The organism is Mycobacterium sp. 852014-52144_SCH5372336, from assembly GCF_001665615.1.
Classification (GTDB): domain Bacteria; phylum Actinomycetota; class Actinomycetes; order Mycobacteriales; family Mycobacteriaceae; genus Mycobacterium; species Mycobacterium neumannii_A.
The window spans coordinates 228,681-275,733 of sequence record NZ_LZSW01000018.1; the positions used below are offsets into that span (position 1 = coordinate 228,681).

A 47,053-nucleotide genomic window follows, 5' to 3' on the forward strand; every position below is an offset into this window, starting at 1 on the left:
CTTATCGCACGTCACCTGCGTCTGCCAGCAAGGGATGCCGACGACTGGCTACCCGCCGGTAACGGATCACAGTCCTTCCCCGCGGACCCCCTGGCTCACACAGAGCACCGGGTACGGCGCAATACTGGTAGTCGACTGACCGAGGCCTGAACCGATTAGCGAGCCGGGAGAACTCCACATGACTGCCGAGCAGCCGACCATCATCTACACGCTGACCGACGAGGCGCCGCTGCTGGCGACCTACGCGTTCCTGCCGATCATTCGCACGTTCACCGAGCCGGCGGGCATCAACGTCGAGACCAGTGACATCTCGGTGGCCGCACGCATTCTCGCGGAGTTCTCCGACCGCCTCACCGACGAGCAGCGGGTGCCCGACAACCTGGCGCGGCTGGGCGAACTCACGGAGAGTCCCGACACCAACATCATCAAGCTGCCCAACATCAGCGCCTCGGTGCCGCAGCTGTTGGCCGCGATCAAGGAGCTCAAGGCGAAGGGCTACGACCTACCCGACTACCCCGGCGAGCCGAAGAACGACGAAGAAAAAGAGATCAAGGAACGCTACGCCAAGGTCCTCGGCAGCGCGGTCAACCCGGTTCTGCGGCAAGGTAACTCGGATCGCCGCGCCCCTAGGGCGGTCAAGGAGTACGCGCGTCGGCACCCGCACAGCATGGGCGAGTGGTCGATGGCCTCGCGCACACACGTGGCGACCATGAAGACCGGTGACTTCTACGACGGCGAGAAGTCGATGACGCTGGACAAGGACCGCAGGGTCAAGATGGTGCTCGAAACCGAGAGCGGCGAGACGATCGTGCTCAAGCCGGAGGTGGCGCTCGACGACGGCGACATCATCGACAGCATGTTCATGAGCAAAAAGGCGCTCTGCGAATTCTTCGAAGAACAGATCGAGGACGCCTACAAGACCGGCGTGATGTTCTCGCTGCACGTCAAGGCGACGATGATGAAGGTGTCGCACCCGATCGTGTTCGGCCACGCGGTGAAGGTGTTCTACAAGGACGCGTTCGCCAAGCACCAGAAGGTGCTCGACGAGCTCGGCGTGAACGTCAACAACGGCATGTCCGACCTCTACGACAAGATCCAGGCGCTGCCCGCCTCGCAGCGTGAGGAGATCGTCCAGGACATCCACGCCGTGCACGAGCACCGGCCGGAACTGGCGATGGTGGATTCGGCCCGCGGCATCACGAACTTCCATTCGCCGAGCGATGTGATCGTCGACGCGTCGATGCCCGCCATGATCCGGCTCGGCGGCAAGATGTACGGCGCCGACGGGCGGACCAAGGACACCAAGGCGGTCAACCCCGAGTCCACATTCAGTCGGATCTACCAGGAGATGGTCAACTTCTGTAAGACCCACGGGCAGTTCGATCCGACGACCATCGGCACCGTGCCCAACGTGGGGCTGATGGCGCAGAAGGCCGAGGAGTACGGCAGCCACGACAAGACGTTCGAGATCCCCGAGGACGGCGTCGCCAACATCGTCGACGTCGACACCGGCGAGGTGCTGATGACCCAGAACGTCGAGGCCGGCGATATCTGGCGCATGCCGGTGGTCAAGGACGCCGCGATCCGCGACTGGGTGAAGCTGGCCGTGACGAGGGCCAGGGCCGCCGACATGACCGCGCTGTTCTGGCTCGACACGGAGCGTCCGCACGAGGTGGAGCTGCGCAAGAAGGTCAAGGAGTACCTCAAGGACCACGACACCGAGGGCCTCCACATCCAGATCATGCCGCAGGTGTGGGCCATGCGGTACACCCTGGAACGGTTGATCCGCGGCCAGGACACCATCGCCGTGACCGGAAACATCCTGCGCGACTACCTGACTGACCTCTTCCCGATCCTGGAGTTGGGCACCAGCGCCAAGATGCTGTCGATCGTGCCGCTGATGGCCGGCGGCGGGATGTACGAAACCGGTGCCGGTGGCTCCGCGCCCAAGCACGTCCACCAGCTGGTCGAGGAGAACCACCTGCGCTGGGATTCGCTCGGCGAATACCTCGCTCTGGGAGCATGTTTCGAGGACATCGGGCGCAAGACCGAGAACAAGCGAGCCGTTCTGCTGGGTAAGACGCTGGACTCGGCCATCGGAAAACTGTTGGACAACAACAAGAGCCCGTCACGCAAGACCGGTGAGCTCGACAACAGGGGCAGCCAGTACTACCTCGCGATGTACTGGGCGCAAGAGCTGGCCGAGCAGACCGACGACAAGGAGCTCGCCGACCACTTCGCGGATCTCGCAAAGTCGTTGGCCGACAACGAGGATGCGATCGTCAACGAACTCGTCGAGGTGCAGGGCGACTCGGTCGACATCGGCGGGTACTACTACCCGGACCCGGAGAAGACCACTGCGGTGATGCGTCCCAGCAAGACGCTGAACTCGGTGCTGGAGGGCGCGACGAGCGAGCCGGTGACGAAGCTCTAGCCGCCCAGCGCCTCACGCGGCTCGGCGGCGTGCCCGTCGATGAAGGCGACGATCAGGTCGGCGACTTGCTGCGGCGCCTCGAACATCGGGATGTGGCCGACGTCCTCGAGATGCGTGACCTGCGTGCTCGACGGCAGCTGCTGGGTGAAGTGGCGGGTGAACCGCGGATGCGGCAGCACCCGGTCCTTCTCGCAGATCACCAGGTGGGTGGGGCACGCGCTTTCGGCCAGTTCCATCAGGCCCGGGGTCAGCAGCGACTTCACCAGCAGCTGGTAGTAGGCCGGGCAGTGGGTGACGTCGTCGATGATGTCGATGAGGTCGTCGTCGGACAACCGGTCCGGCGTGGCGCTGATGGGGAAGTGCGCCAACCAGCGCGTGAACGGCAGCTTCAGAACGCGTTGCCGGAACGCCAGCGTGAACACCCACACCGGGAAGCCGGCCAAAAACTTGCCGACGATCTCGAATTTCGCCGGCGTGAACTTGCTCCAACCGCCTGCCGGTGCGATCCCGGTCAGCGTGCGGGCCCGTCCGCGGCGCTCCAATTCGAAGGCCACCCACCCGCCGAGCGAGTTGCCGACGATGTGGGCGGTGTCCCAGCCCAGCGCATCCATCCTGCGTTCGACGTCGTCGGCCAGCTCGGCGGTGTCCAGGAACCGGTGCCCTTTCACCCCGCCGTTGTGCCCGGGCATCGTCGGGGCCAGCACCTCGTAGCGGCCGGTGTCGGCGATGAGCGGGGCGACCTTTTTCCAGACGTTCTGCGACATCATGAACGGGTGTAGCAACACGATGGGCTCGCCTGAGCCGACGTGGAGCGGGTCGCGCGGCAAGTTTCTAGCCATCAGCCCGACAGTAAAGGTGATACCGGCGGTACCGCAAGTGCGTCGGTATGGTCTGCCGCTGTGACCTCGCTGATCGTCAGCACCATCAACGTCAACGGCATCCGAGCTGCGGTCAAAGAGCGCTCGCCGCAGAACCGCGGTCTGTTGCCGTGGTTGGCGTCGACCCCCGCCGACGTGATCTGCCTGCAGGAAACCCGCGCCGACGATGAGCAGCTGACCGCCGCATTGGCGCCCGCCCTGGCCGACGGTTGGCGCCTGGCGTCGGCCGAACCGCACATCAAGGGTCGCAGCGGCGTGGCCGTGCTGTCGCGCCACCCGATCTCGGCGTCGCGGCTGCTCGAGTCCGACGAGTTCGGCGCGCACGGCCGCTATCTGGAGGTCGACACCGCCGGGGTGACGGTCGCGAGCGTCTACGTCCAGACCGGCGAGGCAGAGACGGACCGCCAGCTCGAAAAGGAACGGTTCATGGCCGAGCTCGCCGCTCGGATGGCGACGCTGACCGACCGCGAGGCCGTCGTATGCGGCGACTGGAACATCGCCCACACCACCAACGACATCAAGAACTGGAAGGGAAACCTCAAGAAGTCCGGGTTCCTGCCGGGTGAGCGACAGTGGCTCACCGCGCTGCTCGCCTCGGGTTGGGTGGACGTGGTTCGCGAGTTGCACCCCGACCAGCCGGGTCCGTACGCGTGGTGGTCGTGGCGGGGCCGCGCCTTCGACAACGACGCCGGCTGGCGCATCGACTACCAGTTGGCCACCAAGGCGCTGGCGGAACGGGCCGTCGCTGCCCGGGTGGAGCGCGCCGAGGCGTATGCGCTGCGCTGGTCGGACCACGCGCCGGTGACGGTCGAATACCGGTCGCGTGAAATGATCGGGCGATCATGAGCAGTTCGCCGAAACCCGTCGTCTTCTCCGGGGTCCAACCGACCTCCGACTCGCTGCACCTCGGCAATGCACTGGGAGCGATCCAGCAGTGGGTCGGCCTCCAGGACGACCACGACGCGTTCTTCTGCGTGGTGGACCTGCACGCGATCACGATCCCGCAAGACCCCGAGCGGCTGAGGCGGCGCACGCTGGTCACGGCCGCGCAGTACCTCGCGCTGGGCATCGACCCGGGCCGGGCCACGGTCTTCGTGCAGAGCCATGTTCCGGCGCACGCCGAATTGGCTTGGGTGCTCGGCTGTTTCACCGGTTTCGGGCAGGCGTCGCGGATGACGCAGTTCAAGGACAAATCGCAGAAGGAAGGCAGCGAGGCCACCACCGTGGGGTTGTTCACCTATCCGGTGCTGATGGCCGCCGATGTGCTGTTGTACGACACCGAGCTCGTGCCGGTCGGGGAGGACCAACGCCAACATCTGGAGCTGGCACGCGATGTGGCGCAACGGGTCAACTCCCGCTTCCCGGACACCTTCGTCATCCCCGAGCCGATGATTCCGAAGGCGACGGCCAAGATCTACGACCTGCAGGACCCGACGTCGAAGATGAGCAAATCCGCGGGAACCGAGGGTGGCCTGATCGGCCTGCTCGATGAGCCGAAGGCCTCGGCCAAAAAGATCCGCTCCGCGGTCACCGACAGCGAACGCGAGGTGCGTTATGACCCCGACGCCAAACCCGGCGTCTCGAACCTGCTGACCATCCAGTCTGCAGTCACCGGCACCGACATCGACAAGTTGGTCGACGGTTACGCGGGACGCGGGTACGGCGACCTCAAAGCCGACACCGCCGAAGCCGTCGTCGAGTTCGTAACACCGATCAAGGCCAGGGTCGACGAACTGCTCGCCGATCCCGCCGAGTTGGAATCGATTCTGGCGGCCGGTGCCGAGCGTGCCTGCGACGTGTCTGCGACGACACTGCGGCGGGTATATGACCGGTTGGGGTTTCTGCGGCCGGGGGACTGACGTGGGGAGGCTGGCGTGACACCTCCGGGGGAGCCGGAAGAGAAGCAGGGGTTCGTCGACCGGATGCGCGCGCGGCACGAATGGTTCGACCACGTCATGCGGGCGCAGGAGCGCTACAAGGACAGCAAGGGCGACTTCTACGCCGCAGGCATCACCTACTTCACGGTCTTCGCGATGTTCCCGCTGTTGATGGTCGGCTTCGCCGTCGGCGGTTTCATCCTGGTCAGGCAGCCCGAACTGCTCGCCGAGATCCAGGATCGGATCAGGGCGTCGGTGTCCGGCGACGTCGCCACACAACTCGTCGAGCTGATGGACTCCGCGATCGAGTCCCGCACCTCGGTCGGCATCATCGGGCTGGCCACCGCGGCATGGGCCGGGCTTGGCTGGATGGCCAACCTGCGCGAGGCGCTGAGCCAGATGTGGGGCCTGATGCGACACGACACCCCTGGTTTCGTGCGCACGAAGCTGTCGGACCTGACGGCCATCGCCGGCTTGTTCCTGGCGATCGCGGCCACCATCGCGCTGACCGTGGTGAGCAGCTCGGGATTGGCCCGCAAGGCCGTCGAATGGGTTGGGCTGGGCGATGTTCCGGGCATGAGCATTCTGCTGCGGGTGATCTCGCTGGCCGTCTCGGTGTTGATCAGCTGGCTGCTGTTCACCTGGATCATCGCGCGGCTGCCCCGCGAGTCGATCAGCTTCAGTTCGGCAATGCGGGCCGGGGTGCTCGCGGCGGTGGCGTTCGAGGTCTTCAAACAGGTGGCGTCGATCTACCTGCGCTCGGTGGTGACCGGCCCGGCAGGAGCGACGTTCGGCCCGGTGCTCGGCCTGATGGTGTTCGCCTACATCACCGCTCGGCTCATCCTCTTCGCCACGGCGTGGGCGGCCACGTCGATCGAGAATATGGAGGCCGCACCGCTCCCGCCGCCCGGGCTCGTGCAGATCACCCCCCGGGTGCAGGTGCACGAGGGTGTCGGCGTCGGTGGTGTGCTGACCGCCGCGGCGGCGGGAGCCGTTGGCGCGTTGGGGATTTCGCGGCTGCGACGGCGTCAGTGACCCTGGCTGACCAGCTGCAGGCCGACCACGCAACCGACGATGCCGAGCAGCAGTGCCACCTTGATCGGTGACGCGCTCTCCTCGCCGGTGGCCAGCGCATAGACGACGGTGAGCGCGGCGCCCACGCCCACCCACACCGCATAACCGGTGCCGACGGGCAGATCCCGCAATGCGATACCCAGACCGCCCATCGAGATGATCAGTGCCACAACGAAAACCGTTATTGGGATCGGCCGGGTGAAACCTTCCGACTTGCTCAGGGCGACGGCCCACACGGCTTCGAACGCACCCGAAACGATGAGGATGACCCAGGGCATGAAGCAACACCTCCGAAACGCCGTCTTGTCGCTGGCCGGGTACGGCGCCGCTCGTCCGGTGTCAACTGCTGACAGGCCCACCGTAGCAAAGCGGTAACGTCACGCCCGTGCCCCTTGCGACGCCCTGGTCCCGCCGGATGGGCCTCGAGGCGCCGATCGTCAACGCGCCGATGGGCGGCACCGCGGGCGGCGTCCTGGCCGCAGCGGTGTCGCGGGCGGGCTGCCTCGGCATGATCGGCATGGGAAGTTCGGCCACCGCCGCGAAGTTGGCGGCCGAACTCGCGCACGTATCGGGGCTCGAGCGTCCCTTCGGGATCGGGCTCGTGCACTGGGTGACGGCGGCCGAGCCCGAACTGTTGGAGGTCGCGCTCGCCGCGAAGCCGGCATTGCTGGCCGTCAGCTTCGGTGACGACTGGTCCTGGGTGGGGCAGGCTCACGACGCCGGCGTACCGGTCGCCGCACAAGTGGCCGATGTGACCGGCGCGCGGCGGGCGGTCGACGCCGGTGTCGACGTGATCGTCGCGCGCGGGGCTGAGGGCGGCGGGCACGGCGAGGCGCGCATCGGGACCTTGCCGCTGCTCGCCGAGGTGCTCGACGCGGTGCCGGTGCCCGTACTCGCCGCCGGTGGTATCGGCTCGGGCCGCGGCCTGGCCGCGGTGCTGGCCGCCGGAGCCTCGGGCGCCTGGCTGGGGACCGCGTTCACGACCTGCACCGAAGCGACGACGTCCGATGGTGCGCGCCGGCAGCTGTTGCGCGCATCCGGCGACGATACGGTGACGACCCGCGTCTTCGACATAGCGCTCGAGTACCCATGGCCGGCAACGCTTCCCGAGCGGGTGCTCCGAAACGAATTCGCCGACCGCTTCGACGGTCGCGAGGAGCTCATCGATGCCGACGCCCGCGCCGAGCTCGCCGCCGCCGCGGCTGCCGAGGACTACCGGGTGGCGCCCGTCAACGCCGGGCAGGGCGTCGGCATGGTCGCAGAATCGTCCTCCGCGGCGGAGATGATCGAACGGCTCTGCGCCGATGCCGAACTGTTGTTGCGCCGCTGGTGCTAGTGCTGCGGCCGCCGGTTCATCGACCGTGCGCCCATGATCAACGAGAACACGATCACGCTGCCGACCACCCCGACACCGACCCGCACCGGCATCGCGTCGATGTCCGACATCATCGGGGCCGCGTTGACCGCGGGGTTGGCGCCGTCGCCGTCCGGGTTGGTTCCCAGCAATGACGGGTCGGGCTCGATCAGTGTGCCGACGCTGGTGCCCGGCGCCGTGGCGAAGCCGTAGTCGAGCAGATGCGCGGCTTGCTCCCACGGTGCGATCGGCTGGCGGGTGCCCTTGAGGAGCACCGCGACGAGCCGACGGCCGTCGCGGTCGGCGGCGCCGACGAACGTCTGCCCGGCGTCGTCGGTGTAGCCGGTCTTACCGCCCATCGCGCCGGGGTAGTTGAGCAACAGCTTGTTGTCGTTCTCGATCGGGTAACCGACATCGCCGCGGCCGGGGAAGTCGAATGCGCGGGTCAACACGATGTCGCTGAAAACCGGGTTGCGCCAGGCGTACCGGTAGAACAGCGCCATGTCGTAGGCCGAGGTGCTCATGCCGGGACCGTCGAGCCCGGACGGCGTGGCGACCCGGGTGTCGAGGCCACCCAGCTTGCGGGCCAGGTCGTTGAGCTTGTGCAGCGCGGCGTCCCAGCCGCCCATCTGGCGAGCCAGTGCGAACGCGGCGTCGTTGCCCGAATACATCAGCAGCCCGTGCAGCAGGTCGTTGATCGAGTAGTGGCCGCCCTCGCCGACGCCGACCTTGGTGCCCTCCTGGGCGGCATCCTCGGCGGTGCCGGGCACGACCTTGTGGAGCGGCAGTTCCTTGATCGCCTGCATGGCGGTCAACACTTTGACGATGCTGGCGGGCCGGTGCCTGCCGTGCGGATCCTTGGCCGCGATGACGTCGCCCGAGTCGAGGTCGGCCACCACCCATGCCTCGGCGGAGATGTCGTTCGGTAGTGGTGGCGTGCCCGGCGCGGTGATGACGCCGCAGCCGGAGAGCTTCTCGCCGCCCATCGGCGTGGCGGGCACCGGCAGCGGTGCGGGTGGTGCCTGACCGGGTTTGGGGACCTCGGACGCGTCGACCGCGGGTGGTGTCACCTCGCGGTACGGGCATGCGCTCGCCTCGGGGGCAGCCGGCGGCTGCGCGCTTGCCACGGCCGGTCCCGCGGCCACGAACAAGGCCGTGGCCAGTACGGCGGCGCGTTGCAGCGGAATTCGAAACTTCGCCATCGTGACCGCACATTAAGCCGCGAACGGGCCGATCGCGGGTAGGCGCGCTGTGACTGGTGTTACTTGAGTTTCATTTGTGACTTACCCGGTCAAAGGGACAGCGCCGCCAGGTCGACGTGCGCGACCGCGGGGAAGCCGATGCTGCCCATCCACAGCCGGCCCTCGGACTCGACCAGACCGGTCACCATGCCGAACCGCGGATGCTCGCAGCGGATACCCGCGACGACGTCACCGGTGTCCGGATCGAACGCCACCGCCCACACCTCGGGCTTGATCTGCGGCTGCAGCTTGTCGGGCAGCTTCCACAACAGCTTGCGCAACGCCGGCCAGCGCGGCGCGAGCCATTCGGCGGCGGCGTTGAGCGGTGAGACCATCGCGCACCAGATGCGGCCGTCGGTGCCGGTGGACAGGTTGTCGGGATGGCCGGGCAGGTTTGCGCGAAGCGGCGTCACCGACCCGGCGCGCTCGCCGGTGAGCCAGTACTTCGACAACCCGCGCCCCATCGTCTCGGCGAACACCAACGCCGACCCGTCGGCGGTGGGGGTCACACCGTTGGCGAAATACAGCCCGGCAACCGCGGTGAGCACGGTGCCGTCGGCGTCGCGCCGAAACAGGCTGCCGCGCGGGCGCGCCTCCATCACCGCACCCTTGAAATGGGCGTAGTCGAACGCGCTCGTCGACTCGGTGAAATAGATTGTGCCGTCCGGTGATTGGGTGACATTGGAGCAGAACATCAATCGCCGGTCATCGACCTCGGCCACCAATGTCTCCACCGTGTCGCTGGCCGGGTCGAGCGACAGCAGGCCGCCGGGACTGGTGCAAACCAGGATGCGGCCGTCGTGGGCGACGTGCATGCCCAGCGGCCGGCCCTCGGTGGTGGCGACGACGACCGGGTCCCCACCGCCGGGGGTGATGCGCACGATGCGGCCGTCGTCGACGCCCGCCCAGATGGCGCCGTCGGCGTCGACGACCACGTCCTCGGGCGCGTTGCCCGGGAGCGGGACGACGGTCAGGTCCGCCGACGGCAGATCTGGAAGGGGATCGACGGGCGGAGGCTGCCAGCGGACGGGATCGATCGGCGGCTTCTTCGGCTTCGGCTTGGTGGACACGCCGCCAGTCTCGCCGAAATGGCATTCCAGCAGGCAGTTACTCGTACTTTCGCTGCTGGAATGCAATTTCGCGCAAACTCAGATGCGGCGGCCGGCCTCGGCGAGCACATCGCGCATGATCTGGTAGATCGCGTCGAACTCCTTCTGACCGCTGATCAGTGGCGGGGCCAACTGCACGACCGGATCGCCGCGGTCGTCGGCGCGGCAGTACAGGCCTGCCTCGAACAGCGCCGGGGTCAAGAAGCCGCGAAGCAGCCGCTCGGACTCCTCGTCGTTGAAGGTCTCCTTGGTGGCCTTGTCCTTCACGAGTTCGATGCCGTAGAAGTAACCCTCACCGCGAACGTCACCGACGATCGGCAGGTCGTACAACTGCTCGAGGGTGGCCCGGAATCTCGGCGCGTTCTCCTTGACGTGGTCGTTGAGGCCCTCGCGCTCGAAGATGTCGAGGTTGGCCAGCGCCACGGCCGACGACACCGGATGCCCGCCGAACGTGTAGCCGTGCGCGAACGTGGTCTTGCCGTCGTTGAACGGCTCGAACAGCCGGTCGCTGGCGATCATCGCGCCGATCGGTGAGTAGCCGGACGTCAAACCCTTTGCGCAGGTGATGATGTCTGGCACGTAACCGAAGTCGTCACAGGCGAACATCGACCCGATCCGGCCGTATGCGCAGATGACCTCGTCGGACACCAGCAGCACGTCGTACTCGTCGCAGATCTCCCGGACCCGCTCGAAATAGCCTGGCGGAGGCGGGAAGCAGCCGCCCGCGTTCTGCACCGGTTCGAGGAAGACGGCCGCGACGGTGTCGGGCCCCTCGAATTCGATGGCTTCGGCGATGCGGTCGGCGCAGTACTGCCCGAACGCCTTCTCGTCGTCCTGATACGGCGCGGGGGCGCGGTAGAAGTTGGTGTTGGGCACCCGGAAGCCGCCGGGCGTCAGCGGCTCGAACGGTGCTTTGAACACTGGTAATCCGGTGATGGCCAACGCCCCCTGCGGTGTGCCGTGGTAGGCGATGGACCGCGAAACCACCTTGTGCTTACCGGGTTTGCCCGTCAGCTTGAAGTAGTTCTTGGCCAGTTTCCACGCCGACTCGACGGCTTCCCCGCCGCCGGTGGTGAAGAACACCCGGTTCAGGTCGCCGGGCGCATAATTGGCGACCCGTTCGGCGAGTTCGATCGCGGTCGGCGTGGCGTAGGACCACAACGGAAAGAACGCCAGCTGCTGGGCCTGTTTGGCAGCGGCCTCGGCCAGTTCCTGGCGGCCGTGACCGACCTGTACGACGAAAAGCCCCGACAGCCCGTCGATGTAGCTCTTGCCGTTGTTGTCCCAGATCGTGACGCCCTCACCGCGTGTGATGATCGGCGGGGTGATACCGGCGCCGTGCCGGGCGAAGTGACCCCACAGGTGACGGTTGGCTTTCGCGCCGAGCTCGGCCGAAACATCCTGCGCGATATCGGTCGTAGTCATCTGGTGCCCCAATTATATTGCTGCTTAACAAGTTTCAAGTACACGAGAGTTTCGGTGGATATCACTCCCGGCAGGCCACGGATCTGGGTGTTGAGAAGGTCGAGCAGGTCGTCGTCGTCCTCGCAGACCACCTCGACGATGGCGTCGAAGGATCCGGCGGTGAGCACCACGTAGTCGACGGATTCGATGGCGGCCAGCTTCTCGGCGATCTTGGTGGTGTCGCCGGTACAGCGGATGCCGATCATCGCTTGGCGGGCGAAGCCCAGCTGCATCGGATCGGTGACGGCGACGATCTGCATGACGCCGGCGTCGACCATGCGTTGCACCCGCTGCCGGACGGCGGCCTCCGACAGCCCGACCGACTTGCCGATGCCCGCATACGAGCGTCGTCCGTCCTGCTGCAGCTTCTCGATGATCTGCTTGCTCAGATCGTCGAGCTGGAACGCAGCACCGGGACGGGACTGGTTGAGTCGGAACGAAACGGGGCCGAGACCGTGCGTAGCACCCGGGGTAGGCATGCCAGTGATTGTGCACGGAATCCGTCGTCAGGGGCAACCACAGCCATGAATTCACTCGTTCGAGGCGCGTTCCGCTGTGGGAAAGCGTAGGGATTGCGTGGCTCGTCGCGGTTGGGTCCGTTAGCGTGTGGCCATGACTGCGACATCCGTTTCCACCAGTGTGGCGGGCAGCTGGATCGACGGCGCCGCGGTGGCCACCGATGGGGCTGCCTTCCAGGTCGTCAACCCCGCAACCGGTGAGGCTGTGGCCGAGTACGCGGTGGCCACACCCGATGACGTGGACACCGCGGTGGCGTCTGCTCGAGGCGCGCTGGCCGAGTGGTCGGGGGCCACGCCGGCGGAGCGTTCGGCGGTGCTGTTCACGCTGGCGCAGTTGGCGGGCGCGAGTGCCGACGCGCTGGTCGCCGAGGAGGTCAGCCACACCGGCAAGCCGGTGCGACTGGCCGCCGAGTTCGACGTGCCCGGCAGCGTCGACAACATCGACTTCTTCGCCGGCGCCGCGCGACATCTGGAAGGCAAGGCGAGCGCCGAGTACTCCGGCGACCACACGTCGAGCATCCGCAGTGAGGCCGTCGGCGTCGTCGCGACGATCACGCCGTGGAACTATCCGCTGCAGATGGCGGTGTGGAAGGTGTTGCCCGCGTTGGCCGCCGGCTGTCCGGTGGTGATCAAACCGTGTGAGCTGACGCCGTTGACCACGTTGACGCTGGCGCGCCTCGCCAAGGAGGCGGGTCTGCCCGATGGCGTCTTCAACGTGGTCACCGGGCTCGGCGCCGACGTCGGCACCGCGCTGGCCGGGCACCGCGACGTCGACGTGGTGACGTTCACCGGTTCGACGCCGGTGGGGCGCAAGGTGATGGCCGCGGCGGCGGTGCACGGCCACCGCGTGCAGCTCGAACTCGGTGGCAAGGCGCCGTTCGTGGTGTTCGACGACGCCGACCTGGATGCGGCGATCCAGGGCGCGGCCGCCGGTGCATTGATCAACACCGGTCAGGACTGCACGGCGGCCACCCGCGCGATCGTCGCGCGCGAGCTCTACGAGGATTTCGTCGCGGGCGTCGGCGAATTGTTCTCCAAGGTCGTCGTCGGCGACCCGCAGGACCCGGACACCGATCTCGGACCGCTGATCTCGATGGCGCACCGCGCCAAGGTGGCAGGCATGGTCGAGCGCGCCCCCGGTCAGGGCGGGCGGATCGTCTGCGGCGGGAGGGCCCCGGACCGACCGGGTTCGTTCTATCTACCGACCGTGATCGCCGACGTCGACGAGCGCTCGGAGGTGTATCGCGACGAGATCTTCGGGCCGGTGCTTACGGTGCGCGCGTTCACCGATGACGACGACGCGCTGCGGCAGGCCAACGACACCGACTACGGGCTGGCGGCATCGGCGTGGACGCGTGACGTGTACCGCGCGCAGCGGGCCTCGCGCGAGATCAAGGCCGGTTGCGTGTGGATCAACGACCACATCCCGATCATCAGCGAGATGCCGCATGGCGGTGTGGGCGCGTCAGGGTTCGGCAAGGACATGAGCGACTACTCGCTCGAGGAGTACCTCACGGTCAAGCACGTGATGAGCGACATCACCGGAGTGGCCGAAAAGGACTGGCACCGCACGGTGTTCACGAAGCGCTAACCGCGCTGAACCACCGGCTCCGCGAACGCCGACTCGGCGGTCCAAGACCCTTGTATCCGGTCGAGCGCCGCACGCTGTTGGGCCTTGACCGCCTTGGCGGCTGCGCGGCCACCGGCCTTTTTCGCCGCCTTCTTCAGGGCGCGGCGCCGGCGACGCGTCGGCAGCGAGTCCAGAACGTCGTCGCGGATGCCGGAGAGCTCGCCGCTGGCGCGGCCCGCCGCGATGCGGGCGATCACCCAGCGCCGCTCGTCACGCAGTAACAGGGCCGCGACGATCAGGAAGAACACCAGGCCGCCGAGTATCTTGAGCGGCATCGCCGCCACCGGACCGGGTGCGTTCCAGATGAAGTGCAGCAGCGGGCCGCTCAGCAGCAGTCCGCATGCGGTGGCCAGCCGCCGACCGGTCGACCAGTGCGACCCGCCGCGGAACGTCGGGAGCAACATCAGCACGCCGACCGACGTCAGCGCCGTGTAGGTCCAGTGCGCCGGCACGGCGGTGAAGAACCGCACGAGGAGATTGCCGCCCGCGCCGACCACATCCGAGTCGAGGTCCTGCAGTGCGCTGTTCGCGGCGTACGACAGGTCCTCCATCAGGTCGAAACCGAAGCCGACGAACATTCCGAGCATTAGTGCGTGCGAAATCCTCTGCAGCACATGCCCGCACAGCACCAGCACCACCGCTGCGCACAACGCCTTGGACGCCTCTTCGATGATCGGCGCGGTGAGCGAGGCCTGCCAGTCGGTGACTGTCTCCGGGGGGAGCACCAGACTCCACAGTTGGCCGAGCGCATCGTTGCCGATCATCGCCATCGCCACCGCCGTGGTGCCGCCCAGCGCGAAACCCGCCACAAGTGCCTGCGGATAACGCCGACCGCTGCGGAACGGGTCGAACCGGAAAATCAACCACACCATGAAGACGATGAACAGCAGCCACAGCCACGCCAGGTCGAGGTGGGCGTCGAGGGTGGCGCGGATGACGGACCAGGAGTCGTCGAGCAAGAGAAGCGTGCCGACGATCAGGGCCACGACGAACACCCAGAACACCGCGGACTCAGGGCGGTACACCACAGGACGCGGTGCTTGCACGGTATCGCCGGTCACGGCTGGTCCCTTCTGATCGGTGCCACGACGACGTCCAGTGGCGGCGCGGGCTGGTCGGCGGTGCCCAGGGTCTGAACCCACACGATCACCTCGTCGTCGGCAAGAAACGCGCATTCGCCCAATCGGTCGCCGGCCACAAGTTCACACGCCTCACCGGTCAGGGTGCCGTCGGCGGTGGTGATGGTCTCGCCTGTCATCGCGGCGCTGGAACCGGTGACGCGGTCGGCCCGCATGAGCCGGCGCGCGACAGCATCCACGTCGCGGCCACCCCGGTCGAAGACCTGCACGATGACGAGCTCGTCCCCTGAGCGGTAGCCGATCCCGTTGCCGAACTCTCGGGCGTCCCAGCCGGACGGGCCCACCACGACGACCTGGTTGCCGTCCTCGCTGGCCACCTGCGCCGTCTCGGAGCCCGGCTGCCATGCGTCGTCGTCGACCATGGCGGCCGCGGCCATCGGGATCCCCGGTACCGCAATCAGTCCCGCCGCCAGCCGCAGCGCTGCCCGAACCTGAATCAACCGCGTCCCCCTCCATAAGTCCGGGTATGTCGACAGCCGAACCTAGCAAGTGGAGTGCGGCGCCGCGGGCGCGCCACGCTGGAAGTATTGGCGCGGACTAGGCTGGCTGAATGACCGCCAGCGCGCGGGTCGACGAGTTCGAGGAGCTGCGGCCGCACCTGCTCTCCGTCGCCTACCGGCTCACGGGCACGATGGCCGACGCCGAGGACATCGTCCAGGACGCCTGGTTGCGCTGGAGCGCCGCCCACCACGAGTCGATCAAGGACCTGCGGGCCTGGCTCACGACGGTGGTCAGCCGGTTGGGCCTGGACCGGCTTCGTTCGGCGGCGCATCGGCGTGAAACCTATGTCGGCCAATGGCTTCCGGAGCCGGTGGTCACCCCGCTGGACGGTGACGACCCGTTGGCGGCGGTGGTCGCCGGTGAAGACGCCCGGTTCGCGGCGATGGTGGTGCTCGAACGGCTCAACCCCGATCAGCGGGTGGCGTTCGTGCTGCACGACGGCTTCTCGGTGCCGTTCGGGGAGGTCGCCGACGTGCTCGGTGTCAGTGCGGCGGCGGCGCGCCAGCTGGCTTCCCGGGCACGGCGTGCCGTCGCCGACGCGCCACCGCCGGTATCCGACGACACCCACAACGAGGTCGCCGGAGCGCTGATGGCAGCCCTCGCTGCGGGTGACATGGAAGCCGTTGTGGCACTGCTACATCCCGATGTCGCCTTCACCGGCGACTCGAATCGCCGCGCGCCGACCGCGCCGCGGGTCATCCACGGCCCGGAGAAGGTGGCCCGGTTCCTGTTCGGGCTGGCCCGCCGCTATGGACCGGGCTGGCTCGAGACGGGTGTGCCCGCTTTGATCAACGGTCAGTTCGGCAGCTGGACTCCCGGGGCACCCGCCCACGACGGCTATGCGGAGATGATGCCGCGGGTCACCGCGATGACCGTGTGCGACGGCAAGGTCTGCGCGATATGGGATATCGCCAACCCGGACAAGTTCACCGGCTCGCCGCTGAAGACTCGTCGGTAGCCGTCGTCTCCTCGCGCAAGCGCTCGTCGGTAATCCACGGGACCCGGCACGCATCGCCCGAACCGAAGCCCTGCTCGGTGATGCCCAGCGCCGAGTACATCCGTGCGCGCATATTCTCCACACCGATCTGATACGTCAGCTCGATGACACCGTCGTCGCCGAACCGTCGGCGAAGGTCGTCGACATGTTCGTCGGTGATGGTGTGCGGATCACCGGTCATCGCGTCGGCGTAGGCGATCGCGGCGCGCTCGTCGTCGGAGAACAGGGGCGACGTCGCGTATTCGTCGATGTGCTTGAGACGGTCGACGTCGAGGCCGTCGAGGCGTTGCAGCATCGCACCGAAGTCCACACACCACGAGCATCCGACCGTCCGCGCGGCCCAGAACACCGCGAGCTCGCGGACGCTGGTGGGCAGCTTCTTCGACCCGGACTGCAGCATGCCTTCGTGCACGACGTTGGCGATCATGAGCCGCGGATGGTGCGCGGCCACGGCGAAGGGCTCGGGCACCTCGCCGAAGCGGCGCTTGGCCACCCGGTACAGGAGCTTGGTCAGCAGCGTCGCGCGCTGCGGGGGCAGAGGTTCGATGCGGGTTTTCTGTGCGTTTTCGGTCATACCCGTTAGACGAGACAGCCCGCCGGTATGTGACAGGTCTACTAGCGCGCGAACATCAGCGCGCGTTTGACCTCCTGGATGGCCTGGGTGACCTGGATGCCGCGCGGGCAGGATTCCGTGCAGTTGAACGTCGTTCGGCAGCGCCACACCCCGTCGACCTCGTTGAGGATGTCGAGCCGCTCGGCGGCGGCCTCGTCGCGGCTGTCGAAGATGAAGCGGTGCGCGTTGACGATCGCGGCGGGGCCGAAGTAGGACCCTTCGCTCCAGTAGATCGGGCAGCTCGTCGTGCAGCACGCGCACAGGATGCACTTGGTGGTGTCGTCGTAGCGGGCCCGGTCGGTCTGGCTCTGAATACGTTCGCGCGTAGGGGGATTGCCGCTGGTGACCAGGTACGGTTTGATCGCGCGGTAGGCGTCGAAGAACGGCTCCATGTCCACGATCAGGTCCTTCTCCACGGGCAGGCCGCGGATCGGCTCGATCGTGATGGTCAACTGCTTCTTCGGATTCTTCGGCAGCATGTCGCGCATCAGCACCTTGCACGCCAGCCGGTTGACCCCGTTGATCCGCATCGCATCCGAACCGCACACTCCGTGCGCGCACGACCGCCGGAACGTCAACGTGCCGTCCAGATACCACTTCACGTAGTGCAGCAGGTTGAGCAGCCGGTCGGTGGGCAGGCACGGAACCCGGAAACTCTGCCAGCCCCCCGAATCGGCGTAGGCGTCGGGCTCTTCCGGATTGAACCGCGCGATCTTCAGCGTCACCATCACCGAACCCTCGGGCACGGGTGGCAGTTCGGGTTCGGCGGTGGCCGGGCCTTTCACGTCAGGCGCGATCGTCATGGTCAGTACTTCCGTTCCATCGGCTCATAGCGGGTCTGGACCACGGGCTTGTAGTCCAGCCGGATGTCGGACAGAAGGTCGGTGCCCTCCTTGTAGGCCATGGTGTGGCGCATGTAGTTGGTGTCGTCGCGGTTGGGGTAGTCCTCGCGGGCATGGCCGCCGCGCGACTCCTTGCGGTTCAGCGCCCCGACCACGGTGACCTCGGCGAGCTCGAGCAGGAAGCCGAGCTCGATCGCCTCGAGCAGATCGCTGTTGTAGCGCTTGCCCTTGTCGTGCACCGTGATTCGCGAGTACCGCTCCTTGAGTGCGTGGATGTCGGTCAGCGCCTGCTTCAGCGTCTCCTCGGTGCGGAACACCGCGGCGTTGTTGTCCATCGACTGCTGCAGGGCGCCGCGGATGTCGGCGACGCGCTCGTTGCCGTGCTCGGAGAGGATGTCGCCGACCCAGTCGACCACCATGCCCGCCGGATTCTGCGGAAGCGGGACGTGGTCGTGTCCCAGTGCGTAATTGGCCGCGGCGATGCCGGCGCGACGGCCGAACACGTTGATGTCCAGCAGCGAGTTGGTGCCCAGGCGGTTGGCGCCGTGGACGGACACGCACGCGCATTCACCCGCGGCGTAGAGGCCGGGGATGATCGTCGTGTTGTCGCGCAGCACCTGGCCGTTGACGTTGGTCGGGATGCCGCCCATCACGTAGTGGCACGTCGGGTAGACCGGTACCAGCTCCTTGACCGGGTCGACGCCCAGGTACGTGCGGGCGAACTCGGTGATGTCGGGCAGCTTGGCTTCGAGCACGTCCTCGCCGAGGTGGCGTACGTCGATGTAGACGTAGTCCTTGTTCGGCCCCGCGCCGCGGCCCTCGAGCACCTCGAGCACCATCGACCTGGCGACGATGTCGCGCGGTGCCAGGTCGACGATCGTCGGCGCGTAGCGCTCCATGAAGCGCTCGCCGTCACCGTTGAGCAACCGGCCGCCCTCACCGCGCACCGCCTCGGAGATCAGGATGCCGAGGCCGGCCAGGCCGGTCGGATGGAACTGGTGAAACTCCATGTCCTCCAAGGGAAGTCCCTTGCGGAAGATGATGCCGAGGCCGTCCCCGGTCAACGTGTGCGCATTGGAGGTCGTCTTGTACATCCGCCCCGACCCGCCCGTGGCGAACACGATGGCCTTGGCGTGGAAGACATGGATGTCGCCGGTGGCCAGCTCATAGGCGATGACGCCGGTGGCCACGGGGCCGGACTGCGTCTCGGTGATCGAGATGTCCAGCGCGTAGAACTCGTTGAAGAACTCGACGTCGTGCTTGACGCAGTTTTGATACAGCGTCTGCAGGATCATGTGGCCGGTGCGGTCGGCGGCATAACAGGCCCGGCGCACCGGAGCCTTGCCGTGATCGCGGGTGTGCCCGCCGAAGCGGCGCTGGTCGATGCGGCCCTCGGGGGTGCGGTTAAACGGCATCCCCATCTTCTCGAGGTCCAGCACCGCGTCGATGGCTTCCTTGCACATGATCTCGACGGCGTCCTGATCGGCGAGATAGTCGCCGCCCTTGACGGTGTCGAAAGTGTGCCACTCCCAGTTGTCCTCTTCGACGTTGGCCAGCGCCGCGCACATCCCGCCCTGGGCCGCGCCGGTGTGGCTGCGCGTCGGGTACAGCTTGGTCAGCACCGCGGTGCGGGCTCGCGGACCCGCCTCCACCGCTGCGCGCATACCGGCCCCGCCCGCACCGACGATGACGACGTCGTAGCGATGTTCCTGAATCATGTGAAGCTCACCCTCATGAGATGTTCGCGTCGAAGGTCACCAGCACGTAACTGCCCAGCACCAGGGTGAATCCGGTCGCCAGCAGCAACAGCGAGTTCAGCCAGAATTTCGTGGTGTTCTTGCGCGCGTAGTCACCGATGATCGTGCGCAGGCCGTTGGCTCCGTGCAGCTGGGCCAGCCACAGCAGCGCCATGTCCCAGATCTGCCAGAACGGTGACGCCCAGCGTTCGGCGACGTAGTTGAAGTCGATGCGGTAGACCCCGTCCTCCCACATCAGCATCACGAACAGGTGGCCGAGCGCCAGAAAGACCAGCGCGACACCCGAGAACCGCATGAACAGCCAAGCGTATTTCTCGAAGTAGGGGATGCCGCGCGGACGCCGAGGTGCCCGTGGGTGGTCCAGGCCGGCCGGCCTGTCGTGCTCCTTTTGCATCACCGGGGCGATGCGGCCCTCGCGGTGGTGCGGCGTCCAGGCTCCCGCGGGCCCGCCGGCTGGCGCGCTCACAGGAACCGCTCCGCCATGTGCATGCCGATGATGCCGAGGGACGGGATGAAGATCGCCAGGAAGACACCGACCACGATCCACAGCATCACCCGCTGATAGCGCGCGCCATGCTGCCAGAAGTCGATGAGGATCACTCGGATGCCGTTGAGGGCGTGGTAGAGCACCGCGACGACCAGCCCGATCTCCATCAGCCCGATCAGCGGAGTCTTGTAGGTCTCGATGACCTCGTTATAGGCCTGCGGGCTGACCCGCACCAGCGCCGTGTCGAGCACGTGCACGAACAGGAAGAAGAAGATCGTCGCACCGGTGATGCGGTGCAGCACCCAGGACCACATCCCGGGATCGCCGCGGTAGAGGGTTCGTCTGCGCGACGGTTGCGATCGTGGAGCCGCTTGGCTCTCAGGTGTCGCAGTACTCATCTGGCCTCCAACGCCTTCGGTGGACGATTGGGCTTCGGAGCTGCACCGGGCGGCAGGTTCCTTCCTGGCGGTCGGTTCCGGTTCGTGCACTTCACCCAAACCTCGGGGCGACTCTAAACCCAGTTGTACTGCTAAACGAACTACGGTTTAGCCGTCGATGTCTTGAAAAACGCCGAAGTTAGGGTTGCCTATTCCGATTCCCGGCTTCGGGGAGGGGACATCGGAATGCATTCAGAACCGGTCGGGCGAGGGTGGGGCGATGTCGGAGATCAATTGGAATACGTTGCGTCACAGGGCAACTGAAGTGTCCCGGGCAGCTTACGCGCCATATTCGGGGTTCGCGGTCGGCGCGGCCGCCCTGGTCGACGACGGGCGGGTGGCGACTGGTTGCAATGTGGAAAATGTCTCATATGGTCTTGGTCTCTGTGCGGAGTGCGCGGTGGTCTGCGACCTGCATTCGGGCGGCGGCGGGCGACTGATCGCGCTGTCGTGCGTCGACGCGGCGGGGGAGCTGCTCATGCCGTGCGGCCGGTGTCGTCAGGTGCTGCTCGAGCACGGCGGGCCGGAGATGCTGATCGACCATCTGGGTGGACCGCGGCCGCTGGCCGAGCTGCTTCCCGACGCGTTCGGCCCGCAGGACCTGGCCCGTCGGGAGGGGCCGCGGGATGGGGAAACTCCGTGACGCAGTTCACATTTGACGCACCGACGGTGATCCGGACCAAGCGCGACGGCGGCGTGCTCTCCGATGCGGCGATCGACTGGGTGATCGACGCCTACACCCATGGCCGGGTGGCCGACGAGCAGATGTCGGCGTTGCTGATGGCGATTTATCTGCGCGGTATGACGGCAGCCGAGATCGCCCGTTGGACGGCGGCGATGGTCGCCTCCGGCGAGCAAATGGACTTCAGCGATCTCCGTCGCGGTGGAAAGCCTCTGGCGTTGGTGGACAAGCACTCCACCGGTGGTGTCGGGGACAAGACCACCATCCCGCTGGTGCCCGTTGTGATGGCCTGCGGCGGCGCGGTGCCCCAGGCCGCCGGACGAGGCCTCGGCCATACCGGCGGCACGCTCGACAAGCTGGAGTCCATCGCCGGGTTCACCGCTGAGATCTCCAAACACCAGATCCGCCAACAGCTTTGCGACTTGGGCGCTGCGATCTTCGCTGCCGGTGAACTGGCACCCGCCGACCGCAAGATCTATGCGCTGCGCGACATCACGGCGACCACGGAGTCGCTGCCGCTGATCGCGAGTTCGGTGATGAGCAAGAAGATCGCGGAGGGCGCCAACGCATTGGTGCTCGACACCAAGGTCGGTTCGGGTGCATTCCTGAAGACGGACGAGGAGTCGCGGGAGCTGGCCCGCACGATGGTCGAACTGGGCACCGCGCACGGCCTGACCACCCGGGCGGTGCTGACCGACATGTCCACACCGCTGGGCCGCGCCGTCGGCAATGCCGTGGAGGTGGCCGAATCGCTGGAGGTGCTCGCCGGTGGCGGTCCGCCCGACGTGGTCGAGCTCACGGTCACCCTGGCCTCCGAGATGCTCGATGCCGCGGACCTCGACGGTGTGGACCCGGCCCAGACCCTTGCGGACGGCTCGGCGATGGACCGGTTCCGCGATCTCGTCGCCGCGCAGGGCGGTGATCTGGGCCAGGACCTGCCCGTCGGTCCTCACGCCGAAACCATCACGGCGCCGCGCGATGGCAGGATGGAGAGCATCGACGCGATGGCGGTGGGTCTGGCGGTGTGGCGGCTCGGAGCGGGCCGCTCCGCTCCTGGTGAGCGGGTCCAGCCGGGCGCGGGGATGTACATCCACCGGCGGGTGGGCGAACCGGTGAGCGCCGGAGAGCCGCTGTTCACGCTGTACACCGAGACCCCCGACCGTTTCGAGGGGGCGATCGCCGAACTGGACGGCGGCTGGGCCGTCGGCGACGCCGCACCGCCGGCGCGTCCGCTGATCATCGACCGAATCACGAGCGGAGACTGAACCGGAGACCGACATGACGACGCTTTCGCTGGACTCGATCAGACAAGCGCCCAAGGCGCTGCTGCACGACCACCTGGACGGCGGGTTGCGGCCCGCGACCGTCCTCGAGCTGGCCGAGGCGACGGGTTACGACGACCTTCCGGCCACCGATGTCGACGAGCTGGCGACGTTCTTCCGCACCGCCGCACACAGCGGATCGCTGGTGCGCTATCTGGAGCCGTTCGCTCACACCGTCGGCGTCATGCAGACACCCGAGGCGCTGCACCGGGTGGCCTACGAGTGCGTCGAGGATCTCGCCGCCGACAACGTGGTCTACGCCGAGGTTCGCTTCGCGCCCGAACTGCACATCGACGGTGGGCTGTCGCTGGACGCCGTCGTCGACGCGGTGATGGCCGGGTTCGCCGACGGTGAGAAGGCGGCCAGCGCCGAAGGGCGGACGATCACCGTGCGCTGCCTGGTGACCGCGATGCGGCACGCGGCGCGTTCACTCGAGATCGCCGAATTGGCGGTTCGGTTCCGCGACAAGGGCGTTGTCGGTTTCGACATCGCGGGCGCAGAAGCCGGCCATCCGCCGACACGGCATCTCGACGCCTTCGAGTACATGCGAGGCAACAACGCGCGCTTCACGATTCACGCGGGGGAGGCCTTCGGTCTGCCGTCGATCCACGAGGCGATCGCCTACTGCGGCGCCGACCGCCTCGGCCACGGTGTGCGCATCGTCGATGACATCACCGTCGCACCCGATGGCACCGCGCAACTGGGCCGGCTCGCGGCACTGCTGCGCGACAAGCGGATCCCGTTCGAGATGTGTCCCTCGTCCAACGTGCAGACCGGTGCGGTGGCCAGCATCGCTGAGCATCCGTTCGACCTGTTGGCCCGGCTGCGCTTCCGCGTCACCGTCAACACCGACAACCGGCTGATGAGCGATACGACGATGAGCCAGGAGATGCTGCGCCTGGTCGAGACCTTCGGCTACGGCTGGAGCGATCTGCAGCGGTTCACCATCAACGCGATGAAGTCGGCGTTCGTCTCGTTCGACGAGCGCCTGTCGATCATCGACGACGTCATCAAGCCGCGCTACGCCGTCCTGATCGGCTGACCAGCACCCCCGCGAGCGGCCGTGTTTGCACACGGACACGCCGCGTCCGCGTGACATTTCGCGGTCGCTCGCGGTTGACGAGTGTCTATTCGGGACGAAGCCGCGACTCGACGAACGCCTCCAACGCCTCCCACTGTTCGACGGCCTTGGCGTACGGCGGGCTCGGTGCGCGGACGGTGTCGGGTTCCAGGACGTGCGCGATCAGCCTTCCGAGCGGCTGGTCCGCATCGAGGGTCTGGTCGACGGTCGTGTCTTCCGAGTAGTCGCCGACATCGCGGAGCAGTTCGACGGCGAGCTCCAATTGGTCGCGATCCAACGCGTCGGGCCCGTCCGCGAGATCGTCGACGATGCCCGTCAACACGTAGACGTTGTCGTCGGTGATCTCGACCTGAAGCGAGCCGTCGGTGGCGGCCGTGCGGATGTCGTCGTAGGTGGCAAGACCCGACAGGTCGTGGTCGTGTTCGTCGGCCAGGTAGCGCGCCAGTGCTCGCTCGGAACCGAACACGCTGATACGCCCGTTGCGGCCGAGGAAGACCGGCTGATCGTCGAGGTAGCAGCGCAGCGTGTAGTAGGTTCCCGCGCTCGTCATCAACCGGACCGGGTCGATGCCGACCTTGAGCCAGAAGTCCTCGTCGCTGCCCAGCACCTGGCTCTGCGCCTGGGAGCTCAGGGCGTCGGACTCCTCTTCCTCGGCCTCTTCGGGGGATTCGGCCTCGGAAACCTCTTCGACCAGCTCGTCCTCTTCGGGTTCCGGCGCCGGCTCGGCCAGCTCGGCTTCGGCCTTCTGCGAGGCGGCGGCGTCGACGTCGGGGAGTGTGATCACCTCGTCGAGCGCGTCGACGACGTTGTCCCAGGCCCGGGCGATGACCGCCTCGATCTCGCCCCACCGCTTACGTCCGCTGCGGCCGGAGAAGGCCTCGATCCCGCCGCCGAGCGTGCCCAGCACCGGGTTGCCGTTGAAAAACCTTGTGACGACCGGAAGTTCGCACACCGAGCCGAGCGACGAGACGATCACCAGTGTGCGGTGCAGCTGCCGAACCGCGTCCTCGCTGACCTTCTCCGCGACGATCTCCGGCACGCCGATGACGTCGTACTGGTGCACCTCGGCGGGGTCCAGGCGGTGGGCGTTGGACTCGGTGATCTTGGTCCATGCGGGGTGATCGACCAGGTCGTTGTCCTTATCGGTCCTGACGAACGCGACCAGGTCGGCGACCGACTCGAACCCGTACAGATCTTCGTCCTTGCCGAGGAACGCCTCCCACTCGTCGCCGCCATCACGCCAGCGTGGAGCCCACAACGTGTAGAGGTCGCCCTTGGTCAAGCCGAGCCGGATCGCCACGATGTCAGCAGCCATGCGGCACAGGATAGCCACTCGACCCGCACGCCCCTACGCGGAGCAGGGCCCAACGGTAGCGAGCCGCTTCGGAGGGTTCGTGTGGTCGGCGCGCGAAATCAGCCCACCTTCGGGAGCACCTAGGGCAGGCTGGCGTGATGACGGAAGCCACCGACCTGGTCGATGCGGTGGTCGACCTGAGCCAGGTGTTGGCACGGACGACATTTCCGCTACCTGCGCCGTCGGCGTGGCCGGCCGAGCGTGACCGCCGCGAGCTGGCCGGGCAGCTGGCCGACTATCTGATTCCTCGGTTGTGCAGTATCGACGCCCCGCTGCTGGCGGTCGTCGGTGGCTCCACGGGCGCCGGGAAGTCGACGCTGATCAACTCATTGGTCGGTGTCGATGTGAGCCCGGCAGGTGTGCTGCGGCCAACCACCCGGGGGCCGGTGATCGTGTGCCATCCCACAGACCTGATGTGGTTCACCGACAATCGGATCCTGCCGCAGTTGCCGCGCTCGTCGGGGCCCGATGGCCTGCGGTTGGCGACAAATACCGGTATCGGCCCCGGGCTCGCGCTGCTCGACGCTCCGGACATCGACAGCGTGGTGAGCACGAACCGGGAGCTCGCGGCCACCCTGCTGGCCGCCGCCGACCTGTGGATCTTCCTGACGACCGCGGCCCGCTACGCCGACGCGGTGCCCTGGCAGCTGCTGCACACAGCGCGGGACCGGGGGACGGCGATCGCCATCGTGCTCGACCGCTGCCCTCCGGAAGCGGTGAAGGACATCGGTGCGCACCTGTCGGACATGCTCGCAGCCAATGGGTTGGGAGGCGCGCCGCTGTTCGTTATCGCCGAGCAGTCGTTACGAGGCGGGCTGTTGCGGGAGAAGGCGATCGCCCCAATCCGCTCGTGGCTGGCGAGCCTGACCGCGGATGCGGAGCAGCGCGCCGCGGTGGTCCGCTACACCTTGGACGGGGCACTCCGCAGCCTCGCGCCTCGGACGTACGCGTTGGCCGAGGCGGCCGATGAGCAGGCCGCGGTGCGCAAGCAGCTGGAGTCGTGCGTGTCTTCGTCCTATGCGGGCGCGCTGGCGCGGGTGGAAGAGGCGATCCGCGATGGCGCGTTGCTGCGCGGCGAGGTGCTGGCTCGCTGGCAGGACGTCGTCGGAACCGGCGAGTTCCTGCGCAAACTGGAGTCGCGCGTCGGCCGAATCCGCGACCGGGTGGTGGCCGCGGTTAGCGGGCGGCCCACCCCCGTCGAGGAACTGGGTTCAGCATTGGAGTCCGGCATCGCGACGGTTGTTCAGGCCGCAGTGGAGGACGCCACCGAGACGGCGTACGGCTGCTGGGCCCGCCACCAGGCCGGAGCAAGCCTGCTGACCGACGCATTGGCCCGTCCCGCTGCCGGGCTGGCCGAGGCGGTGGAGCGGATGGTCCGCGACTGGCAGGAGTTTGTGCTCGAACTTGTGCGTACGGAGGGCGCGTCGAAGCGGACGGGGGCACGACTGGCCTCCTACGGCGTCAATGGTGCGGGACTGGTGGTCATGTTGGCGGTGTTCAGCCAGACGGCCGGGCTGACTGGTGCGGAGATAGCGGTGGCGGGCGGCACGACGGTGGCCAGCCAGAAGGTCCTCGAGGCGATCTTCGGCGAGCAAGCGGTCCGCGGCTTGGCCCGGCGGGCCCGCGAGGAGCTGCTGGTCCGCGTCGACGGGCTGTTGCACCAGGACGCCGCTCGGTACGACGAGGTGCTCGGGGCGGCGTCGGCGATGATCTCCGGTGACCAGTTGCGAGCGGCCGCCGATCGCATGGCGGCGGTGCTGCGGTGACGCTGACCGATCGCCTGGCGGCGTTGTCGTCGATCACCGCGCTGGGCGACGGTCGCCTTCCCGACGAGCTGCTCGCCGAACTGCGAGGCCTGGACCAGCGTGCCGGAACTCGGTTACGGCTGTCGGGTGAGAACACCGTGGTTGCGTTGGCAGGCGCGACCGGCAGCGGGAAGTCGTCGTTGTTCAACGCCATCGTCGGCGCGCCTCTGGCCGCGGTCGGGGTCCGCCGGCCGACGACGTCGGCGACCCAGGCCGTTGTGTTCGGGCGTTCGGGCGCAACGGAACTGTTGGATTGGTTGGAGATCGGGACTCGGCAGTACAGCGACGCATCGGCGGCCCCGGAGTTGTCCGGCCTGGTGCTGCTCGACCTGCCGGATCACGACTCCACCGAGTTGTCCCATCGGGCCGAGGTGGACCGGCTGGTGCGCCTTGTCGACGCCTTTGTCTGGGTGCTCGATCCGCAGAAGTACGCAGACGCGGTGCTACACGACTCCTATCTGCGACCGCTGGCCGCGCACCGAGATGTGATGGCGGTAGTGCTCAACCAGTCCGACCGGCTCTCGTCTTCCGATGTGGACGCGTGCGTGCGCGACCTCCACCGGCTGCTGGCCGACGACGGGTTGGCCGGGGTGCCCGTGTTGGCGACGTCGGCGCTCACACCCGACGGGGTGGCGCCCCTGCACGACTTCTTGGCCGCCACCGTGGCCGACCATCGAGCCCGGACCGCGCGGGTCAGCGCGGATCTGGATGCGACGGCCGCCCGCGTTGCCCCGCTGATACCGCAGCGGCGTTCCGACCCCGCACTGCGCGACGGCGGACGACGGCTGCAGAGCGCGCTGGCGGCGGCGGCCGGTGTTCCCACCGTCGTGGCCGCGGTCGGCCGGGCCTATGATCGACGCGGGTTGGCGGCGGTCGGTTGGCCGCCGCTGCGTTGGCTGGCCAAAGTACGACCAGATCCGTTGCGGCGGTTAGGAATAAGTCAGCTCGACGGGCATGACGAAGTACTTCGTCGCACGTCGTTACCCTCGGCGTCTGCGGCCTCGCGCGCGGCAGTTGACACCGCCGTCCGCTCGCTGGCCGACGTCGCGTCGGCTGGGTTGCCTGCACCGTGGCCTCGTAAAATGTTGGAGGCAGCCAAGTCTCGGACGGCAGACGTGCCCGATGCGCTCGACCGAGTCGTCGGCGGAACCAACCTCGGCCTGGACCGTGCGCCGCGGTGGTGGGCGTTGGTCGGCGCGCTCCAGTGGGCGTTGCTCGCCGCGGCGGTTGTGGGCGGAGCGTCACTCGGGGTGATCGCCGTGCTGGCCTACCTGCAGATCGATGTCGAGGCCCCGTCACTCGGACCATTCGCCTGGCCCACAGTGCTTCTCGTCGGCGGACTCGCCCTCGGCCTGGCGCTGCGGGTGATCATTCGGCCCTTCGTTGCGGTGGGCGCGGCGCGACGCAGACGACGGGCGGCAGCGGAACTGCGGCGGCGGGTGGACGCGGTGGGAGACGAGCTCATCCTGGCACCGCTGCGGGCGGAACTGGCCGTGTACGAGCAACTTTCGGCGGCTGTCCACCGGCTCGGCCGTGGCTGAGGCGCCCCCAACTACGCGCAAACCATGGTGATGCCCTCACGCCGTCGGCCGCCAGAATCCCTGGAAGCCCTGTCCGGCGTTCACCGTCCGGATCGGCGACAACTTCACCGGGTCGCCGGCCTCGGCTAGCAGTCAATGAGGGTGCAGATGGTGACCCGGTGACGTGCTTCGGCAATGCCGGGTAGGACTCAGCGCATCCCAGCCACGATTTGGCAGACAGGTCTGACCAGCGGTGACACGATTACTTGCGTGGACGACGCGCGCGATGCACCGGTGGCGGCAGCAGCGCTTTCGTGTGCGTCGTGCGGTATCCGGTTGGATGCGGCAGCCAAATACTGTAGTGAGTGCGGGACGCCCGTTACCCTCGCCCCTCAGCACGCGGAGTTCAAGCAGGTGACGGTGTTGTTCGCCGACGTTGTGCACTCCATGGACATCGCGGCAGCCGTCGGGGCTGAGCGCCTGCGCGAGATTATGGCCGACCTGGCCGATCGCTGCGCGACGGTGGTGCGGCGCTACGGGGGCACGGTGGACAAGTTCACCGGCGACGGCATCATGGCGATCTTCGGGGCGCCGGTCGCGCTCGAGGACCACGCGATGCGCGCATGCCTAGCGGCCCTGGAATTGCAAGACGAGGCCGACGGTCTCGCCGTCGATGTCCAAGCGCAAAACGGTGTCGCGTTGTACCTGCGAGTCGGGTTGAACTCCGGGGAGGTGATCGCCGGCGAGCTCGGGTCGAAACCATTCGGCTACACCGCGATCGGCGAACAGGTCGGCTTGGCCCAGCGGATGGAATCGATCGCTCAGCCGGGCGGGGTGATGCTCAGCGCCGGGACTGCGCGCCTGGTCGACCACTGTGCCGATCTCGGCGAAACCGAGCTCGTTGAGATCAAGGGTGCTTGCGCACCGGTGCCGGCACGTCGCCTACTCGGCATCAGGGGCAAGCACCACAGCGTCGTACGTTCTGAGTCAAGTCTCGTCGGTCGTCAATGGGAGATGTCCGTCCTCGAGGGCTTGTTGGACAGGGCAGTCGAGGGCCGTGGGGCGGTGGTTGGTCTAGTCGGCTCTCCCGGCATAGGCAAGAGCCGTATGGCGCGGCAGGCATCAGCGAACGCGGCTTCACGTGGTTTCGACGTGTTTTCCGTCTGTTGTGAGTCGCACACCAGTCAAATCCCTTTCCACGCCGTGGCGCGGCTGCTGCGTGCGGCGACGGGAGTCGAGGGCCTTCAGCCTGACGCAGCGCGTGCCCGTATCCGGGCCAATGAAGTGGACGCTGAGACGGAAGACCTCATGCTGCTGGAGGACCTGCTGGGCATCGGTGCCGCCGACATGGAGCCGCCTCGGATCGATCCAGATGCTCGGCGGCGGCGGCTGACAGCCCTTGTCAATGCCGCTTCTCTGGCGCGAGAGCGCCCAGCGGTCTACGTGGTCGAGGATGCTCATTGGATTGATCCCGTGAGTGAGTCCATGCTGGCCGACTTCTTGACCGTCATCCCGCAGACGCGCTCGCTGATGATCGTGACGTACCGTCCCGAGTACCGGGGCGCGTTGACCAACATCACCGGAGCGCAAACCGTAGCTCTCGAACCACTACGCGATCGCGAGATCGCTGACATGATCGACGAGCTTTTGGGCCCGGATACCTCGGTCGCCCGTCTCGGCGAGCTGATCGCCGAAAAGGCGGGTGGGACTCCGCTTTTCGCTGAAGAGATCGTACGGGACCTGGTCGAGCGTGGGGTATTGCAGGGTACAACGGGCGCCTACGCATCGACGGGTGAAGTGGGCGAGATTTGGGTGCCCGCCACGTTGCATGCCACGATCTCCGCGCGTATCGATCGCCTCGAACCGAAGTCGAAACGAACCTTGGCCGCGGCTGCGGTGGTCGGTTCTCGATTCGGCCTCGACCTGTTGACGGCGATGGGTGTCGAACCGGTCCTCGACGAGTTGCTGGCAACGCAAGTCATCGATCAAGTCAGGTTCACCCGGGAACCCGAGTACGTGTTTCACCATCCGCTGGTCCGACGAGTCGCCTACGAATCTCAGCTCAAGTCCGACCGCGCGGAGTTGCACCGGCGCCTAGCCGTGTCGATCCAGGAGCGGAGTTCGGGGGCAGTGGACGAGCGCGCGGCCCTCATCGCCGAACATCTGGAGGCGGCAGGCGAGCTGCATGCTGGCTACGAGTGGCATATGCGCGCCGGGTCTTGGTTCAGCAGCCGCGACATCGCCGCGGCTCGCCTCAGTTGGGAGCGCGCACGCCGCATCGCAGACGGCATGCCTGTCGATGACGGCGACCGGACGGCGATGTCTATCGCTCCACGCACTCTTCTGTGCGGCAGTGGGTGGCGGGGCGATTACGCCGATACCTCCGGGTGTTTCGAGGAGTTACGCGAATTATGCTGTGCTGCAGGTGATCACGCTTCGCTGGCGATCGGCATGACCGGGCTGATCGGGGAGCATTACGCAGGCGGCCGACTGCCGGCCGCGTCGCGCTGCGTCGACGAGCAGATGGTGCTCTTGGACTCCATCTCCGATCCGGCACTGACGGTCGGGTTGTCCGGTTTTGCATGCATAATCAAACACGAAGCCGGTCAGTTCGCCGACGTGTGGCGCTGGTCGAACCGCGCGATCGAACTCGCCGGAGATGACCCCACCATGGGTGACGCGTTCTTCGGTTCGCCGCTTGCTATCTTGTTGGCGCTGAGAGGCTTCGCCAGCTGGGCACTCGGCAGGACCGACTGGTCAACGGACTTAGATCGGGCGGTTGTTATTTCTCGCGCTGTGGACCCGATCTCCTTTGCAGCCACCATCAATACCAAATACACGCCCGCTATCAGCTGCGGAGTTCTGCTCCCCGACGACGCGGCATTGAACGAGATTCACGAGGCGTTGAGAATCGCCGAACGCTCAGCCGATGATGTGGCTTTGGGTCTTTCGCGCACCGCTCTCGGTATCGCTCTGGTACATCGCGATTCCACGGACGATCGAGCATACGGTCGAGAGGTGCTCGAGCAGCTTTACGAGATGTGCATGCGAGAGCACTACTATCGAGGCCTCGTCGATTTCGTCCAGATTTACGTTGCGCGCGAGAGATCTCGGCTCGGCGAGAACGACAATGCCGTTGCGCTCGTCCGCGCCGCGACCGATCACATGCTGGAAGTAGGTCAACTCGGCGCATTCGTCCCTGCTACCGGAATCTTGGTGGAGGTGCTCCTCCGGCGTGGCGATGACCGTGACGTCGCCGAAGCAGAGGCGGCGATCGACCGGCTTGCATCGGCGTCGATCGGCGAGGGGTTCGTGCCGCGCGACCTCTGGCTCTTGCGATTGCGCGCGCTCATGGCGGCAACACGGGGTGACGATGACCAGTACCTCGATTTTCGAGATCGCTACCGTGCCATAGCGACGTTGTTGGGTTTCGAGGGGCATATGCAATGGGTCGAGGCGATGCCTTGAGTCAGCCGGTCGGCCGCCAGAATCCCTGGAAGCCCTGTCCGGCGTTCGTCGTCCGGATCGGCGACAACTTCACCGGGTCGCCGGCCTCGATCATCTGGCCGTTGCCGACCACCATCGCCACGTGGCCGTCCCACACCGCGAGGTCACCAGGCCTCAGGTCGCCCGGCGACACGGGCGCGCCGACATCCTGTTCCTGGGCCAACCGTGGCAGGGCCAAACCGGCTTCGGAGTAGGCCCACTGCGTCAGGCCGCTGCAGTCCAGGCCGACGCCCGGCGTGGTGCCGCCCCAGTCGTACGGCACCCCCAGTTGGGTCAGGGCATACCTGACGGCGCTCGCGGCCGTCGCGTTCGGTGCGGTCGCGGTGCTGCCGTCGGGTAACCGCACCGCCACGCCGTCGCCGAAGGTCGCCGCGTCCGGGGTCGGAGCATCGGGGCGGGACAACTCGGCGACGTCGCGCACCAGCGAGGCCGGCCCCGCCGGGTTCGCACCGAACCCGCCTGACGGCGAACCCAGCCCTCCGGCGCCGGTCGGCAGTCCCGCACCACCACCGCCGAATCCCGATGACGGCACCGTCGGGGCGGTGAACCCCGCGGGCGCGGTCGGTGCCGGCCCGGCTGCCGGCGCCGACGCTGCGGTGGGCAGACCTGCGGCATACCCGTCCAGTTCGGCGCGCAATTCCTCGACGACCGCCAGGGCCTCTTCTAGTGATCGCCGCGCCTCGGCGACCAGCTCCTCCGTCACCCCCGGCGAGTCGAGGAACGGCTCGAGCGCGGCCGCCCGCGCCTCGAAGGTGTCCACAATGTCGCTCAGGCGCTCACGAGCCCGCGCCACCGCGGCGCCGGCCGTCTCAGCCGCCGCGCCGAGCCGCCCCACCCGCTGCGCGAGCTCGTCGGTTTGTGCGACGGCGGCGGTGAACACGCCCGCGGCCGCATCAGCACCCGCGCCCGCCCAGTGCTGCGCCGCGCGGCCCCACGCCTGGCCGACTGACGCCGACACCTCCCTCAGTGCGTTGTGCACATCGCGCAGTGCGGTCGTGAGCTCGGCACCCGATCCCGAGCCGACCAGCGACTGGACATCCCGCAGGGGCGCCGCCAGCCCGGCGACCAACGCATTGGGCATCGTCAGACGCCAAGGACCCTGGCGCCTGCGCGGTCGTCGGCGTCGTCATAGGCGAGCGCCGTCCGGTATGCGGCCTCACCGCTCGCCGACGCGTGATCGCGCAGCGAAGCCACCATGCGGGCATCACGCTCGACGGCGGCGGCCAGCGCCGCGAGGAACGGCCGGCCTACGGGTCCGAATGCCGCAGCGGATGTGGTGAGGGCGGCGAGCTTCGAGGCGATGGCCGACAGTTCGTCGGCATGCGCGGCGGTGGTCGCGGCCAATGCCCGGACCGCGTCGGTGTCAGCGTGCATATGGAGTAGGACGCGGCGCGGCGACCCTCGGTTCCCGCTATGGTCGCCCCATGGATGTGCGTGTGGTCGATCACCCGCTGGCGGCCGCGCGACTGACCACTCTGCGTGACGAGAACACCAACAACGCCGCCTTCCGGGCGGCACTGCGCGATCTCACGCTGATGCTGGTGTACGAGGCCACCCGCGACGCCGCGGTCGAAACCGTGCCGGTGCGCACCCCCCTCACCGAGACGACCGGCTGCCGACTGGCGAATCCGCCGCTGCTCGTGCCGGTGTTACGCGCCGGCCTCGGCATGGTGGACCAGGCGCACGCGCTGATACCCGAGGCGCGCGTCGGCTTCGTCGGCGTGGCACGCAACGAGGAAACGCATCAGCCGACACCGTATTTAGAGTCCTTGCCCGAAGATTTGAGTACGCAGCCGGTGATCGTGCTGGACCCGATGCTCGCGACGGGCGGATCGATGGTGCACACCGTCGAACTGCTGTATTCGCGCGGGGCCGTTGACGTCACGGCGATCTGCGTCGTCGTGGCCCCCGAAGGCCTTGCCGCACTGGGGAAGGCGGCTCCGAACGTCCGGCTGGTCACCGCGACGATCGACGAATGCCTCAACGACATCGCCTACATCGTGCCGGGTCTCGGCGACGCGGGGGACCGTCAGTTCGGTCCGCGTTAATGCCTGGCGGTCACGAACGCGTGGCGACTTCCCGCAGCTCGTCCTGCAGGCGCCGAGCGCGCTCCTGGGCCCCGGCCAGATCGTTGACGTCGCTATAGCGAACCTCGATGTAGGACTTCACCTTCGGTTCGGTACCGGAGGGCCGCACGACGATGCGCACCGAGACGTCGTCGTCGCCTCCGGACATGACCAATGCGTCGGTGCCCTCGTCGGGCAGCAGGTCGGTGACGGTCACGTCGTATCCGGCGATGCTCTCGGGTGGTGTCTCCCGCAGACGTTTCATCACCTCGGCGGTCTCGTGGGTGTCCTCGACGAGTCGCGACACCGCGGTCGTGGTGTGCACACCGTGGCGGCGCGCCAGGTCCTCGAGTGCATCGAGCAGAGTGTGCCCGCGGTCGCGCAGCGCAACGATCAGATCGCAGATCAATACCGCCGCGCTGATGCCGTCCTTATCCCGGACCGCGGACGGATCGACGCAGTGCCCGATCGCCTCTTCATAGGCGTACACCAGCGTGCTGCCGGGTAGGTCGACGTCGGCTCGGGACAGCCACTTGAAGCCGGTGGGTGTCTCGACGTGCTGTGCACCGTGCTCCCGCGCGATCGCCGCGAGCATGCGCGACGACACCAGGGTGCTGGCCACGACCGTCGTCTCCATGACCGGTCCCGGCTCGATCTGCGAGAGGATGTAATCGCCGAGCAGCCAACCCGTTTCGTCGCCGGAGAGCATCCGCCATCCATCGGACGTGGGAACGCCGACCGCACATCGGTCGGCGTCGGGGTCCAGTGCTATTGCGACTTCTGCGTTGACGTCGCCGGCCAATCTCAGGACCGCTTCGACCGCCTCGGGCTCTTCGGGGTTGGCGGTGGAGACGGTGGGGAAGTCGGGGTCGGGTGCGAACTGCTCGTCGACGACGTGCACGTCAGGCAGTCCGGCGCGCACGAACGCGTCGAGCGCGAACTCCCCACCCACACCGTGCAGCGGGGTGAACGCAATGCGGACCGCTCCGTGTGTGTGCCGGACATTCGCGGCGCGTTCGACATAGCGCTGTACTTCGTCGACGCCGCCCGGGGTGACCTCCTGCCGGGGGATCTCGTCGGCGTGCGGTGCCTCGGCCATGGCCGCCTCGATCTCGCGGTCGGTGGGCGAGTTGATCGGGAAGCCGCCGCCGAAGAACACCTTGAAACCGTTGTCGGACGGCGGATTGTGCGAGGCCGTGATCTGGATACCCGCCGCCGCGGGGCGATGGCGCACGGCGAACGCGAGCGTCGGGGTGGGCACGGCGGTGAAGAACAGGGTCACGGGAAAGCCCTGCGCGGCAAGCACTTCGGCGGCGGCCAGCGCGAAGTCGTCGGATCCGTGCCGGGCGTCGCGCCCGACGATCACGTCCTGGCCGGCCAGGCCCCGGTCCTTGAGCACCTTGGCCACAGCCCAGCTGGCCCGCAGCACGACGGCGAGGTTCATCCCGCCGGGGCCACCGCGCAACGGCCCGCGCAGACCGGCGGTGCCGAACGTCAAGGGGTGTGCGAACAGCTGCTCGAGCTCTTCATCGGAACACTCCGAGAGCTCGGCGGCGGTCTTGGGATCCGGGTCATGAGAGATCCACTCCTGCGCAGTACTTGTGGCCGGCGACGCAGTCATGCGGTTAGTGTGCCCAGTTTCACGTCCGCATATTCCGGCGACTTCGACCTCAGAGCCGGGCGATGACCGCCGCCAGCAGGGTGCCCATCCGCGTCGCCGACTGACGGCCGGCCTCCAGCACCTCTTCGTGGTTGAGCGGCTGCCCGGTCATGCCCGCCGCGAGGTTCGTGACCAGCGAGACTCCGAGCACCTGCGCGCCGGCTTCGCGGGCGGCGATGGTCTCGTGCACGGTCGACATCCCGACGAGGTCGGCGCCCACGATGCGCAGCATCCGGATCTCGGCGGGCGTCTCGTACTGCGGGCCCGGCAGGCCGGCGTAGACGCCGTCGACCAGCGTCGGGTCGATCTCCCTGGCGAGCTCGCGCAGGCGCGGGGCGTACGCGTCGACCATGTTGACGAACCGAGCACCCACCAGCGGTGACCGTCCGGTCAGGTTGAGGTGGTCGCTGATCAGCACCGGCTGTCCAACGGCGAAGTCCTCGCGCAGCCCACCCGCGGCGTTGGTCAACACGATCGTGTGCACTCCGGAAGCGCAGGCGACGCGGACCGGATGCACGACGTGGCGCAGGTCGTGGCCCTCGTAGGGGTGGATGCGGCCCACGAAGACCAGCACTCGGTGATCGGCGATGCGCATCGACAACACCTGGCCGCCGTGTCCCTCGGCCGTCGGTGGCGCGAACCCCGGCAACTCCGCGACCGGCACCACGGCGACCGGATCGCCCAGCCGTTCCACCGCAGGCGCCCAGCCCGAACCGAGCACGACGGCGACGTCGTGGCGGTCGACGCCGGTGCGCTCGGCCAGCGCTACGGCCGATTCGACGGCCACTGCCTGGGCATCGGTCACAGTGGGCGAGCTTATCTGTCGGACCCGGCGCCCGGCCGCAGTGAGATACTGCCAAGATGCCAGCACCCACCGCGTCGGACGTCGTTGAGGACGCCGTCCGCCGACGCCGTGACGACCTGGTCGAACTTTCGCATTCCATCCACGCCGAGCCCGAACTCGCGTTCGCCGAACACCGCAGCTGCGCCAAGACCGAGACGCTGGTCGCTGAGTACGGATTCGAGGTGACACGGGCGCCCGCGGGGCTCGAGACGGCGTTTCGCGCCGATTACGGCAGCGGGCCGCTCGTCGTCGGCGTCTGTGCCGAGTACGACGCGCTGCCCGGTATCGGGCACGCCTGTGGGCACAACATCATTGCGGCCTCAGCCGTCGGCGCCGCCTTGGCCTTGGCAGACGTGGCCGACCGGCTGGGATTGACGGTGGTGCTTCTCGGCACGCCTGCCGAGGAGGCGGGCGGCGGGAAGGTGCTGATGCTGAACGCAGGCACGTTCGACGACGTCGCCGCCTCGGTGATGCTGCACCCCGGTCCGCTCGACATCGCGGCCGCGCGGTCGCTGGCACTGTCGCAGGTCGCGGTCCGGTACGAGGGCAGGGAAGCCCACGCCGCCGTGGCGCCGTACCTCGGCGTCAACGCCGCCGACGCGATCACCGTCGCGCAGGTGGCGATCGGGCTGCTGCGCCAGCAGATGGCGCCGGGCCAGATGGCGCACGGCATCGTCACCGACGGCGGCCAGGCCACCAACGTCATCCCGGCGCGCGCCGAGATGCAGTACACGATGCGGGCCAACGACGCCGCCTCGCTGCATGAACTCGAAGAGCGGATGGCGGACTGCTTCCTGGCCGGGGCGGTGGCCACCGGGTGCGGACACGACGTCGCCGAGACCGAGCCCAGCTACCACGAACTCACGCCGGACACCTGGCTGGCCGAGACGTTCCGCGCCGAGATGCAGCGGATGGGCCGCGAGCCGGTTTCTCCGGAACTGGAGGCGGCGTTGCCGCTGGGCAGCACCGATATGGGCAACGTCACGCAGGTGATGCCCGGAATCCACCCGATCGTCGGCATCGACGCCGGCGGTGCGTCGGTGCATCAGCCCGCGTTCACCGAGGCCGCGGCGAGCCCGAGCGCCGACAAGGCGGTCGTCGAGGGCGCGGTCATGCTGGCCCGCACGGTTGTGCGGTTGGCCGAGACACCCCACGAACGCGACCGGGTACTGGAACTGCAAGCGAGGCGGGCATCGTGAGCGTGCTGCCCCACGCCGCCGCTCGGTGGCTCTCGGCCCACTTCGACGACCTCGTCGAGTGGCGCCGCCACATCCACATGCATCCGGAGATGGGGCGCCAGGAGTTCGCGACCACCCAGTTCGTCGCATCGCGGCTGGCCGACGCGGGCCTGAACCCGAAGGTGCTGCCCGGTGGCACCGGCTTGACGTGCGACTTCGGGCCCGAGCACGGGCCGCGGATCGCTTTGCGTGCCGATATGGACGGGTTGCCGATGGCCGACCGCACCGGCGCGCCCTACGCGTCGCTGGTGCCGGGCGTCTCGCACGCCTGCGGGCACGATGCGCACACCGCGATCCTGCTGGGCGCGGCGCTGGCGCTGGCGTCGGTGCCCGAACTTCCCGTCGGGGTGCGGCTGATCTTCCAGGCCGCCGAGGAGCTGATGCCGGGCGGCGCGATCGACGCGATCGCCGCGGGCGCGCTGTCGGGGGTGTCGCGGATCTTCGCGTTGCACTGTGACCCGCGGCTGGCGGTCGGAAAGGTGGCGATGCGGCCCGGCCCCATCACGTCGGCCGCCGATCAGCTCGAGGTGACGTTGCATTCGCCCGGCGGTCACACCTCGCGACCGCATCTCACCGGCGACCTCGTCTACGGGCTCGGCACGTTGATCACCGGCGTGCCTGGCGTGCTGTCGCGTCGCATCGATCCGCGCAACAGCACCGTGATGGTGTGGGGTGCGGTGAACGCGGGCGTCGCCGCGAACGCGATCCCGCAGACGGGGACGTTGGCGGGCACCATCCGGACCGCGAGCCGCGACACCTGGGAAACGCTCGAAGCGATTGTGCGGGAGATCATTTCGTCTTTGTTGGCGCCGCTGCACGTCGAGCATACGGTGCAGTACCGTCGCGGTGTGCCGCCGGTGGTCAACGAGGAGATCTCGACACGCATTCTCACCCATGCGATCGAGGCGATCGGCCCCGACGTGCTGGCCGACACCCGGCAGTCCGGTGGCGGCGAGGATTTCTCGTGGTACCTGGAGGAAGTGCCGGGCGCCATGGCCCGGCTGGGTGTGTGGACGGGTCGAGGACCCCAGTTGGATTTGCATCAGCCGACGTTCGACCTCGACGAGCGCGCGCTCGCGGTGGGCGTGCGGGTGCTCGTCAACATCATCGACCACGCCGCCGCGTTCTAGGCCCTGCCCTCTGCCCCGCGAGCGACCGTGTCTGCCCCGCGACACGCCGCTATGAGCGGACAGTAAGCGGTCGCTCGCGGCGGTTGATTGTCCCCAAAGCGCGCTTCATCCACATTCGCGTGCGACACCCGCGGCCGATGAGCGTTCGTCGTTGACGATCGGCGGGTGAACCCAGAGTTGCTGCGACTCTTCAGCGCCCAGGCAGGACTGGCGTCCAGCGGCCAGATTCTGCAGCACATGACCAGACGGAGTTTCGAGGCGGCGCTCGAAACCGGTCCGCTGCAACGACTTTGGCCGGGTGTCTACTGCCTCGACGAACCCGACGACATGTTGCGGTTGCGGGGACTGGACTTCCGCTGCGGAAGGCCGGTCGCGGCGTGCCTGCACACGGCCGCGGCGTTGTACGGCTTCGATACCGAGGAGCCGGCCGACCTCCACGTGCTCAGCCCGGCGGGCTCACGGTTGCGGTCGAGCGACGGCTTGGTCGTTCATCGTCGTGAGGGTGCGCCGCTGGGTGTCGTCGGCGGCAGACCGGCAACGACGCCGGCATGGACCGCCGTGGAAGTCGCCCGCTCCCAACGCCGCCCGAGGGCACTGGCCACCTTGGACGCGGCTCTGCGCAGCGGCACCTGCAATCGGACCGAGTTGTGGCGGGCCGCGGTCGCCCAGGCGGGGCGACGCGGCATCGTCGCCGTGCGGGAGTTGATCGCCTTGGCCGACGCGCGTTCGGAGTCGCCGATGGAGAGCGAAGCGCGCCTCGCGATGATCGACGGTGGCCTGCCGACACCCGAGCTTCAATACGAGGTCGTCGACGGTAACGGCGAGCTGCGGCGCCTGGACTTCGCGTGGCCCGACGTGCACGTGGCCGTCGAGTACGACGGCGTCGATTGGCACAGCGACCCCGAGGCCATGCGGCGCGACCGCAGGCGGAGTGCAGCGCTGCTCGACGTCGGCTGGACGGTGATTGCGATCGTTTTCGACGACGTCCGCCACCGGCAGTGGCAGTTGGTCGATCGCATCGACAGGCAGCTTCGGCGCGCTCGCGCGGCGTGAGCGACCGCGAATTGTCCGCGAAGTACGGCGTGTCGCGGGACAAACACGGTCGCTCGCGGCACTGGGGCTAGGAGCCCGGGCCGATGTTGAGTGCGGGTCGGGTCCGCAGATGGTGCACGTACTCGGCTGGCGCGCCTGCGATTTCGGCGGCGTCGGCCATCACGCCGAGATAGCGCGCCGACGGCAAACCACCCTCCCACGCGTCCACCACGTACAGCCAGGCGAGCACGGGCTCGAAGTCGGTGTCCGACGAGATGCGATGCACCCGGCAGCGGATCTTCTTGTGAAAACCGAGTTCCGAGCCTTCCCAGCGATCCAGGTTGGACTCGTCGTCCTTGGTCATGTCGTAGAGCACGACGAAGACCTTCGACGTCGGATCCTCGACGACGGTGGCGAGCGCACCCTCCCAGCCGATGTCCGCCCCGCCGAACGTCAGACGCCAGCCGTACAGCCAGCCCGTTCCCGCCATCGGAGAATGAGGTGCGCGCTGCAACATCTGCTCCGGATGCATGTTCGATCCGTAAGCGGCATAGAGCGGCACCAGGAAAGACTAAGGGTTCGCGCGCCGCGCGGGCGATCAACCTCCCGCTTCGTTAGGTTGGGGACGTGGCAACCCGCATCGTGATCATCGGCGGCGGGCCCGCCGGCTATGAGGCCGCACTGGTCGCCGCGGCCCGTGGACCCGAAGTTGCCGAGGTCACCGTCATCGACTCCGACGGCATCGGCGGCGCCTGCGTGCTGTGGGACTGTGTCCCGTCCAAGACGTTCATCGCGTCCACCGGTGTGCGCACCGAGCTGCGTCGGGCCCCCGACCTCGGGTATGCGCTGGAGTTCTCCGACGCCGAGATCGCGCTGTCCAAGCTCAACGAGCGGGTCAAGACGCTGGCCGCCGCGCAGTCCGCCGACATCGCCGAACGGCTGCGCAACGACGGCGTCACGCTGATCGCCGGTCGCGGTGAACTGGTCGACGACATGGCGGGGATGGCGACCCACACGGTCAAGGTGACCGAGCACGACGGCACCGTCAGCACGATCAAGGCCGACGTCGTGCTGATCGCCACCGGCGCCAGCCCCCGCGTGCTGCCCGGCGCCGAACCCGACGGCGAACGCATCCTCAACTGGCGCCAGCTCTACGACCTCGATGAGCTGCCCGAACACCTCGTCGTCGTCGGCTCCGGTGTTACCGGCGCGGAGTTCGTCAACGCCTACACCGAACTCGGGGTCAAGGTGACGGTGGTCGCCAGCCGCGACCAGATCCTGCCGCACGAGGACTCCGACGCCGCCGCCGTGCTCGAGGACGCGCTGAGCGACCGCGGTGTGACGTTGGTCAAGAACGCGCGCGCCCAGTCGGTCACGCGCAACGGCTCCGGCGTGCTGGTCACGATGACCGACGGGCGCACCGTGGAGGGCAGCCACGCGTTGATGACGGTCGGGTCGGTGCCCAACACCAGCGGCCTTGGCCTCGAACGGGTGGGCATCGAGCTCGGTGAGGGCGACTATCTGAAGGTCGACCGGGTGTCGCGCACCGGGGTGCCCGGCATTTACGCCGCCGGCGACTGCACGGGCCTGATGCTGCTGGCGTCGGTGGCCGCCATGCAGGGCCGCATCGCGATGTACCACGTGCTGGGCGAGGGGCTCGAACCGATCCGGTTGCGGACGGTCGCCGCGGCGGTGTTCACCCGGCCCGAGATCGCCGCGGTGGGGGTCCCGCAGTCCAGAATCGACGACGGATCGGTGGCGGCGCGAACGATCACGCTGCCGCTCAACACCAACGCCCGCGCCAAGATGTCGAGCCTGCGGCGCGGTTTCGTCAAAATCTTCTGCCGCCCGGCGACCGGAGTGGTGATCGGTGGTGTGGTGGTCGCGCCGATCGCATCGGAGCTGATCATGCCGATCGCGCTGGCCGTGCAGAACGGCAACGACGTCGAGGATCTGGCGCAGACGTTCTCGGTCTACCCGTCGCTGTCCGGGTCGATCACCGAAGCGGGCCGCCGCCTGATGGCGCACGACGATCTGGACTGAGTCCACGTAGCCTGGACGGGCGAGCGTACCCACGAGTAACTAGGAGCCAATCCGGTGAGTGACCCGATCCCGGCCAACGGGCAGACGCTTCTGGGTCCCCAGCAACGGGCCGAGGCCTGGGAGCGGCTCGGCAGCGAGCAGTTCGATGTCGTCGTGATCGGCGGGGGAGTCGTCGGGGCGGGTGCGGCACTGGATGCGGCCACGCGCGGTCTGAAGGTCGCGCTTGTCGAGGCGCGCGACTTCGCGTCGGGCACCTCGAGTCGCTCGTCGAAGATGTTCCACGGCGGACTGCGTTATCTCGAGCAGTTGGAGTTCGGGTTGGTGCGCGAGGCGTTGCACGAACGCGAACTGTCGCTGACGACGTTGGCGCCGCATCTGGTCAAACCGCTGCCGTTTCTGTTCCCGCTGACCAATCGGTGGTGGGAGCGTCCGTACGTCGCGGCGGGCATCTTCCTCTACGACCAGTTGGGCGGCGCGAAATCGGTCCCGGCGCAGAAGCATCTGACGAAGTCCGGAGCGCTGCGGCTGGCACCGGGACTCAAGCGGTCGTCGTTGATCGGCGGCATCCGGTATTACGACACGGTGGTCGACGACGCACGCCACACGATGACGGTGGCGCGCACGGCCGCGCACTACGGCGCCGTGGTGCGGACCTCGACACAGGTGGTCGCGTTGCTGCGGGAGGGTGACCGCGTCACCGGCGTGGAGGTCCGCGACTCCGAGAACGGCGCCGTGACCGAGGTGCACGGGCACGTCGTCGTGAACGCCACCGGCGTGTGGACCGACGAGATCCAGGCATTGTCCAAGCAGCGCGGGCGATTTCGGGTGCGCGCCTCCAAGGGCGTGCACATCGTGGTGCCGCGCGACCGGATCGTCAGCGAGGTGGCGATCATTCTACGCACCGAGAAGTCGGTGCTGTTCGTGATTCCGTGGGGCACGCACTGGATCATCGGGACCACCGACACCGACTGGAATCTGGACCTGGCGCACCCCGCGGCCACCAAGGTCGACATCGACTACCTCCTCGAAACCGTCAACACGGTGTTGGCGACGCCGCTGACCCACGACGACATCGACGGCGTTTACGCCGGGCTGCGACCGCTGCTGGCCGGCGAGAGCGAGGAGACCTCGAAGCTGTCGCGCGAGCATGCCGTCGCGGTGCCCGCCCCGGGTCTGGTCGCGATCGCCGGCGGCAAGTACACGACCTATCGGGTGATGGGTGAGGACGCCATCGACGCTGCGGCCGAGTACATCCCGGCGCGGGTGGCGCGCTCGATCACCGAAAAGGTTCCCCTGATGGGCGCCGACGGCTACTTCGCCTTGATCAACCAAACCCAAAGCGTCGGAAAGCATTACGACCTGCATCCGTACCGGGTGCGCCACCTGTTGGACCGGTACGGCTCGCTGATCGGCGAGGTGCTGCAGATGGCCGAGGGCAATCCCGAACTGCTGACCCCCATCACCGAGGCGCCCGTCTACCTGAAGGTCGAGGCCTTCTACGCCGCGGCCGCCGAGGGCGCGTTGCATCTGGAGGACATCCTGGCCCGGCGGATGCGGATCTCGATCGAGTACCCGCACCGCGGCGTGGACTGCGCGCGCGAGGTCGCCGAAGTGGTTGCGCCAGTGCTGGGTTGGAGCGACGAGGACATCGACCGCGAGGTCAACACCTACCTGGCGCGGGTGGATGCGGAGATCCGCTCGCAGCAGGAACCCGACGACGAGTGCGCCGATGAGTTACGGGCGGCGGCACCGGAGGCGCGCGCTGAGATCCTCGAACCCGTTCCGCTCAATTGAGGCGCAGGCATTGAGGCGTCCGGCGCCGCTGCCCGTGCGGGACGGGTTGGGTCCGGCACGGGTGCGGCTGCGTGGCGGCGCGGTCCTGGTCGAGCTGGCCGACCGGTTCGGTGAGGCGGCCGCGGCCAAAGTGCTTGCGGGGGAGGTGGTGACCGCCGACGGCGACGTCGTGACCGCGGGGACCGTACTGCCGCCCGGTGCGTTCGTGTACCTGTACCGCGAACTGCGCGACGAGGTTCCGGTGCCGTTCGACATCCCCGTCCTGCACCGAGACGACGACATCGTGGTGGTCGACAAACCGCACTTCCTGGCGACGATGCCGCGCGGTCGCCACGTTGCGCAGACGGCGCTGGTGCGGCTGCGCCGCGAACTGGACCTGCCGGAGTTGTCGCCGGCGCATCGCTTGGACCGGTTGACTGCCGGTGTGCTGCTGTTCACGACGCGTCGCGAGTCGCGCGCCGCGTATCAGACCATGTTCGCGCGCGGTGGGGTGCGCAAGACGTATCTCGCGCGGGCCGCAAACGATCCTGCGCTGGAGTTCCCACTCGTAGTGCGCAACCGGATCGTCAAGCGGCGCGGACAGTTACAGGCGGTGGAGGAGCCGGGCGAGCCGAACGCCGAGACACTCGTCGACCATCTCGGCGGCGGACTGTACCGGTTGACGCCGCGGACCGGAAGGACGCATCAGCTGCGGGTGCACATGGCCTCGCTGGGCCTGCCGATCGTCAACGATCCGCTATATCCCGAGGTGATCGACGTCGCACCGGAAGACTTTTCGCGGCCGTTGCAGCTTCTCGCGCAACGCATCGAGTTCACCGACCCGCTGAGCGGAGGTCAATGCGCCTTCGTCAGCACCCGGACCTTGTGACTCAGCGACGCTCGACCGGCTCGTCGACCTTTGCCCCCGCGGCGATCACGGCGCGGTTGCGTTCGGCGACCGTCCGCAGCGACATCTTGACCAGCCAGCGGTCGTAGGTCATGTACCCGTTGACCTCGTTCTCGACGTCGGTGGTCTGGGTGTAGATGGCGCCGGACAGGCCGCCCTTTCGGACCTCGTCCTCGAGGTCGCGGCTCACCTGGACGTAGCGCTCGGTCAATCGTGATCGGCTGTCGGTCATTTCGTAGGCCTGCGGCCTGCCGGGCCAGCGGTTGCCGTGGGGGATCAGCCCGAGGCCGCCGTACTCGCCGTTCACCACGACCCGGTGCTCCAGCGGAATCGGGCGGTTGCCGAGCATCGTGCGCTCGTCGCGCGGGGTGGCCGGGTTGTCGTGCAGGACCGGGCGACCGGGGCCGACGTAGGTGTGGTCGTCGTACACATCGCCGGCCCTGCTGTCGGGCCGCGACTTGCAACAGTTCACCCCGCTGTTGGCGTTCACCATCCGGGTCGGGTCGGCGGCCTTGGCCACGCCTGCGATCCGCGCGGTGTCGAACTCGCCCCACCCTTCGTTGAAGGGGACCCAGCCGACGATCGAAGTGACGCTTCGCAACTGATCGATCATCTCAACGAGTTCACGTTCGAAGTTGACCTTCGCCGCAGGCGACGGATCCGGTGCGGGACCAACCGGGACGTCGAGGGACACGTCCAGCGACGGCATGTCCTGCCACACCAGCAGCCCGAGCTTGTCCGTCCAGTAGTACCAGCGCGCCGGTTCCACCTTCGCGTGCTTGCGCACGAAATTCATGCCGAGCGCCTTGGTGCGTTCGAGGTCGAACCTCAGCGCGTCGTCGGTGGGAGCGGTGAAGATGCCGTCGGGCCAGTAGCCCTGGTCCAGCGGGCCGTGCAGGAACGTGATCTTGTCGTTCAACGCGATTCGCGGACGGCCCTGCGGGTCTCTGACCGTGCTGATGGTGCGCAAACCGCCGTAGCTGGCGACCTCGTCGACGACTTTGCCTTCGGGAGTGACCAGCCTCACCTGCAGGTCGTAGAGGTACGGGTCGTCCGGTGTCCACAGGCGTGGGTCCGGAACCTGCACGCGCACCGGCTTACCCGGTTCCCCGTAGTTGCGGGCCAACGTCGGACCGTCGGGAGCCGACACGATCACCTCGGCGTGTTCGTTGGTCGTTCCCGTGGAGCGCGTTGTGACGGTGAAACCCTTTAAATCCGCTGTGACGTCGAGCTTCTCAACGTGGGCGGCGCGCACGGGTTCCATCCACACCGTCTGCCAGATGCCGGACGCGCCGGTGTAGAAGAGACCCTCAGGATCGTTGCGCTGCTTGCCGACGGCGAACGGTGCGGCTTCGTTGCGGTCCTCGGCGCGCACGACGATCTCCTGGGTGCCCGACCAGCGCAGCGCGTCGGTGATGTCGGCGCTGAACGCGGTGAATCCGCCTTCGTGGTGGGCGACACGCTTGTTGTTGACCCACACCGTCGCGGTCTGGTCGACCGCGCCGAAGTGCAGCAGTACCCGCTGTCCGCGCCAGGTGCCCGGCACCTGAAAGTTCTTGCGGTACCACATCTGGTCGTCATGACGCTTGATCCCCGACAGCGCCGACTCCGTGGGGTAGGGCACGAGGATCTTCTCGTCGAACTCCTTGGCCGGCGGCGGCGTCGTCACCGCGGTGTCCTGCGAGCGCCCGGTGTAGGCCCACACCCCGTTCAGGTTCAGCCAGCGCGCCCGCGCCATCTGTGGACGGGGGTATTCCGGCAGGGCGTTGTTGGGTCCGACGAGATGCGTCCACGGCGTCGACAGCGGCGGGCTCTGCCGCTGCCACGCCTCGGCCGCGTTCGCCGGGGCCGCGCAGATCGCGAAACCCGCCGCCAAGGCCAGCGGGACGGCCGCCATCCGGCTGAGTATCTTGCGCACACGGTGCCGGTTGTTCGACAGCTCGGTGTTCACGGCCACGACTGCTAGTCCCCCCTGCTGGAAACCATCGACGGAAATGCGGTTCGGGTGCTGCGCACCGGACGCCATGGCAAACCTAGTGAGGAGCAGGCCGCGAGGAATCAGGTGTTTCCCTATGCTTTGCATCGGCATGGACGAACGAACCGGTTCGGGCAGGTATCGCGCACCGATCGTGGAATCGATCAAGCTCGCGTGAGTGCGTGAGAGTTGTTGTGCCACACTGTAAATGCAAAGTCAAGACGCGCGTTTAGCCTAGCATTGATCCCTCGCCGGTGCCACGGGTAGCGCGGCTGTGGGTGCCTTCCGAACCGAGTGTGTCTCGCCGCTGCGCTGAGGCCGGACGCCAAGATGTAGCAAATGGTGAATAGGTGAGCTAGATGTACGGCTGGTGATCCTGTTCGGAGCCGGATGCGGCCACCATACAGGAAGGAATGGTTCGGGCATCGCAGTAGACATCGAAGACGCTGAGGGGTTCGTTACGGCGACTCGCCGATCGCGCATTCGGCCCCCTGACGCGTGCGTCACTGCCACAATCGGGTCGGGCGACGGCGCTTGGCACGTCGCCGGAGGGAGGAGATGTGCGCAAGGTAGTGCTGTGCGCTGCTGCGGCCTTGTTCGCCGGGGGATTGGTGACCGTGAACCCGCCGAGCGCCGAGGCAACGCTCTGCGGTTCGGTCGGCGGCAGGTTCGTCGATGTGACCGGCTGCGCGGACCCGCTTTCGTATCTCAACGAGTTGCCGCCACCGCCTCCTCCGCCGCTGTCTCTTATACACCTCGGTG

General features: G+C 67.7%; 39 protein-coding genes, 2 pseudogenes and 1 riboswitch. Of the genes and pseudogenes, 21 read left to right on the plus strand and 20 right to left on the minus strand.

Annotation, left to right across the window (positions count from 1 at the left end):
* Positions 1 to 178 precede the first annotated feature (178 nt).
* A complete protein-coding gene (locus A5759_RS03545; RefSeq protein ID WP_068193791.1) occupies positions 179 to 2,434 on the plus strand; it encodes an NADP-dependent isocitrate dehydrogenase in 2,256 nt (751 codons plus the stop codon).
* Here the strand turns inward: A5759_RS03545 and A5759_RS03550 are convergent.
* On the minus strand, positions 2,431 to 3,273 hold the full coding sequence (locus tag A5759_RS03550; protein WP_068193794.1) for an alpha/beta fold hydrolase: 843 nt from the start codon (positions 3,271 to 3,273) through the stop codon (positions 2,431 to 2,433). The two genes, A5759_RS03545 and A5759_RS03550, sit on opposite strands and share 4 nt — an antisense overlap.
* A gap of 69 nt (positions 3,274 to 3,342) precedes the next feature.
* Here A5759_RS03550 and A5759_RS03555 point away from each other — a divergent pair, with 69 nt between their 5' ends.
* From A5759_RS03555 to yhjD, 3 genes are read left to right on the plus strand one after another with little or no spacing between them, the layout of a single operon-like run.
* Positions 3,343 to 4,158: an exodeoxyribonuclease III gene (locus A5759_RS03555; protein ID WP_068193957.1), complete on the plus strand. Its 816-nt coding sequence runs from the start codon at positions 3,343 to 3,345 to the stop codon at positions 4,156 to 4,158.
* Entirely contained in the window at positions 4,155 to 5,171 is a 1,017-nt protein-coding gene (gene trpS / locus A5759_RS03560) for a tryptophan--tRNA ligase (RefSeq protein ID WP_068193795.1), read from the plus strand. Before A5759_RS03555 ends, trpS begins: the two co-directional genes overlap by 4 nt.
* Before the next feature lie 15 nt (positions 5,172 to 5,186).
* Positions 5,187 to 6,224, plus strand: a complete 1,038-nt coding sequence (yhjD, locus tag A5759_RS03565; protein ID WP_082961948.1) for an inner membrane protein YhjD — start codon at positions 5,187 to 5,189, stop codon at positions 6,222 to 6,224.
* On the opposite strand, the gene A5759_RS03570 is transcribed toward yhjD, so the two are convergent.
* Positions 6,218 to 6,541, minus strand: a complete 324-nt coding sequence (locus A5759_RS03570; protein WP_068193800.1) for a multidrug efflux SMR transporter — start codon at positions 6,539 to 6,541, stop codon at positions 6,218 to 6,220. The genes yhjD and A5759_RS03570 overlap by 7 nt on opposite strands.
* A 14-nt stretch (positions 6,542 to 6,555) precedes the next feature.
* Positions 6,556 to 6,619: riboswitch (guanidine-III (ykkC-III) riboswitch) on the minus strand.
* Positions 6,620 to 6,678: 59 nt separating this feature from the next.
* On the opposite strand from A5759_RS03570, the gene A5759_RS03575 reads away from it, so the two are divergent.
* Positions 6,679 to 7,599 (plus strand): nitronate monooxygenase family protein, encoded by a 921-nt coding sequence (locus A5759_RS03575; protein WP_197505942.1) that lies wholly within the window; start codon positions 6,679 to 6,681, stop codon positions 7,597 to 7,599.
* Here the strand turns inward: A5759_RS03575 and A5759_RS03580 are convergent.
* The 4 genes from A5759_RS03580 to A5759_RS03595 all read right to left on the minus strand — a co-directional run bounded on the left by A5759_RS03580 (position 7,596) and on the right by A5759_RS03595 (position 11,910).
* Entirely contained in the window at positions 7,596 to 8,819 is a 1,224-nt protein-coding gene (locus A5759_RS03580) for a D-alanyl-D-alanine carboxypeptidase family protein (RefSeq protein ID WP_068193806.1), read from the minus strand. The genes A5759_RS03575 and A5759_RS03580 overlap by 4 nt on opposite strands.
* An 89-nt stretch (positions 8,820 to 8,908) precedes the next feature.
* Complete coding sequence (locus A5759_RS03585) at positions 8,909 to 9,928, minus strand: SMP-30/gluconolactonase/LRE family protein (protein WP_068193810.1); 1,020 nt, start codon at positions 9,926 to 9,928, stop codon at positions 8,909 to 8,911.
* Positions 9,929 to 10,006: 78 nt separating this feature from the next.
* On the minus strand, positions 10,007 to 11,392 hold the full coding sequence (locus A5759_RS03590; RefSeq protein WP_068193814.1) for an aspartate aminotransferase family protein: 1,386 nt from the start codon (positions 11,390 to 11,392) through the stop codon (positions 10,007 to 10,009).
* The gene (locus tag A5759_RS03595) at positions 11,389 to 11,910 is read right to left on the minus strand and encodes an Lrp/AsnC family transcriptional regulator (RefSeq protein WP_068193817.1); all 522 of its coding nucleotides are present in this window, start codon (positions 11,908 to 11,910) and stop codon (positions 11,389 to 11,391) included. Before A5759_RS03595 ends, A5759_RS03590 begins: the two co-directional genes overlap by 4 nt.
* Positions 11,911 to 12,043: 133 nt before the next feature.
* On the opposite strand from A5759_RS03595, the gene A5759_RS03600 reads away from it, so the two are divergent.
* On the plus strand, positions 12,044 to 13,540 hold the full coding sequence (locus A5759_RS03600; RefSeq protein WP_068193820.1) for a gamma-aminobutyraldehyde dehydrogenase: 1,497 nt from the start codon (positions 12,044 to 12,046) through the stop codon (positions 13,538 to 13,540).
* On the opposite strand, the gene A5759_RS03605 is transcribed toward A5759_RS03600, so the two are convergent.
* Together A5759_RS03605 and A5759_RS25820 are read right to left on the minus strand one after the other, a co-directional pair.
* Positions 13,537 to 14,640, minus strand: a complete 1,104-nt coding sequence (locus A5759_RS03605) for a PrsW family intramembrane metalloprotease (protein ID WP_068193823.1) — start codon at positions 14,638 to 14,640, stop codon at positions 13,537 to 13,539. The genes A5759_RS03600 and A5759_RS03605 overlap by 4 nt on opposite strands.
* The gene (locus tag A5759_RS25820; protein ID WP_068193826.1) at positions 14,637 to 15,158 is read right to left on the minus strand and encodes a hypothetical protein; all 522 of its coding nucleotides are present in this window, start codon (positions 15,156 to 15,158) and stop codon (positions 14,637 to 14,639) included. The genes A5759_RS03605 and A5759_RS25820 overlap by 4 nt, the downstream gene beginning before the upstream one ends.
* Before the next feature lie 110 nt (positions 15,159 to 15,268).
* Here A5759_RS25820 and A5759_RS03615 point away from each other — a divergent pair, with 110 nt between their 5' ends.
* On the plus strand, positions 15,269 to 16,177 hold the full coding sequence (locus tag A5759_RS03615) for a sigma-70 family RNA polymerase sigma factor (RefSeq protein ID WP_068193828.1): 909 nt from the start codon (positions 15,269 to 15,271) through the stop codon (positions 16,175 to 16,177).
* On the opposite strand, the pseudogene A5759_RS03620 reads toward A5759_RS03615, so the two are convergent.
* The 5 genes and pseudogenes from A5759_RS03620 to sdhC all read right to left on the minus strand — a co-directional run.
* Positions 16,146 to 16,823, minus strand: a pseudogene (locus A5759_RS03620) (carboxymuconolactone decarboxylase family protein); the annotation flags it as partial. The gene A5759_RS03615 and the pseudogene A5759_RS03620 overlap by 32 nt on opposite strands.
* Before the next feature lie 8 nt (positions 16,824 to 16,831).
* On the minus strand, positions 16,832 to 17,632 hold the full coding sequence (locus A5759_RS03625; RefSeq protein ID WP_064425250.1) for a succinate dehydrogenase iron-sulfur subunit: 801 nt from the start codon (positions 17,630 to 17,632) through the stop codon (positions 16,832 to 16,834).
* 2 nt (positions 17,633 to 17,634) lie between these two features.
* Positions 17,635 to 19,389 carry a succinate dehydrogenase flavoprotein subunit gene (gene sdhA / locus A5759_RS03630; protein ID WP_068193834.1) on the minus strand — a complete coding sequence of 585 codons (1,755 nt, stop codon included), beginning with the start codon at positions 19,387 to 19,389 and terminating at the stop codon, positions 17,635 to 17,637.
* Positions 19,390 to 19,402: 13 nt separating this feature from the next.
* Positions 19,403 to 19,822: a succinate dehydrogenase hydrophobic membrane anchor subunit gene (locus tag A5759_RS03635; protein ID WP_064394320.1), complete on the minus strand. Its 420-nt coding sequence runs from the start codon at positions 19,820 to 19,822 to the stop codon at positions 19,403 to 19,405.
* Positions 19,823 to 19,890: 68 nt separating this feature from the next.
* Positions 19,891 to 20,313, minus strand: coding sequence for a succinate dehydrogenase, cytochrome b556 subunit (gene sdhC / locus A5759_RS03640; protein WP_082961950.1), 423 nt, complete (start codon positions 20,311 to 20,313; stop codon positions 19,891 to 19,893).
* Positions 20,314 to 20,572: 259 nt separating this feature from the next.
* Between sdhC and A5759_RS03645 the strand changes: the two genes are divergently transcribed.
* Genes A5759_RS03645 through A5759_RS03655 form a run of 3 tightly spaced genes read left to right on the plus strand, consistent with a single transcriptional unit; the run spans position 20,573 to position 23,398 of the window.
* Complete coding sequence (locus A5759_RS03645; RefSeq protein WP_068193837.1) at positions 20,573 to 20,995, plus strand: cytidine deaminase; 423 nt, start codon at positions 20,573 to 20,575, stop codon at positions 20,993 to 20,995.
* Positions 20,992 to 22,299 carry a thymidine phosphorylase gene (locus tag A5759_RS03650; protein ID WP_068193840.1) on the plus strand — a complete coding sequence of 436 codons (1,308 nt, stop codon included), beginning with the start codon at positions 20,992 to 20,994 and terminating at the stop codon, positions 22,297 to 22,299. The genes A5759_RS03645 and A5759_RS03650 overlap by 4 nt, the downstream gene beginning before the upstream one ends.
* Positions 22,300 to 22,312: 13 nt before the next feature.
* Entirely contained in the window at positions 22,313 to 23,398 is a 1,086-nt protein-coding gene (locus tag A5759_RS03655; RefSeq protein ID WP_064394225.1) for an adenosine deaminase, read from the plus strand.
* Positions 23,399 to 23,483: 85 nt separating this feature from the next.
* Here the strand turns inward: A5759_RS03655 and A5759_RS03660 are convergent, their stop codons facing one another.
* Positions 23,484 to 24,752: a primosomal protein gene (locus A5759_RS03660; protein WP_068193844.1), complete on the minus strand. Its 1,269-nt coding sequence runs from the start codon at positions 24,750 to 24,752 to the stop codon at positions 23,484 to 23,486.
* A 137-nt stretch (positions 24,753 to 24,889) separates the two neighbouring features.
* Between A5759_RS03660 and A5759_RS03665 the strand changes: the two genes are divergently transcribed.
* From A5759_RS03665 to A5759_RS03675, 3 genes are all read left to right on the plus strand, one after another.
* Positions 24,890 to 26,557, plus strand: coding sequence for a dynamin family protein (locus A5759_RS03665; protein ID WP_082961951.1), 1,668 nt, complete (start codon positions 24,890 to 24,892; stop codon positions 26,555 to 26,557).
* The gene (locus tag A5759_RS03670) at positions 26,554 to 28,137 is read left to right on the plus strand and encodes a GTPase (RefSeq protein WP_068193850.1); all 1,584 of its coding nucleotides are present in this window, start codon (positions 26,554 to 26,556) and stop codon (positions 28,135 to 28,137) included. Before A5759_RS03665 ends, A5759_RS03670 begins: the two co-directional genes overlap by 4 nt.
* Positions 28,138 to 28,386: 249 nt before the next feature.
* Entirely contained in the window at positions 28,387 to 31,584 is a 3,198-nt protein-coding gene (locus A5759_RS03675; protein ID WP_231984526.1) for an adenylate/guanylate cyclase domain-containing protein, read from the plus strand.
* A 1-nt stretch (position 31,585) separates the two neighbouring features.
* Here A5759_RS03675 and A5759_RS03680 read toward each other — a convergent pair whose 3' ends face one another.
* Both A5759_RS03680 and A5759_RS03685 read right to left on the minus strand, forming a co-directional pair.
* On the minus strand, positions 31,586 to 32,704 hold the full coding sequence (locus tag A5759_RS03680; protein WP_068193853.1) for a C40 family peptidase: 1,119 nt from the start codon (positions 32,702 to 32,704) through the stop codon (positions 31,586 to 31,588).
* A 2-nt stretch (positions 32,705 to 32,706) separates the two neighbouring features.
* Positions 32,707 to 32,997: a type VII secretion target gene (locus tag A5759_RS03685; RefSeq protein ID WP_068193856.1), complete on the minus strand. Its 291-nt coding sequence runs from the start codon at positions 32,995 to 32,997 to the stop codon at positions 32,707 to 32,709.
* A 50-nt stretch (positions 32,998 to 33,047) separates the two neighbouring features.
* On the opposite strand from A5759_RS03685, the gene upp reads away from it, so the two are divergent.
* Positions 33,048 to 33,671 (plus strand): uracil phosphoribosyltransferase, encoded by a 624-nt coding sequence (gene upp / locus A5759_RS03690; protein WP_068193859.1) that lies wholly within the window; start codon positions 33,048 to 33,050, stop codon positions 33,669 to 33,671.
* Positions 33,672 to 33,681: 10 nt separating this feature from the next.
* Here upp and A5759_RS03695 read toward each other — a convergent pair whose 3' ends face one another.
* Together A5759_RS03695 and A5759_RS03700 are read right to left on the minus strand one after the other, a co-directional pair.
* Complete coding sequence (locus A5759_RS03695; RefSeq protein ID WP_068193865.1) at positions 33,682 to 35,310, minus strand: phospho-sugar mutase; 1,629 nt, start codon at positions 35,308 to 35,310, stop codon at positions 33,682 to 33,684.
* 49 nt (positions 35,311 to 35,359) lie between these two features.
* Positions 35,360 to 36,154 (minus strand): purine-nucleoside phosphorylase, encoded by a 795-nt coding sequence (locus A5759_RS03700; RefSeq protein ID WP_068193868.1) that lies wholly within the window; start codon positions 36,152 to 36,154, stop codon positions 35,360 to 35,362.
* Positions 36,155 to 36,210: 56 nt separating this feature from the next.
* On the opposite strand from A5759_RS03700, the gene A5759_RS03705 reads away from it, so the two are divergent.
* From A5759_RS03705 to A5759_RS03715, 3 genes are all read left to right on the plus strand, one after another.
* Complete coding sequence (locus tag A5759_RS03705) at positions 36,211 to 37,392, plus strand: M20 family metallopeptidase (protein ID WP_068193873.1); 1,182 nt, start codon at positions 36,211 to 36,213, stop codon at positions 37,390 to 37,392.
* Complete coding sequence (locus A5759_RS03710) at positions 37,389 to 38,561, plus strand: amidohydrolase (protein ID WP_068193876.1); 1,173 nt, start codon at positions 37,389 to 37,391, stop codon at positions 38,559 to 38,561. The genes A5759_RS03705 and A5759_RS03710 overlap by 4 nt, the downstream gene beginning before the upstream one ends.
* A 165-nt stretch (positions 38,562 to 38,726) precedes the next feature.
* Positions 38,727 to 39,614 carry a type IV toxin-antitoxin system AbiEi family antitoxin gene (locus tag A5759_RS03715; RefSeq protein WP_068193880.1) on the plus strand — a complete coding sequence of 296 codons (888 nt, stop codon included), beginning with the start codon at positions 38,727 to 38,729 and terminating at the stop codon, positions 39,612 to 39,614.
* Positions 39,615 to 39,681: 67 nt separating this feature from the next.
* Here the strand turns inward: A5759_RS03715 and A5759_RS03720 are convergent, their stop codons facing one another.
* A complete protein-coding gene (locus A5759_RS03720; protein WP_064394215.1) occupies positions 39,682 to 40,155 on the minus strand; it encodes a gamma-glutamylcyclotransferase in 474 nt (157 codons plus the stop codon).
* A 65-nt stretch (positions 40,156 to 40,220) separates the two neighbouring features.
* Between A5759_RS03720 and A5759_RS03725 the strand changes: the two genes are divergently transcribed.
* The 3 genes from A5759_RS03725 to A5759_RS03735 are packed head-to-tail and all read left to right on the plus strand — an operon-like array spanning position 40,221 to position 44,298.
* Positions 40,221 to 41,636, plus strand: a complete 1,416-nt coding sequence (locus A5759_RS03725; protein ID WP_066849118.1) for an NAD(P)H-quinone dehydrogenase — start codon at positions 40,221 to 40,223, stop codon at positions 41,634 to 41,636.
* A gap of 54 nt (positions 41,637 to 41,690) precedes the next feature.
* Positions 41,691 to 43,430 (plus strand): glycerol-3-phosphate dehydrogenase/oxidase, encoded by a 1,740-nt coding sequence (locus tag A5759_RS03730; protein WP_068193883.1) that lies wholly within the window; start codon positions 41,691 to 41,693, stop codon positions 43,428 to 43,430.
* 10 nt (positions 43,431 to 43,440) lie between these two features.
* Positions 43,441 to 44,298, plus strand: coding sequence for a pseudouridine synthase (locus A5759_RS03735; RefSeq protein WP_231984527.1), 858 nt, complete (start codon positions 43,441 to 43,443; stop codon positions 44,296 to 44,298).
* Between the two features lies 1 nt (position 44,299).
* Here A5759_RS03735 and A5759_RS03740 read toward each other — a convergent pair whose 3' ends face one another.
* On the minus strand, positions 44,300 to 46,213 hold the full coding sequence (locus tag A5759_RS03740; RefSeq protein WP_068193963.1) for a glycoside hydrolase family 2 protein: 1,914 nt from the start codon (positions 46,211 to 46,213) through the stop codon (positions 44,300 to 44,302).
* Positions 46,214 to 46,851: 638 nt separating this feature from the next.
* Here A5759_RS03740 and A5759_RS25515 point away from each other — a divergent pair.
* Positions 46,852 to 47,053 (plus strand): annotated as a pseudogene (locus A5759_RS25515) (hypothetical protein); the annotation flags it as partial.

Coding starts and splice junctions, on each gene's coding strand:
- sdhA (WP_068193834.1), bottom strand. CDS start 19,389: ATGATTCAGGAACATCGCTACGACGTCGTCATCGTCGGTGCGGGCGGG.
- A5759_RS03580 (WP_068193806.1), bottom strand. CDS start 8,819: ATGGCGAAGTTTCGAATTCCGCTGCAACGCGCCGCCGTACTGGCCACG.
- A5759_RS03740 (WP_068193963.1), bottom strand. CDS start 46,213: ATGGCGGCCGTCCCGCTGGCCTTGGCGGCGGGTTTCGCGATCTGCGCG.
- A5759_RS03660 (WP_068193844.1), bottom strand. CDS start 24,752: ATGGCTGCTGACATCGTGGCGATCCGGCTCGGCTTGACCAAGGGCGAC.
- A5759_RS03550 (WP_068193794.1), bottom strand. CDS start 3,273: ATGGCTAGAAACTTGCCGCGCGACCCGCTCCACGTCGGCTCAGGCGAG.
- A5759_RS03625 (WP_064425250.1), bottom strand. CDS start 17,632: ATGACGATCGCGCCTGACGTGAAAGGCCCGGCCACCGCCGAACCCGAA.
- A5759_RS03655 (WP_064394225.1), top strand. CDS start 22,313: ATGACGACGCTTTCGCTGGACTCGATCAGACAAGCGCCCAAGGCGCTG.
- upp (WP_068193859.1), top strand. CDS start 33,048: ATGGATGTGCGTGTGGTCGATCACCCGCTGGCGGCCGCGCGACTGACC.
- trpS (WP_068193795.1), top strand. CDS start 4,155: ATGAGCAGTTCGCCGAAACCCGTCGTCTTCTCCGGGGTCCAACCGACC.
- A5759_RS03635 (WP_064394320.1), bottom strand. CDS start 19,822: ATGCAAAAGGAGCACGACAGGCCGGCCGGCCTGGACCACCCACGGGCA.
- A5759_RS03575 (WP_197505942.1), top strand. CDS start 6,679: ATGGGCCTCGAGGCGCCGATCGTCAACGCGCCGATGGGCGGCACCGCG.
- A5759_RS03600 (WP_068193820.1), top strand. CDS start 12,044: ATGACTGCGACATCCGTTTCCACCAGTGTGGCGGGCAGCTGGATCGAC.
- A5759_RS03665 (WP_082961951.1), top strand. CDS start 24,890: ATGACGGAAGCCACCGACCTGGTCGATGCGGTGGTCGACCTGAGCCAG.
- A5759_RS03545 (WP_068193791.1), top strand. CDS start 179: ATGACTGCCGAGCAGCCGACCATCATCTACACGCTGACCGACGAGGCG.
- A5759_RS03685 (WP_068193856.1), bottom strand. CDS start 32,997: ATGCACGCTGACACCGACGCGGTCCGGGCATTGGCCGCGACCACCGCC.
- A5759_RS03705 (WP_068193873.1), top strand. CDS start 36,211: ATGCCAGCACCCACCGCGTCGGACGTCGTTGAGGACGCCGTCCGCCGA.
- A5759_RS03680 (WP_068193853.1), bottom strand. CDS start 32,704: ATGCCCAATGCGTTGGTCGCCGGGCTGGCGGCGCCCCTGCGGGATGTC.
- A5759_RS03615 (WP_068193828.1), top strand. CDS start 15,269: ATGACCGCCAGCGCGCGGGTCGACGAGTTCGAGGAGCTGCGGCCGCAC.
- sdhC (WP_082961950.1), bottom strand. CDS start 20,313: ATGAGTACTGCGACACCTGAGAGCCAAGCGGCTCCACGATCGCAACCG.
- A5759_RS03570 (WP_068193800.1), bottom strand. CDS start 6,541: ATGCCCTGGGTCATCCTCATCGTTTCGGGTGCGTTCGAAGCCGTGTGG.
- A5759_RS03590 (WP_068193814.1), bottom strand. CDS start 11,392: ATGACTACGACCGATATCGCGCAGGATGTTTCGGCCGAGCTCGGCGCG.
- A5759_RS03595 (WP_068193817.1), bottom strand. CDS start 11,910: ATGCCTACCCCGGGTGCTACGCACGGTCTCGGCCCCGTTTCGTTCCGA.
- A5759_RS03645 (WP_068193837.1), top strand. CDS start 20,573: ATGTCGGAGATCAATTGGAATACGTTGCGTCACAGGGCAACTGAAGTG.
- A5759_RS03695 (WP_068193865.1), bottom strand. CDS start 35,310: ATGACTGCGTCGCCGGCCACAAGTACTGCGCAGGAGTGGATCTCTCAT.